This is a genomic window from Daejeonella sp., from assembly GCF_030684675.1.
Classification (GTDB): Bacteria; Bacteroidota; Bacteroidia; order Sphingobacteriales; family Sphingobacteriaceae; genus Daejeonella.
Genome location: NZ_JAUXXZ010000058.1, coordinates 1 through 57,671 on the forward strand (window position 1 = coordinate 1; position 57,671 = coordinate 57,671).

General features: G+C 39.8%; 41 protein-coding genes. 11 read left to right on the forward strand and 30 right to left on the reverse strand.

Translation table 11 applies throughout. The features are described 5' to 3' along the window. Positions 1–201 precede the first annotated feature (201 nt). Positions 202–735 carry a transposase gene (locus tag Q8M41_RS12220; protein WP_305365560.1) on the reverse strand — a complete coding sequence of 178 codons (534 nt, stop codon included), beginning with the start codon at positions 733–735 and terminating at the stop codon, positions 202–204. Between the two features lie 619 nt (positions 736–1,354). On the opposite strand from Q8M41_RS12220, the gene Q8M41_RS12225 reads away from it, so the two are divergent. From Q8M41_RS12225 to Q8M41_RS12240, 4 genes are all read left to right on the forward strand, one after another. Further along, positions 1,355–2,746, forward strand: a complete 1,392-nt coding sequence (locus Q8M41_RS12225) for an MFS transporter (protein ID WP_305365561.1) — start codon at positions 1,355–1,357, stop codon at positions 2,744–2,746. A 19-nt stretch (positions 2,747–2,765) separates the two neighbouring features. Further along, the gene (locus Q8M41_RS12230; RefSeq protein WP_305365562.1) at positions 2,766–5,135 is read left to right on the forward strand and encodes a hypothetical protein; all 2,370 of its coding nucleotides are present in this window, start codon (positions 2,766–2,768) and stop codon (positions 5,133–5,135) included. 1 nt (position 5,136) lies between these two features. Further along, on the forward strand, positions 5,137–6,486 hold the full coding sequence (locus tag Q8M41_RS12235; RefSeq protein ID WP_305365563.1) for an AGE family epimerase/isomerase: 1,350 nt from the start codon (positions 5,137–5,139) through the stop codon (positions 6,484–6,486). A 93-nt stretch (positions 6,487–6,579) separates the two neighbouring features. Beyond that, entirely contained in the window at positions 6,580–7,434 is an 855-nt protein-coding gene (locus tag Q8M41_RS12240) for a hypothetical protein (protein WP_305365564.1), read from the forward strand. A 22-nt stretch (positions 7,435–7,456) separates the two neighbouring features. On the opposite strand, the gene Q8M41_RS12245 is transcribed toward Q8M41_RS12240, so the two are convergent. From Q8M41_RS12245 to Q8M41_RS12265, 5 genes are all read right to left on the reverse strand, one after another. Beyond that, positions 7,457–8,566, reverse strand: coding sequence for an amidohydrolase family protein (locus tag Q8M41_RS12245; protein WP_305365565.1), 1,110 nt, complete (start codon positions 8,564–8,566; stop codon positions 7,457–7,459). A gap of 486 nt (positions 8,567–9,052) precedes the next feature. After that, the gene (locus Q8M41_RS12250; protein WP_305365566.1) at positions 9,053–9,868 is read right to left on the reverse strand and encodes an ion transporter; all 816 of its coding nucleotides are present in this window, start codon (positions 9,866–9,868) and stop codon (positions 9,053–9,055) included. 128 nt (positions 9,869–9,996) lie between these two features. After that, positions 9,997–11,319 (reverse strand): RagB/SusD family nutrient uptake outer membrane protein, encoded by a 1,323-nt coding sequence (locus tag Q8M41_RS12255; protein ID WP_305365567.1) that lies wholly within the window; start codon positions 11,317–11,319, stop codon positions 9,997–9,999. An 11-nt stretch (positions 11,320–11,330) separates the two neighbouring features. After that, positions 11,331–14,591, reverse strand: a complete 3,261-nt coding sequence (locus tag Q8M41_RS12260) for a TonB-dependent receptor (protein ID WP_305365568.1) — start codon at positions 14,589–14,591, stop codon at positions 11,331–11,333. 184 nt (positions 14,592–14,775) lie between these two features. Beyond that, positions 14,776–15,927, reverse strand: coding sequence for a FecR family protein (locus Q8M41_RS12265; RefSeq protein ID WP_305365569.1), 1,152 nt, complete (start codon positions 15,925–15,927; stop codon positions 14,776–14,778). 263 nt (positions 15,928–16,190) lie between these two features. Here Q8M41_RS12265 and Q8M41_RS12270 point away from each other — a divergent pair, with 263 nt between their 5' ends. Next, a complete protein-coding gene (locus Q8M41_RS12270; RefSeq protein WP_305365570.1) occupies positions 16,191–16,781 on the forward strand; it encodes an RNA polymerase sigma factor in 591 nt (196 codons plus the stop codon). A 358-nt stretch (positions 16,782–17,139) separates the two neighbouring features. Then, positions 17,140–17,913 carry a hypothetical protein gene (locus Q8M41_RS12275; RefSeq protein WP_305365571.1) on the forward strand — a complete coding sequence of 258 codons (774 nt, stop codon included), beginning with the start codon at positions 17,140–17,142 and terminating at the stop codon, positions 17,911–17,913. 97 nt (positions 17,914–18,010) lie between these two features. Here the strand turns inward: Q8M41_RS12275 and Q8M41_RS12280 are convergent, their stop codons facing one another. From Q8M41_RS12280 to Q8M41_RS12380, 21 genes are all read right to left on the reverse strand, one after another. Next, a complete protein-coding gene (locus Q8M41_RS12280; RefSeq protein WP_305365572.1) occupies positions 18,011–19,255 on the reverse strand; it encodes an amidohydrolase/deacetylase family metallohydrolase in 1,245 nt (414 codons plus the stop codon). Between the two features lie 60 nt (positions 19,256–19,315). Further along, complete coding sequence (locus tag Q8M41_RS12285) at positions 19,316–20,731, reverse strand: sorbosone dehydrogenase family protein (protein WP_305365573.1); 1,416 nt, start codon at positions 20,729–20,731, stop codon at positions 19,316–19,318. Positions 20,732–20,782: 51 nt separating this feature from the next. Next, positions 20,783–23,002 (reverse strand): pyrroloquinoline quinone-dependent dehydrogenase, encoded by a 2,220-nt coding sequence (locus Q8M41_RS12290; RefSeq protein ID WP_305365574.1) that lies wholly within the window; start codon positions 23,000–23,002, stop codon positions 20,783–20,785. Between the two features lie 156 nt (positions 23,003–23,158). Beyond that, a complete protein-coding gene (locus Q8M41_RS12295) occupies positions 23,159–25,360 on the reverse strand; it encodes a PQQ-binding-like beta-propeller repeat protein (protein WP_305365575.1) in 2,202 nt (733 codons plus the stop codon). 25 nt (positions 25,361–25,385) lie between these two features. Then, on the reverse strand, positions 25,386–26,351 hold the full coding sequence (locus tag Q8M41_RS12300) for an amidohydrolase (protein WP_305365576.1): 966 nt from the start codon (positions 26,349–26,351) through the stop codon (positions 25,386–25,388). A 770-nt stretch (positions 26,352–27,121) separates the two neighbouring features. Continuing rightward, on the reverse strand, positions 27,122–28,243 hold the full coding sequence (locus Q8M41_RS12305) for a lactonase family protein (protein ID WP_305365577.1): 1,122 nt from the start codon (positions 28,241–28,243) through the stop codon (positions 27,122–27,124). Positions 28,244–28,335: 92 nt separating this feature from the next. After that, the gene (locus Q8M41_RS12310) at positions 28,336–29,088 is read right to left on the reverse strand and encodes a carbohydrate-binding family 9-like protein (protein ID WP_305365578.1); all 753 of its coding nucleotides are present in this window, start codon (positions 29,086–29,088) and stop codon (positions 28,336–28,338) included. Positions 29,089–29,134: 46 nt separating this feature from the next. Then, positions 29,135–30,928 carry a c-type cytochrome gene (locus Q8M41_RS12315; protein ID WP_305365579.1) on the reverse strand — a complete coding sequence of 598 codons (1,794 nt, stop codon included), beginning with the start codon at positions 30,926–30,928 and terminating at the stop codon, positions 29,135–29,137. A gap of 142 nt (positions 30,929–31,070) precedes the next feature. Beyond that, positions 31,071–32,633, reverse strand: a complete 1,563-nt coding sequence (locus Q8M41_RS12320) for a SusD/RagB family nutrient-binding outer membrane lipoprotein (RefSeq protein WP_305365580.1) — start codon at positions 32,631–32,633, stop codon at positions 31,071–31,073. A gap of 44 nt (positions 32,634–32,677) precedes the next feature. Continuing rightward, complete coding sequence (locus tag Q8M41_RS12325; RefSeq protein WP_305365581.1) at positions 32,678–36,028, reverse strand: SusC/RagA family TonB-linked outer membrane protein; 3,351 nt, start codon at positions 36,026–36,028, stop codon at positions 32,678–32,680. A gap of 142 nt (positions 36,029–36,170) precedes the next feature. Continuing rightward, positions 36,171–37,316, reverse strand: coding sequence for a FecR family protein (locus Q8M41_RS12330; protein ID WP_305365582.1), 1,146 nt, complete (start codon positions 37,314–37,316; stop codon positions 36,171–36,173). Positions 37,317–37,397: 81 nt separating this feature from the next. Continuing rightward, the gene (locus tag Q8M41_RS12335) at positions 37,398–37,982 is read right to left on the reverse strand and encodes an RNA polymerase sigma factor (RefSeq protein ID WP_305365583.1); all 585 of its coding nucleotides are present in this window, start codon (positions 37,980–37,982) and stop codon (positions 37,398–37,400) included. 197 nt (positions 37,983–38,179) lie between these two features. Next, entirely contained in the window at positions 38,180–39,109 is a 930-nt protein-coding gene (locus tag Q8M41_RS12340) for an RraA family protein (protein ID WP_305365584.1), read from the reverse strand. Between the two features lie 62 nt (positions 39,110–39,171). Further along, the gene (locus tag Q8M41_RS12345; RefSeq protein WP_305365585.1) at positions 39,172–42,165 is read right to left on the reverse strand and encodes a DPP IV N-terminal domain-containing protein; all 2,994 of its coding nucleotides are present in this window, start codon (positions 42,163–42,165) and stop codon (positions 39,172–39,174) included. A 77-nt stretch (positions 42,166–42,242) separates the two neighbouring features. Continuing rightward, entirely contained in the window at positions 42,243–43,295 is a 1,053-nt protein-coding gene (locus tag Q8M41_RS12350) for a Gfo/Idh/MocA family protein (protein WP_305365586.1), read from the reverse strand. Positions 43,296–43,379: 84 nt separating this feature from the next. Further along, on the reverse strand, positions 43,380–43,544 hold the full coding sequence (locus Q8M41_RS12355) for a hypothetical protein (protein ID WP_305365587.1): 165 nt from the start codon (positions 43,542–43,544) through the stop codon (positions 43,380–43,382). A gap of 417 nt (positions 43,545–43,961) precedes the next feature. Beyond that, positions 43,962–45,110, reverse strand: coding sequence for a FecR family protein (locus Q8M41_RS12360; RefSeq protein WP_305365588.1), 1,149 nt, complete (start codon positions 45,108–45,110; stop codon positions 43,962–43,964). 89 nt (positions 45,111–45,199) lie between these two features. Beyond that, positions 45,200–45,802, reverse strand: a complete 603-nt coding sequence (locus tag Q8M41_RS12365) for an RNA polymerase sigma factor (RefSeq protein WP_305365589.1) — start codon at positions 45,800–45,802, stop codon at positions 45,200–45,202. A gap of 112 nt (positions 45,803–45,914) precedes the next feature. Then, a complete protein-coding gene (pafA, locus tag Q8M41_RS12370) occupies positions 45,915–47,582 on the reverse strand; it encodes an alkaline phosphatase PafA (protein ID WP_305365590.1) in 1,668 nt (555 codons plus the stop codon). A 212-nt stretch (positions 47,583–47,794) separates the two neighbouring features. Continuing rightward, positions 47,795–48,172 (reverse strand): polymer-forming cytoskeletal protein, encoded by a 378-nt coding sequence (locus Q8M41_RS12375; protein WP_305365591.1) that lies wholly within the window; start codon positions 48,170–48,172, stop codon positions 47,795–47,797. Positions 48,173–48,176: 4 nt separating this feature from the next. Then, positions 48,177–49,025 carry a M23 family metallopeptidase gene (locus Q8M41_RS12380; RefSeq protein ID WP_305365592.1) on the reverse strand — a complete coding sequence of 283 codons (849 nt, stop codon included), beginning with the start codon at positions 49,023–49,025 and terminating at the stop codon, positions 48,177–48,179. Positions 49,026–49,298: 273 nt separating this feature from the next. On the opposite strand from Q8M41_RS12380, the gene Q8M41_RS12385 reads away from it, so the two are divergent. The 4 genes from Q8M41_RS12385 (at position 49,299) to Q8M41_RS12400 (ending at position 53,285) form a co-directional block, all read left to right on the forward strand. Continuing rightward, on the forward strand, positions 49,299–50,315 hold the full coding sequence (locus Q8M41_RS12385) for a hypothetical protein (protein ID WP_305365593.1): 1,017 nt from the start codon (positions 49,299–49,301) through the stop codon (positions 50,313–50,315). After that, positions 50,312–50,947, forward strand: coding sequence for a polymer-forming cytoskeletal protein (locus Q8M41_RS12390; protein ID WP_305365594.1), 636 nt, complete (start codon positions 50,312–50,314; stop codon positions 50,945–50,947). Before Q8M41_RS12385 ends, Q8M41_RS12390 begins: the two co-directional genes overlap by 4 nt. Positions 50,948–51,068: 121 nt before the next feature. Beyond that, positions 51,069–52,097 carry an LLM class flavin-dependent oxidoreductase gene (locus Q8M41_RS12395; RefSeq protein ID WP_305365595.1) on the forward strand — a complete coding sequence of 343 codons (1,029 nt, stop codon included), beginning with the start codon at positions 51,069–51,071 and terminating at the stop codon, positions 52,095–52,097. Between the two features lie 48 nt (positions 52,098–52,145). Beyond that, a complete protein-coding gene (locus Q8M41_RS12400) occupies positions 52,146–53,285 on the forward strand; it encodes a putative sensor domain DACNV-containing protein (RefSeq protein WP_305365596.1) in 1,140 nt (379 codons plus the stop codon). 378 nt (positions 53,286–53,663) lie between these two features. Here Q8M41_RS12400 and Q8M41_RS12405 read toward each other — a convergent pair whose 3' ends face one another. The 3 genes from Q8M41_RS12405 to Q8M41_RS12415 form a co-directional block, all read right to left on the reverse strand. After that, positions 53,664–54,701, reverse strand: coding sequence for an agmatine/peptidylarginine deiminase (locus Q8M41_RS12405; RefSeq protein WP_305365597.1), 1,038 nt, complete (start codon positions 54,699–54,701; stop codon positions 53,664–53,666). A gap of 1 nt (position 54,702) precedes the next feature. Then, the gene (locus Q8M41_RS12410; protein WP_305365598.1) at positions 54,703–55,590 is read right to left on the reverse strand and encodes a carbon-nitrogen hydrolase; all 888 of its coding nucleotides are present in this window, start codon (positions 55,588–55,590) and stop codon (positions 54,703–54,705) included. Positions 55,591–56,131: 541 nt separating this feature from the next. Further along, on the reverse strand, positions 56,132–56,686 hold the full coding sequence (locus tag Q8M41_RS12415) for a hypothetical protein (RefSeq protein WP_305365599.1): 555 nt from the start codon (positions 56,684–56,686) through the stop codon (positions 56,132–56,134). 120 nt (positions 56,687–56,806) lie between these two features. On the opposite strand from Q8M41_RS12415, the gene Q8M41_RS12420 reads away from it, so the two are divergent. Then, the gene (locus Q8M41_RS12420; protein WP_305365600.1) at positions 56,807–57,625 is read left to right on the forward strand and encodes an MBL fold metallo-hydrolase; all 819 of its coding nucleotides are present in this window, start codon (positions 56,807–56,809) and stop codon (positions 57,623–57,625) included. The last annotated feature ends 46 nt before the right edge of the window (positions 57,626–57,671 follow it).

Genomic DNA, 57,671 nt, shown 5'->3' on the forward strand with positions numbered 1-57,671 from the left:
TAAGACTTACGAATTTACCTGGGCGTCATACCGGTTAAATTCGTCAGTCACTTTTCTGGTATGCGAAGACGAAATCGAATTTCTAAACACCCAGGTGATTTCGCAAGTCGGAAAGTTAAGACTTACGAATTTACCTAGGCATCATGCAAGATAAATTCGTCAGTCGCTTTATTTGGGCGAATTTACCTAGGCGTCATGCTTTTAAAATTCGTCAGTCGCCTTTGTTATTAACTTATGTGCCTCAATAAAGCAATTAATTCCCCCAAACCATTCTAAAACTTCCTTTCTTTTTAAAATGGTTCTTTTATTGGAAAGATATGCTTTGTAGGAGGAGAAACGATAATCCTCTAATGATTTTGACAATCCTGCTGCCATAGGGTTTTGGTGGATATAGGTTACAATTCGTGTAAAATGAGCATTCGTTTTTACTTCTGATAGCTTATATCTTCCTTGGAACAATGAACCAACTCTTCCATATTTTTTATTGATGGTTTTTGAATATGAGATAAGAAAGTTCTTAATCCCTTTTTCAAACCCGGGACCATTATTTATCCTAATAAAAAAGTGGAAATGATTTGGCATTAAGCAATATGCAAAAACGTCAATATGAGGACCTAAATAATTGTTGAATTGAATCAGGAAATAGAAATAGTCATTTATATCAAAGAATATCTTTCCTTTATTGTTACCACGATTGAACAAGTGGTAATAACTCCCTTCCTGATTAATAGGCATGATTATAATATTTGAATACTCAAACATTATAAATATTATGAAAATCAGGGTGAAAATATTAGTTAACGGTTCCTGAATTTCGACTTAAGCAGCAAGTTGGTTAATTCGTCAGTCACTTTTCTGGTTGGCGACTGACGAAATCTACTTTCTAAACGCCCAAGTGATTTCGCAAGTCGGAAAGTTAAGACTTACGAATTTACTTAGGCGTCATACCGGTTAAATTCGTTAGTCGCCAATCTAAGTTTGCGACTGACGAAATCTACTTTCTAAACGCCCAAGTGATTTCGCAAGTCGGATCGTTAAGACTTACGAATTTACTTAGGCGTCATACCGGTTAAATTCGTTAGTCGCCAATCTAAGTTTGCGACTGACGAAATCTACTTTCTAAACGCCCAAGTGATTTCGCAAGTCGGAAAGTTAAGACTTACGAATTTACCTAAGCATCATGCAAGATAAATTCGTCAGTCGCCATTATAGGATGTGACTGACGAAATCAACTTTCTAAACGCCCAGGTGATTTCGTAAGTCCGGTAGCAGATAAATTACGCACTCCTTCTCTATTCTATCCAAAAAATTTCTAATTTGAATCCGAATTCAATCACTGTTTTAAAAATTTTAAATGACTCCTGATTCTACCTCTCCCGAATTAGCAAATGATGCTAATGTGACCCCTGAAAAAAAGAATAACCTGAAATTGGTTATAGTTGCTTCATCTGTAGGTACGCTGATCGAATGGTATGATCTTTTGCTGGCTGTTATTATGGCTAACATCTTGTCTATGCAACTATTTCCTGCCGGGGGCAATAATTTCATTGAAACACTGGGGATTGTTGCGACCACCTATCTGATCAGGCCATTCGGGTCATTATTGTTTGGAAATTTCGGAGATAAGATCGGACGAAAACACACCTTTTTGGTTTCACTCTTACTGATGGGTGGAGCCACTTTCCTGATCGGCTGTATCCCTACCTACGAGCAGGCAGGATGGGTTTCACCCATTCTGTTCTTAATACTCAGATTAATGCAGGGTTTAGCTATCAGCGGCGAGTATTCGGGGGCGGTAATCTATGTTGCAGAACATTCGCCAGCTCATAAACGCGGGTTTTACACAGGTTTTATACAGACAACTTCTTCCATTGCCCTGATTCTTGGGCTTGTTGTTGTTTTTACGATTAAAAGCATTATGACTGAAGAGAGTTTCAACTCTTTTGGATGGAGAATTCCATTTCTTTTTAGTGCGGTATTGGTAATTGCGAGTTACTTTATTCGTCGTAAGCTGCATGAAAGTCCGGTTTTTGCCCAATTGAAAAGTGAAGGTAAGACGAGCAAATCTCCGGTTAAAGAAACCTTCAAAACCAAAAAGAACATTGGTCTTATTCTAGCTGCTGTGTTCGGGGGGAATGCTGCTCAGAGTGCGATCATGCAGGTAAATCAGATCATTACTTTGTTCTTCCTGCAACGTACGGTTAAACTGGAAGATACTACCGCGCTGTTGATCATGGCTACCGGAATTCTTCTTGCCGGACCATTCTTTCAGATTTTTGGAGCAATCAGCGATCGCGTTGGCCGTAAAAAGATAATGCTCCCGGGAATGATTTTGGGTTTGCTGGTAATACCGCTTATGTTTTACTTATTCCTTGAGCTTGGAAACCCACAGCGTTTGGATACTATCCAGTATATAGATACCCAAACCAAGATCATATTCATTGGGCTGGTATTTATGCTGACCATTTCTGGTACAATGGTCTATGGTCCGATGGGTGCTTTCCTAATGGAAATGTTCCCTACTAAAATCCGATATACCAGTATGGGATTTGTATATAACGTTGGAAATGGCGCAATCGGAGGATCAACCCCTGTAATCACCGAACTGATCAAATCATCTGTTGTTATTGGATTTGCACTTTCACCTTTTGTCGGACTGGTTTATCCGCTTTCGCTGATTTTGATTGGAATTATTGTCAATATTTTTTGGGTTCCTGAAACCTATAAGAACAACTTGACTGATTAACTGAACCTATATTATTCTTATGGCAGATAAATTAAGCAGGCGAAAAGTTATAAGCAGTTTTGGCCTGACTGGTCTTGGGTTGCTGGCATCTAACGTTCAGGCTGGTACAAGTAATTCTATATCCCTGATCAAGGAAGGTGAAAATATTCTGTTTTATTCGAGTTTAACGGAGTTGAAAGAAAGCACTGTTCTAAGGGTTGGAAATGTTGTCCAAACCGGAGGATATTATCAGATTGGTGATGGTGGTCAGGGAACCTATATCATCAGGACATCAGCTTCTGAATTTACTGCTGATGGCGGTGGAATCATCAGTTTAAAAAATAACCTGATTGCTGTCTTAATCAATGTCAGAGAAGTAAATTATAAATTATTCGGGGCTGTTGGTGACAAGAAAAATGATGATGGGTTGCAGATTAAGGCGGCACATGAGTATGCAAATAGACATCGTATTCCAGTTGTTAACCTGAGTGGAGAGTACTGGTTCAGAGAGACAACCGCAATTGTAATTAAAACAAACGTGGATTGGGGACAAAGTATTTTTCATTTCGATGAAAAATACAACGGTAAAGAGCCCCGTTTTAAGGTGTTGAGCGATGTCGCACCTTATCCAATCGAACTCTCTGAGAACGCTAAGAATTCATTAATCAGCCAGTTAAAGCCAGGGGCTCAGGTTATCCCCGAATTGGCTCCCTATAAAAATTGTCTGGTAATTGTAGCCGATTCAACTGATATGATCGGACTGAGGAATCAGAGTACCGGTATCAGCAGAGGATGGGCCAGAGAAGAACTTTTTTATGTAGAGGAGCATGGGCGCATCGTAGGGGAAATGGCATGGACTTTTAAGGATTATACCAGTTTAATGGCTTATCCGGCTAGTGACAGTTACTTAACTATTAGCGGTGGCACATTTTATCTTTCGGGAGATAATGAAGGAAATTATGTCGAAAATGGCATCTGCATTGAACGGAGCAGAACTCTTGTGTCAAATCAATGGGTTGGTCTGGAGCCGGGTAAACAGGATGTGGCTAAAATTCAGCGGAGTGGTTTCTATTCGCTGAGAATGGTTTATGATGTAGTGGTTGAAAATATCAGGCTCATCCCATGGGAAAAAGACAGGCCTGGTGTGCCGATGGTACCACAGGGTACTTACGGAATCTCAGGCAACCGATGGATGAATGTTACATTTCGGAATATTACCGCTGAAGGAAGTCCGGTGCACTGGGGTGTTTTTGGTACCAACTTAACCAAGAATTTCAGAATAGAAAACTGTATGCTTAACCGTGTAGATGTGCATTTCCATTGCTGGAATCTCTATATCAAAGACAGTAAGGTAGGGCAGAGGGGTTTGACTTTAACAGGTGGAGGGGATCTCTTCGTTGAAAACACATTGGTGAATGCCAATGCATTCATCTCATTTAGAGCCGATTATGGGGCTAAATGGGATGGGGATATTCGTATAAAAAATTGCAGACTGGTACCACGAACCGGTGCAAGCCAGGTTTCGGTTTTGCAGTTTGTTACTGCTGATTTTGATTTTAAATATCCAATAGGATATGGCCGTACACTCAGCTTGCAGGATATGGTTGTTGATTTTACCGGGCAGGAACAAAGTAAGGCTGTTTGCTGGCTGATGAAAACTTCGGAGTGGGTAAATAATGCCGATAAGATAAAACTGTTTTTTCCGGAGCAAATGGACATTAATAATGTGAGTATTCGTGGCCGTAAACAGGGTCTTCGCTTATTCCAGTTATATGATTGCTCAAAATATTATATGAATAAGCAGGGCTCTTATGACGGTGTCAGGATGGAAAGTAATTGCCGGATCCTTGTCCGGAATGTTGATCTCGAAAAGTTAAATCCTGCTCCAATGAGTGTCATAAAGGATAATGTTCATTTCTATCTGAACGATTCTTCAACTGATAAAGGCCCGGATGCTTTATATCCAGACATCAGGTTTGAAGGCTGCCGGAATATGGATATTTATGCCGGAAAGGGAACTGCAAATCTGAGATTCGAAAATTGCTCTATCAGCCGGATCACAAAAGACGTCTCTCCTTTCAAAGGGCGTCTGTCATTTACGAATTCTGAGTTCGTCCCTGAAGTAGAAGCGGGTGCTGAACGAATTTATGATCTGGATTCAGAGTTGGGTGTGAGTTTTAGCGACTGTGCCCTTCATATGCCTGAAAAAGCCGGACAAAAAATGTCTGAATGGCTGTCTAAAATTGGCTTTCTGCAAATCAATAAGCAGGTTCGTTTTAATCATTCAAATACCCGTTTAGGAAATGATATTATTCAGTATTGTAAATCGAATTCAATTAAACTTAATCCAAATTTCATTGGGATGCTGAAAAGTCATCATGAATTGGAATCAGATAATATCAAAGCTTAGGATGTCAGGGAAGAGCTTTTCCAGAAGGAATTTTATCAGGAGTAATGCAATTGCGGGAATTGGACTCAGTGGATTAGCTGGTTTATCCGGGTTCGCAGTAGATAGTTCTGAATCGGAAAATTCTGTGCAGGGTAAATCACCCATTAAAACCCTTGCAGGATTAAATCTGCAGCAACTCCATGACCGTTATCATGATGAACTTTTCAAGCGCTTTTTACCGGCAATGGAAAGTTTATGCATTGACCCTGTATACGGTGGGTTTATGTGTGATGTGGACATTTCCGAGAGGAAGTTGGTTAACACCATAAAAAGGGTATGGAATCAGGGTCGTGGTATTTGGGTCTATTCATTTCTTTACAATAATTTTGAAAAGAATCCCCGATATCTCGAGGTCGCAAAGAAGGCTATTGATTTTATACTGAAGCTTAAGCCGAAGGATGATAATTTCTTCGATGGCAGCTATAGCAGGGAAGGGAATAGAATTTCAGGCCCCGGTGATATCTATGGAAATCTTTTCGTAGCCGAGGGACTGGCAGAGTATGCGAAAGCCAGTGGCGACAAATCCTACCTGAAGATTGCCAAAGAGATGATCTTAACTTGTCTTGAGCAATACGATCGCCCGGATTATGTTTATGACATTAGTTATGTGCCGGGTAAGCCAAAAATGCAGGGTCCGCGTAATCTGGGTCACTGGATGATCTTCCTCAGTCTTTCTTCCCAGATACTTACGCAAGGACCAGATCCTGAATTGGAGAAGCTGGCGGACCGTTGTATTGATGCAATCATGAAACAGCATGTGAATGAAGAATTTAATATTCTGAATGAGGTGCGAAATCATGATTTTACTCTTCCAAAAAACGAATATGCCGATTTCGCGGTTATTGGACATGGTATTGAGACGCTTGCTTTTGTAATGGCTGAGGCAGTCAGGCGTAAGGACCCAGCTCTATTTATTGCTTCGGAAGCTGCTTTTAAAAGACATGTGGATGTAGCAGCCGACAAGCTTTATGGTGGGCATTTTGAAGTGCTATACAATGCAAATACTTATTCCTGGTCGCCGAGTAAGTCGGCATGGTGCCAGCAGGAAGTTTCGATTGGAGCCTTGCTTAGCATAGAGCATACCGGAAATACCTGGGCTCATGAATGTTTCTCAGAAGGGGATGCCTATATGCTGGAGAAAATGAGTTGCCCGGATTATGCTTTCTGGACTTTTGGAGGAAACAGGAAAGTTGTAAATCCAAGTACTAAAACCATTGAGCATTATCATATGCCGCGTTATCTGATGCGGAATATGCTTGCCCTGCAGCGTATCATGAAACGCAAGGGGAAATTATCAGACCTTATATCCTGAAGTATTGTGCATAAAACCTGAACTTCCAAAACGGCAAGCTGTTTTAATAGTACTTTTTGTACTATCCTAAATTTACCTGGATATTAATATTTTATGAAAGATTCAGATCCTTTGTACTTAATTCATAAATCTGAGCTCGCTTACCCATCCGGTTCGACGATCTGTTTTATGAATGACTTGTTTTACATAATGGGCGATGATGCTTCAGAGATTCTTGTTTTAAACGATAAGCTGGTAGAAGTGGAGCGTGTTCCGCTTTTTCCGAAAGATGAAAATATCAGGATTCCCAAATCACTTAAAGCTGATATTGAGGCATCTGTTGTCATCAGTCAGAATGGCATTGACTGTATTCTGTTTCTTGGGTCAGGTTCAGTCAGTCCCCATCGTGACTATGCTTATCTTTTTGAACCTGAAAGTAAAAATTTCAGAAGGATTGATTTCAGTAGTTTTTATGATCAGCTTAGAAATCAGTTTGCCCAGCTGAATATCGAAGCGGCCACCTTGCTTGGTGATAGCTTAGCTCTGGGTATCCGGGGTAACAGATCTAACCCGGATAATTATATTGCATTAGCAATCCCCGGCAAACTCTCTCCTGAATTTCAAAGGAAAGTACTTTTAAAGCTTCCTGTTGAACATACAGGTATATCAGGGATGGATTATGATGGTGTGCGGGATATTTTATTTATCACATTTTCTTCTGAAAATACCAGCAATTCATACGATGATGGGGAAATTGGAGAAAGTTATCTCGCTATCATTCAGGAAGCCGCTGATCAAATTCAAAAAAATGAACTGTACATTTCTTCTTTAACTAAACTAAGTGATTTAGGTCCTGAACTCAACTTTCAAAAGGTCGAATCTGTGGCTCTGACAACAGATAATCGTCAGCTTCTGGTCGTTGCCGACAATGATCAGGGCAATACCAATTTGTTCGTTATCGGTTTTTGAATTTCAGCCATTCCGCAGATTATTACCTGGGAAATTGTGAACTATCAATTCCGGGTATCAGCCTGATCGCATTCTTATAATACACTTTCTTTAATACCTCATCACTCAGCCCGAGGCCATACATTTTCCAGTAAGCATGGTATTTTTTATGATAAGGAAAATATTCATCTTCAGTTTCAAGGACTCTGAAATAGGTAGTATATTCAGAAGGAACCCAGCTGTCCTTTCCGAACAGAATCCGGTCCTGGTATTTTTCAAAGAACTGCTTTGCCCGGCGTGGTTGACGGCCCAGTTCGGCAATGATGGCTCCAAATTCAACGTTCATGTTCTGATATTTATCGAGTAGCGTACCTAAGAAATCTAAATTGTTTGCATACCATCCAAAATGAGCAATAATGAAATTGGTTTTAGGATTATTTTTAATCAGGTTGTGTTGTTGTTTAATTAATTCTTCCCATGAAAAGCCATCCGACGCACTTCTGTTCCGTCCGGGTTGGGTTAGTAGTTCAAGCCATCGCTCATTTTGTTCATTAGGCTCATCCCAGAATTGTTTGGGATCTGCCGTATGAATCAAAACAGGTATTCTGAGCTGAGCACATTTTTCCCAGATTGGTTTCAGCCTTTGATCATCAACTGCAACCAAGGCTCCCTTATTATCTTTGACAGAAAATCCAAGGCTTTTGAATATTTTCAGGCCCTGTGCACCTGCTTTTACATCGTCTTCAATCTGTTTTGCAGCTTTATTCCCATAGTCACTTTCACCAATTCCTGAAAAATTGGGATTCGCAAAAACGATTAAACGACCCGGTTCTGCAGCTTTGGCATTTTTTACTGCAAGTGCAAGGAAATCGCCGCTGCGACCACTTAAATTCACCATGGTCTTCATGTTAAGCTTATCCATTTCTGAAAGGAGAACTTTGAGATTTTGAGTGGGCATATTCCCCTGATGATTATGTACATCAATGAATGGAAATTTAGCTCTTGTAAGAACATGCTCAGGGACGACCAGTGAGGATGGGGGATTATAGGTTTCGAAATCAATTCTGCCCTTGTTGTTTTGTGCGAGGCTGCACTGACTAAACAATAAAAAAGCGGTAAGATAAGTGGATCTCAATCTGAGTATTTGCGTCATATTCATTTCTTTAATCCATGAAAATACTATAAAGTGGCTAAATTTCGAAAAATCCTTTTAACTGTTTAGACAAAGCTCTCATCTTTTGTCTACAACTGTTGTAAATATCTTGTTCTGGAATGGAGGAGTCTGAAGACTCCTCATCATTTGAGAATCCGGAGAGACGCTCCGCTAAAACTGTACAACAGCTATTAAACTCATCGGATGACTCCAAGTCATCCGATGAGTTTAATAATTAATGTTGTGCTAAAAAATCAATTTTAGTAATCGATGGAAACTCTCCGGACAGTGTGGAAATGACAGGGGAATTGTTAATTACGATCAGCTTAGGGTTGGGATGCAATTCTTGAAATCAGGAGATTGCTTCGTCGTACCTCCTCGCAAAGACAATTTAGCTAATACATTGCTAAATTAAAGTGTTTAAAGCAAATCAGTATCCCTTTGGTCGGTGTTATCACCGTACCGCTGCCCCTCTCATCATTGTTCTCACCGTACCAGTTCCTTCCCACAGTTCGCACAAAATTTTGCTGTTTTTGGATAAATTGGAGCTTTACAATCCGGGCATTTTGCCATGGCCTCATCATTGGCCCTTGCCATTTCTATAGTTACAATCCCTGTTGGGACAGCAATAATTCCATACCCTATGATCATCAGGAAGCTGGCTAAAAATTGCCCTAAGGGACTTTGAGGAGAGATATCGCCATAACCTACGGTTGTGATGGTTACGATTGCCCAGTAAATACTAATAGGTATACTCGTAAATCCGCTTTCATCACCTTCAATGATGTACATCAATGTACCCACTATAGTTACCACGGTTATAACAGTTGCAATAAAAACGATAATTTTATGTACACTCGCTTTTAGTGCATTTTTAAGGATATTACCCTGATCAAGAAAGCGGCTTAGCTTTAAAATTCTGAATATTCTCAATAGGCGCAAGGCCCGGATAACCATCAGATATTGCAAGCCGGCAAAGAAGAAGGTCAGGTAATTTGGTATGAATGAAATAAGATCCACCATTCCGTAAAAACTGAAAATATATTTCAGTGGTTTATGGCTACTATATACTCTCAATATATATTCTATTGTAAACAGGATTGTGAAAATCCATTCAACAATATGAATCTGAACAAGATATTTTTCCCGAAAGCTTGCCACACTTTCCATGAAAACCGAAAGAATACTTATTACAATAAGCCAGAGCAGGATTAGGTCGAAAAGTCTTCCGGCACGGGTATCCGATTCAAATACAATGCTATAAACTTTGCTTCTGAATTCGTGGTTTCTTCTCTGTATCATTAATCCAAGATACTAACAAATTAATAATCATGAGGTTTGAACGGATAGAAACAGATTCCTGAACAAATTGAAAACAAAAACGGCATCTTGTAGGGATGCCGTTTTTGATAACACAATAAATTTAATATTTAGTACCCCGGATTTTGAGGTAGTAATTTGGGATTTCTTGCTAGCTCTACTGATGGAACCGGCCAGATTGATTTATTATTATCTGTGATTCCAAGAACAGCCTGAAGTCTTCCTGTTCTTACAATGTCATGCCACTCATGGCCTTCAAAGCAAAGCTCAAGCCTTCTTTCTTTGTATAACGCAGTTCTGAATGCAGCCAATGTTGCAGGGTTAATTGCTGCAAGACCTGCCCTTCTGCGAACCTCATTTAAAAGCTTTAAAGCATCAGCACTTGGATAGGAAGTTTCTGCCAATGCTTCAGCTTTAGCAAGCATAACTTCGGCAATACGGAAAACAATGATATTATCATCTCTTGTACCACCTCTCGAATACTTTTTCATATAGTTTGCAGCATTCGCAAAACCATAAGTTGCATCCTTTCTAAGATCACCAGTCTCATAAGCATTGAAGATATCATTGTTGACTTCAATTGTTCTTGTACCGCTGAGAGAACCCGGAAGGAAGGTAGTTGCCAGGTTATTTTGCAATTGAGTATCATAATTGATTTCAAAAATTGACTCAGCAGAATTTTTGGTCAGGAATAAGTTAGCATAAGCTACACTTAAAGTTTCTCCCTTTCTTGAAGCAACCTGATTTGCATCAGCAATTGCCAATGCATAGTTCTTTCTGGTCAGATGAATTCTGGCACCCAATGCATAGGCGGCAGCTTTGGTTGCTCTGGCCGTTCTGCCCAAACCTGTATGTGTTTCAGGCAAGTTTAATTTCGCAAAATCAAGGTCTGCAATAATTTGGGTATAAACATCTGCAACAGGCGTTCTTGAAATCTGTAATGCAGCTACATCCGGACTTTCAGTAGGCTCAGTAACCAATGGTACTGCTCCGAAGTATCTGATCAGATTGAAATAGGTAAATGCTCTCAGGAAACGGGCCTCTGCAATCACTGAATTTTTAGCTGCATCAGACATCCCGGGAATTTTCGGAACATTTTTGATTACCACATTCGCAGAATTAATCAATACGAATTGCTGATCCCAGAGTCCGGTGAATTGTGAATTGTCAGCTACAATGATCAGATTGTTTAATTGCTCAAACTGTCTGTTCAATGCATTTCCTTTGCTATTTTTTGTAGGTAATTCTGCAAAGTAGATATAATTGGATCCGAGATTGGCCAGATGACGATAAGTGCCAATGATTGCTGCATTTGCATCAGATTCCCTGGTAAATAAAACCTGGGTACTTACTGAATCTATCGGTTCCTGTTCGATTACATCACAAGATGAAACCGTTAGGTATAAGAAGATTATTAAATATATTCTTTTCATGACTTTTTATATTAAAATGTAGCATTTAAACCTAAAGAGAATGATCTTGCCTGAGGATAAGAACTCATGTCAAAACCAAGCGTTGTATCATTCCCATTAGCGTTAACTTCTGGATCATATCCGCGGTAATCAGTCCAGGTGAAAATGTTCTGACCAGCTGCATAAACCCTTATGTTCTGAATACCGGCTTTCTTAAGTGTAGCATTTTGGATGTTATATCCTAAAGCAACATTTTTAACTCTTAAGAATGAACCATCCTGCAATACACGGTTAGAAACTGATCCATTTCTTGTTGGATCACCCCATGCTGCGCGGTGTAAGCTTGCAACATCACCTGGTTTTCTCCAGCGGTTTCGCGCTAAAGTTGAAGAGTTAAACCAGGTATGAAGTCTTCCGTAAGAATATTCAGCCTGATTGAAAATCTGGTTTCCATAAACAAAGTGCATGAAAACGGAAGCGTCGAAATTTTTATAGGAAACAGAATTGGTAAAGCCACCTGTAAATTTAGGTTGAGCACTGCCTAATACCACATTATCGAGTGTAGTTGAAGCCAAAGGAATATTTCCATCACCATCAACATCCTGTATATCATAATTACCTGTTGCAGGATTAACACGAAGAATATTCCAGCCAAAGAATGTACCTAATGGATAACCTTCTTTAATTACACTGGCGTAACCATTAAATCCAAGTGGAATATCGCCGCCTGGCAGGTTTGTTACTTTGTTCCTGTTAAATGAAATATTGAAATCAGTAGACCATTTGAAATCTTTCTTATCAATATTCACAGTGTTCAGGGCAAACTCTATACCCTTGTTTTCAACATTACCTACGTTTTGTATTGAACTTGTAAATCCTGAAGATCTTGGCAATGAAACTGCAAGCAATAAACCGGATGTATTTTTCTTATAAACATCAGTACTGAAGGTAATTCTTCCTTTGAAGAAGCTAAGGTCTAAACCAATATTGGTTTGCTCTGTGCTCTCCCATGAAAGGTCAGGATTTGATAATTGTGTCTGAGAAAGACCACTTGCTCCGATGTAGTTGAAGCCACCTGAAAATAATCCTCTTGATGTGAAGTTACCAATCTCCTGGTTACCTGTTTGACCCCAGCTTGCCCTGATTTTTACATCTTCAACCCAGTTCAGGTCTTTTAAAAAATCTTCCTGACCAAGGCGATATGCCGCAGAAACAGAAGGAAAACTTCCGTATTTATTGTTTTCTGCAAATCGTGAAGATCCGTCAATACGGTAACTGGCTGCCAAATTGAACTTGTCCTTGAAAGAATAATTTAACCTGCTGAAATAGGAGGTAAGTCCCCAACTGCCACCAGTAGAACTTGAGTTCTTGATGGATGCCGATCCCAGTGTTTGAATAGCTTCAAGCGCGAAATTTGTTGCAGAAGCCACAGTACGGTTAAATTTAGATTCCTGATTAGAGTAACCTAAAAGCATATTGAAACGGTGATTTTCTTTGATAGTTTTGCTGTAGTTCAGGGTGTTTTCATTGATCCATCCCAAATCCTGGGTCATACTGTTTGTACCAGATCCATTGGTTGTTCTACCAAGTACAGTTAATTTATTAGGTGGTACAAAGTAAACTTCATCCAGACTAAGATAATCAAGACCAACGCTGCTTCTGAAATTCAGACCTTCAAGAATCTTGAATTCAACAAATGCATTACCTAAAGCTCTGTTGCTAAATGCATCATTTCTAACCTGATCTGCAATGATTAAGGGGTTATCAATATTGCTGATATACGGATCATTTGGATTTAATGAACCATCGGCATTTCTTGCCGGAACAGCAGGTGATTTTACGATTGCTACCGCTACGATACCATCACGGTCACCAGTACTTACCCGGTCAGTTTTTGAGCGGTTCATACTCATGTTGATACCTGCTTTTAGCCTGTCATTGATTTTCTGATCAAAGTTAAATCTGAAATTTCCTCTGCTGAATCCGCTTCCGATAACAACACCTGTTTGATTCAGGTAACTTCCGGATAAGAAGTATTGCGTTTTTTGAGTTCCTCCGGATAATGAAATTTCATTATTTGAAATTGGGGCTCTTCTGAATATTTCATCCTGCCAGTCTGTTGTTGTTAAAGCACTTGGATTGGCAATTGGTGGTGCATTGCCTACGTTTACGTTAGCTTCATTAATCAGTTCACCCCATTCAGGGCCTCCTAAAAGTGGAATTTTTTTGGCCACTTCCTGGAATCCGAAATAGGAATTATAGCTGATTTTTGTCTGATCTTGTTTACCTCTTTTAGTAGTAATCACGATTACGCCATTTGAAGCTCTTGATCCGTAGATCGCTGCAGCTGACGCATCCTTTAAGATGTCAATTGACTCGATATCATTCGGACTAATATTTGAAAGAGGGTTTTGTGGAACCGCACCTCCAGCCGCACCATTGTAATTTCCTGCATTAATTGGCACACCATCAACAACGTATAAAGGATCGTTTCCACCTGTGATGGAACTAGCTCCCCTGATTCTTACTGTTGAACGGCCACCCGGAGTACCTGTATCCTGTGTGATATTTACACCGCCAACCCTTCCTTGTAATAATTGCTCCGGACTTGTGATTGGCAGATCTGCAAGTTTCTTGTTTCCGACTGAAAGAGAACTGATTGCACTGGAAACATCCTTCTTACTTTGGGTTCCGTAACCAATAACAACAACCTCACCCAAAGCCTGCTGATCTTCAAGAAGTACTACATTGATTGTGGTTCTGCCTGAGGTAGAAATTTCCTGAGTTACAAAACCAATATAGGTGAATTCCAATATACCTGCATCAGGGATATTTAGTGTGAAATTACCGTTGATATCTGTGCTTGCACCAATCGTAGTGCTTTTCAATTTTACACTTACTCCCGGAAGTGGCACCCCTTTAGAGTCTGTTACCTTTCCTCTTATTTCCTGTGGTGGGGCAACTTCTTCGACCTCAATAACATTTGCCTCAAGCTTGATTTGCTTTTTTGAAACAATGATTGTTTCATCAACAATTGAATAGGTGAGAGGCTGATCAGCGAAGCATTGCTTTAATACTTCTTCCAAAGAGGAATTGTTCGCACTGATAGTTACGGGTTTAGCTGAGCGTAACATCTGTGTATTATAAAGGAAGCTATATTTAACCTGCTTCTGAATCTCTTTCAAAGCCTTCTCCATTGGAGCGTTTTTGACAGTAAGACTTATCTTCTGTGCATAGCTGGTAGCATTAACCTGCAACAGTGAGGTAAGACATAAAATAATTACGAGTTTCATAACCCTGATAAATTTTAATGACATGCAAGGTTCCTTGCACTTAAACAACATGTAAAGTTTCATACATTTGTGAGTTTGGTTTGATTTAAATTATTGGTTTTACGATCGGTTATTTTTAGCGCCAAATTTTGCCGGAGGCGTTCGCGGCGCTTCCGGTTTTTTTGCCGCCAATTAAAGGCATTGGTCAAGGCATAACAGTTATCCTCCTTCCTTCAATTCTAAAGTGGACTGCACCTGTTAATTCCAGCATTTTTAATATTTCAGAGATGTTTTTATCACGTGAGATTGTTCCCACGAAATCTTTATTGCTCAAATTACCCTGATAATCTACCTCTACATTATACCATCGTGAGACTTTGCGCATAATACTTTCTATGTTTTCATTTGAGAAAATGAAGAATCCGTTTTTCCATGCTACGGCCTCCTCAATATCTGCTGCCGCTACTTTGATTTTTCCGGTACCTTTATTTAGTATTGCTGCCTGACCAGGCTCCAGAAATGCAGTTCCTGATTCTTTCAATATTTGTACAGAACCTTCAAGCAGCGTGGTATTGATATTTTTTTCATCATCATAGGCCATTACATTGAACTGGGTACCCAGAACCCTGATATCCATGGAGTTGTTTGTACGAACAATGAAAGGCATTTTCTTGTTCTCTCTGATGTCAAAAAAGGCTTCCCCTTTTAGTTCAATAATTCTTTCCTTTCCGATAAAAGCGGTCGGGAAACGAATACTTGAGCCAGAGTTAAGCCATACCCTGCTTCCATCTGGTAATGAAAGCTGATACTGTCCGCCCATTGGGGTACTCAAGGTGTTATATTTTACAGTTTCGATGAGTTTAACGCTTGCTGAATACTCTAACTGTCCTGATCCGATTTTCCGGATGTCGGTATTGTCTTCACTCGCGAGAACGCCGTTTTGGGCATCATCAAGATTGATCTGAGAGCCATCATCCAGAGTAAGTATCGCCCGGTTATCGCCCGGTAATACATCATTCTTAAAACGTGGTGATTCTGTTTTTGCAATTACAGTGGTCTTTTTTTTCAGGTTGTTGAAATACAGTCCTGATGACAGAATTAAAAGTATTACCGCGGCTGCAGCATACCAGGTTCTGATCCTATGTATTTGCCTGCGTTTCTGTCTTGCAATACTGTTTAAAAGTTCAGAATGGATAGTTTCTTTAACAAGTTCCTGTTCACCCATTTGATCTTTAATCCAATGATGACTATCCAGATCAATACTGTCCTGATAGTTTTCAATTGCTTCCCTTTCCTCGCTGGTACAATTCCCGGAGAGGTATTTCTCGTAAAGCGCATTATATTCTTCTCTGGTCATTCTGAGGCTTTAATTTATAGAGTCAATTTTGGGGTTCAACACACATAGAAAAATGCTTTTTTTTGATTTTGCATCCGGGATATCCCAAAAACAGCTATCCGGATAGTTTCTGAGCTTGAGAATCTAATAGACTTGGTAACCATTTAGAATGTTTCCGGAAGTGTAACGAATTTGAATCAGGGCTTAATTATCCCTGATATTTTTCTTTATGTTATTAGATTTAGTAAATTTAAATTTCAAAACCAGCGAAAAGCAAAACCTACATGTCTGAAAAAGCACCTTCTGATGAGATTCTGCTCAATTTGATGAAGGCGGGAGACCTTGACTCTTTTAATATTTTGTTTGAAAGGTACTGGGAGAAGCTATTCACCACTGTTTTTTCAATCTGTCCGGATACGGAGGTCTGTTCTGAAATTGTTCATGATATTTTCCTAAATCTATGGTTAAAGCGGGAAAAGCTTCAGATTGAATATTTCAAAGGATATATAACTGCTTCTGCCCGGTATCAGGTTTACCGATATGTCAAAAGCATCAAAAAGAAAACGATTGAATACAGGGAAGAACTTGACTATGGCAATCTTGTAGCTGTAAACGATGGTGAAAGCAGTATTCGGTATCGAGAACTGGAGAAGAAAGTAGAAGAGGAGCTCGAAGAGCTGCCAAGTCGTTGCAGGGAAATTTTCACTCTGAGCCGTATGGAACAGCTAACTAATGACGAAATAGCTGCTAGACTTGATATATCGAAGCGCACTGTGGAGAATCAGTTAACCTATGCTTTGCGACATTTAAGGTTATCCATCAGGCATTTTCTGTTTATACTACATACATTACTGGCGTTTAACTCCATCAGTTAGAAAATCAGATTATTTTTTTAATGAAATGTCTCTGCTTGTTATAAGCATGTTAATCAATCACCTGTTATTGCATTTTGTACAGCAGTTAAGTGCATGAAATCCTTCTTTCTCACTTATCTGTACCCTTATGGATTTGATCCGGTTGGGGACGGGCAGATTTCTCTTAATTTCTGACCAGATCAGGGTCTGCATTAGCAAAGTATTTTATTTCAAAATCTTTCCGACAAATCACTCTTGCTAACTTCAGTTGATTGGATAATTACAGTTTATTTTGAACTAAACATAAAATTTTCAATATACCAATATGTGAGTATTTCATTTTAATAAAGCCCTCAATACTTTTGAGCAAAGAATTACTATGAGAAAGAAATCCATCTTATTTAATGTACTGGCATCCTTTATGCTGGCTATTTTTTTAACGACCAGTTTATCAGGTTGTAAAAAAATTTCTGAAACAATTGAAGAAATATGGGAAGGTTATTGGGCGGGAGTCTTTGATCTGGGTGAGGGATGGCAGGTTGAACTTAACGGAGATCGGGCAATATATGTTACTGCCGGAACTACCAAAGTTGGTACAAATGTAGGGGATTCATTTGCTATTGGAATGGAACTAATTGGTAATAATAAATGGAGGGGATACATTCGTGAGAAAAACGGTTTTGGGTTTTTGGGATTAGGTACTGCAGAAATAATTGACAATAAACTTAAAATAACTCCCGATGGAGCTGCTCCTTACACAATAAACAAGGGTGTTAAAAATACTGGTACAGGTGGTAGCAGTGGAAGTAATGCTCAGATTTTAACAGATCAGAAAGTTGAGGGTGAAAAGGGAGATAGAAAAATATTTAAGGTCACTCTCCCAACAGGTGTTAAACAAATGGAAATAAGGACTACAGAAGTTGCCGGCGTGTATTATTATAACCTCGCTGATTTATTTGTGAGGAGAGGAAGTGATCCAACGGTTTCACTTACGCCCCAGTATTCTTGGACAGCCGATTGGCACAGTGTTAATCCTAACAGAGAAGATGAAGTTATTCTAATTACAAATCCGCCTGCCGGAGTATACCATATTATGTTATATGGATATAATAGTTATTTCACATCTCAGCTAGTTGTTAAGATTGTAAAATAGGATAGCCTCAATACGACTTGTATAAAGGCAAAAAGAGCAGAGTAATTTTGTGTTCGGCGCTACAAACCGATCAGGATTTTTTGATTTATGATCTAAATCAATGAGCCTGTCCGCGTCCGCCAAGTATCACCGGATCGGAAATCCCATTCAGATTATACACAATTTTACCTGCCCTGATTGTCAGTTCACATTCAAGTTTTTTACTGGCATTGATTTTATATCCGGTATAATCGAAGAAACCAAATTTTCCTTCTCTCATATTAAAAACAGAAAGATCAGCAATTGAGCCAACAGAAAGTGTTCCAAGATCTTCCCTTTTAATTTCTTTGGCAGGATTTAAGGTAGTGGCTTTTATTACAGCCGGCAAATCCATTCCCATTGCCAGGAATCTCGACATCACAGTTAACAGATCTTTCATAGCTCCATTGATAGCTCCCTTATTCATATCTGTGCTAATGGAATTTGGATAGAATCCCTGCTCTAAAGCCGGAATAGCCTGCGAGTAGGCAAAGCTGATACCGCCAAAACCCACATCAAATACAATTCCTCTTTTTTGAGCTTCAAAAACGAATGGTTTTACTTTTTTAGTTTTCGGATCAACTATAGACTCCCTTGAATCACCAAGTTCTGCAAAGCAATGGGTGAAAATATCACCCGGGCGGAGATGTTTGAAAAATAGTTCTTCAATTGAATGTGCTGGTTTAGTTCCTCCAAAATCAACCATTACCGGAATATTGCCTGCAAGTTTACCGGCTTCAACTGCCCGGTCGACCGGAATCCATTCTGGTCCATTATAATGCGAAGTCTTAATTCCTACGATGTGATCTTTATATCTGCGGGCAACAATTGAGGTCAGTTTTGCATCCATATCCGTGAGGTTTTGCTCATATGCCCCTCCTCTGTAACCTTCACCTACAATATTCAGCCATGCCAGAACGCGGGTTTCCGATTGATCTATTACCTCTTCTTTGAACCTCTCAAATGACCTCCAGCCGGAACTCCCGGCATCAACGGTAGTTGTAATTCCGCTGCGGAATGTGAAGCCATCCGCAACCGGATCACCAGGTCTCATGCTATGAAAATTGTGGGAATGTATATCAACAAGTCCCGGAGTAACATACAAACCGGTGGCATTTACTACCTGCTTTGCTGTTTTTGAGTCGATATTCTTTGCAACAAGGACTATCTTATCGCCGTTAATAGCAATATCCATAAGCTCATTGATATTGTTTTTGGGATCAATTACATGACCGCCTTTTACCAGTATGCTGTAATTCTGTGCCCGGCTTGAGAAAGCAAGGATGCTTAAGAAGATGAATATTATCTGCGGTATCCTTTTCATTTTTTTTTAAAATCGGGTAATCGTTTAATGATGTTAAAACTGATATTAGAATCCTCAGACTTATTTAGGCAGACTTATCTTCCAGATATTACCACCGGTAGCTCCATATTCTATAACAAATACATTGTTTTTTATCATAACTGCATCAGTAGCTCCATTAAAACCCTCTACTATGCGCTTAGTTTTTACAAAATAATTATCTGTGGCTTTATCATACGACAGATCCAGGTGCAGTAAATCAGCACCCTGGTCCGTAAATGGTTTCATCAGCGCTGATCGTGCCCCCAAAGAATAGCGGATAGTAAAACCATCGCCTCTCAGATCTTTGGATAGATTCTTCTTACTGTCAAAAAACAATGCGAGTGGAGAACTGTGCGGCGTAAAGGTGCTTACTGTTACACCAGTGAGGTCGCCATCCAGTATTTTCCCGGAATGTCCCCGATATTCATTGGCATCGGGCCCGAGGTTTTGTATACCAGGAGAAAACTTTACCCCTGCCGGAATTTTTGGAAAATCAGGGTCATTCCTGAAATATCTTACAGCCCAGGCATGGGCACTTCTGGGAATGAATGGATCGGTATCCGGATTTGGCTGCCAGTCAGGATATTGCTGGGGATTTTCAATTCCGCCAACGATCCATGGAAAACCATAATGATGGCCCTCTCTGATCCAGAACATATCTTCATTGTGATCGTAATCAGATGAATTCGATACACCATACAAATTCCCTGAGCCGTCAAAAGCAATATCATAGGCATTACGTATGCCTTCAGCAAAAATATAACCATCTGCTTTTAGCTTTGCTTCATCATCAGGAAGTAAAAGATCCTTTGAATCAATTGGGAATCTAAAAACCTTTGAAGTTAAAGCCCCATTTCGGGCATTAGGCCATGCACCATTGTTATCCTGTACTTCGCCATGGTCGGTACGCGCACCACTGTTCACAAAGATGTACTTTCCATCAGGACTTATCTCAAGGGCATTCCAGCCATGGTCAAACACAGTCCGGTTCGTGCCATACTCAGCCGTATTAAATACCACAGACATTACTGGCTTTTCATTTGGTTTAAGATCATAACGAACCATCAGCCCTTTGTTTCCAAGGCCATTGTTTACCCTGGTATTGCCAGTGAGAAACAAGGTGTTTTTATAAATTGCTGCTCCCTGCAGGCGCGGAATGCCATGGTCCTCAACAGAAAGGATTTTTTCTGCAACGGGATTTTTATCATGTATATTTTTTATTCTGTACACCTCCCCATCATAACAGGTAAAGTATACAGCCTTTGTAGATTCGTCGTATAATATGCGTACACTTTTGGGTGCTACAGCCATGACATGCTCAACTTTAATATCGGGTCTTAAAGCTACCGGAGGTACAATCGCTTTTGGAGCCCTCGTATTCTGAGCATTTAAAATTGCAGCAGAAAGTAAGAGTGTGGTTAAGAGTATTTTGCTGTAGAATGTGTGTTTATTCATTATTTATTTTCTTCTGATCTCAAATCATAAAAATGAGCAAATTCTTATTGTTTATTTGGATGGCAATGCAAATGTTACCATATATCCGGCAGGATTTTCAGAATCTCCACCTACAGAAATCGCTACATATTGTTTCCCCTTGCTCCAATAAGTTGATGGATTCGCATTTGCAATTCCGGGCAAAGTGGTTTCCCAAATTTTTTCACCTGTTTTTTGATTAAAGGCCCTGAATTTTCTGTCGCGGGTGCTGCCAATAAAGAGTAAGCCACCTTTCGTTAATAATGGGCCAGCCGAACCACTTGCTCCGGTTTCTGGTGTTCCTGGTAGCTGCCCTTCCGGCTGATTCCCGAGGGTGACTGACCATTCAAATTCACCGGTATTCAAATTAATTGCATGTAATTGTCCCCATGGAGGTTTGATCCCCGGACGACGCTGATTGTCTAAGAATTGACCATAAGCAGTTAAATTCAGGTATTTATCCTCTTTTGGAGTGCTGATTCCTGATTTATTGGCCAGTTCATTTTCTTGTATTTCTTTTAAGAAGCTTTGCTCTATGGAAGGACGCGCTGTTGAAGACTCTTTATCAAAGAGATATGAAATAATTGCTTCTTCTTTTCCGGCAATTACACTGGCGAAAGATGGCATTTTACCTCCTCCGCGTTTGATCTTATTCAATGCATCCTCACGACTCAATCTGGTTTCTATCGCTAAAAGAGAAGGGTTTCCGGATTCATCCCCATTTTTATCTGCCATATGACAGCTGATGCAATAGGTAGAATAAAGTGCTTTACCCTGATTAAAGACAGAAAGGTTGGCCGTTTCATTTTCTACTACTTTTTTCATCGTAGCAATTTCCGGAGAGTCATTGGACTTGACATAAATTATTCCATTGATGGGATCAACTGTACCACCTCCCCAACTTGAGCCTCCACGGCTGCCCGGGAGCATGAAAGTTCCCTGAAGAGCAGGAGGAGTAAATGGACCTTCATACCTGAATGCATTGAAGCGCATCATTAAGCTGTCATGAGAGCCCCTGGAATAATTGCTTATATCATCTTTTGTAACGAATTGTCGGGCATAAGGTGCCGGTTTTGTTGGAATGGGTTGTGTTGGCCATGCCTGCTCACCCGGAATATCGGATGCAGGAACTGGTTTTTCCTCGATAGGGAATAAGGGTTCTCCGGTATCGCGGTTAAAGGTGTAAATATAGCCCAGTTTCGAAGTTTGAGCCACTGCATCAATCTTTTTGCCATTATGCACTACCGTGATCAGGTTGGGTGGGGCTGGTAAATCATAGTCCCAGAGATCATGGTGAACAGTTTGAAAATGCCATCTATATTTACCTGTAGCTGCATCCAGTGCGACTACAGAATTTCCGAAAAGATTCATTCCAAGCCGGTCCTTACCATAATAGTCATAGGTAGGTGATCCGGTTGCAAAAAATACCATTCCCCGTTTCTGATCCAAACTCATTCCTCCCCAGTTATTGGCACCTCCTACATATTTCCAGGCATCTTTCGGCCAGGTATCATAACCAAATTCTCCCGGCTGTGGTACGGTATGGAATGTCCATTCCAGTTTCCCTGATTTGATATCATAGGCACGTACATGACCCGGTTCGGCACCGTACAATTCAGATACTTCATTTCCAATAATCAAAAGGTTTCGGAATACAATTCCAGGACTTGTTGGTATCACCGATATTTTAGCGGGATCGCCACGCATGCCAACATTCATGCTTACCCAGCCATTATTTCCGAATGAAGGGATAGGTAAGCCGGTCTGAGCGTTTAATGCAAAGAGTTTATCACCTGCGGTTAGCAGAATTCTTTTATCAGTTCCTTCTTCCCAATAAGTAACCCCTCTGCCGATGCCACCTCCGGCTTCTCCATTGAATGGATCAAATGCCCAGATTTGCGTACCTGTTGTTGCATCCAGTGCATAGGCTCTGTGCCTTGCAGACAAGGTGTACATCACACCATCTACAATGATTGGATTACTTTCACTGTTTCCACCCCGCGATCCGGCAGGAGCATCACTGAACTTGTGAGTCCAGGCTATTTCCAGATTTTGAATATTATTCGTATTGATTTGATCCAGTATTGAATACCCTGTTCCTTCAGCATCAGCTTTATAAACAGACCAGCTGCGATCAAGATTTACTTTTTTACCCATTTCCGGATAAACTTTACATCCAGTGTAAACCAGAATAGCAAAAAAGGAAAGCAGAAGAATTGGTCTTATGTTAAAGGATTTGTAAAGTTTTGCCATACAATAAATAATAATTGAGCTATCAAATTAAAAACAATTTGATAATATGTTGTACGGCTATTGAAAATAATACAATGATTATTTAATCCATCCGCGAGAAAATAACTTATTCAAGGGTAGCGTGTTAATGGCTTCATATTTTCAGATACTTTATTTTTATTTATCAGGCAGTGAAAAAGACACATAAGCATCTGCTGATTTAGTTCTCATTTTACCACCCCCACAGGCAATCACTACATATTGTTTTCCTTTGATACTGTAAATTGAGGGACTTGCATATCCTCCAGCCGGAAGTTTGGTTTCAAAAAGCAGTTTCCCGGTCTTTTTATTGTAGGCCCTGAACATTTCATCACTCGTTGCAGCAATGAATACCAGGCCGCCAGCAGTAACTACCGATCCTCCCCAGTTCTCAGTACCCGAATGTATACCCTTAGCTTTCATGTCCGGATGATCGCCCAGTGTTTCTTTCCAGACAACCTTGCCATTGTTAAGGTCTATAGCCTGAAGCGTACCCCATGGCGGACTTACTGCCGGGTATCCTTCGAGGGTTAAAAATTGCTTAATTCCTCCTAAACGATAGGGTACCTCATAAAATGGATGTTTCTTTTTCTTTTCAGCGATATACTCCTCTTTTTGCAGGGCTGCATTGTTGAGCAGGTACGATGCAATAGCAGTTTTATCGGCCTCGCTAAGGTTTTTGAAAGCGGGCATCATCCTTCTACCGGAACTGATCAGGTTTTGAAAATCTAAAGTTTTGTATCTATTGTTCAGATCAACTAAAGCCGGGAAATTACCTGAACCTTTAAGATCGGCACCATGGCAACCGCTGCAATTTTTGGTGTAGAGCGAGGTGCCAGCTTCAAGATTGCTTTGCCTTTTTATGACCGGCTTATCAATGCGATTATCTGCTATGGTAACGATCCAGGGTAATTCATTCGCATTGATATACATAATCCCTGTTTCGGGGTCCACTGATGGACCACCCCATTCGCCACCACCGGTGAGGCCAGGGAATACCAAAGTTCCTTCAAGACTAGGGGGTGTAAACATAGGTCCGCCTTTAAATGTGCGGAAGCGCTTGACAAGTTCCTGATAGGAAGAGTCCGGAATATTTTTATTGAGATCTGCCTCTGAAATCCCTTGTCTTGCAAATGCCGGTATGACTGTTGGGATGGGCTGAGTGGGAGAAGGTTGTTCGCCATCCAGATCAGAGTGTGCAGGTACAAGGGTTTCAACAATAGGGTAGACTGGCTTGCCTGTGACCCTGTCAAGGAGATAAACATAGCCTTGTTTACTTGTTTGTACAAGGGCGTCTATCGCTTTACCATCTTTTTTAACAGTTAACAGGGTGGGGGCATTTGGGAAATCCCAATCCCATAGATCATGGTGAATGGCCTGGAAATGCCAGATATATTTTCCGGTTTCGGCATTCAATGCCAAAATACTGTTCCCAAAAAGATTATCGCCTCTCCGTTTGCCCCCATAGTAATCTGCATTTGCAGTACCTGTAGAAGCATATAAAATTCCTCTTTTTTCATCCAGACTGAAGCCACCCCAGGCATTAGCACTACCCACAAATTTATAGGCTTCCGGATCTTCCCAGGTTTCATAACCCTTTTCACCTGGTGCCGGGATAGTTCTGAAAAGCCACTTCAATTCGCCCGTATAAACATCGTAGGCTCTGATATGCCCGGGAGCTGATTCTTCTTCTTCAGAAAGACTACTACCCATGATGATCAGATCCTTGTAGATCATGCCTGCTGATGTAGAAGTTACTCTCAGATCACTGATATCCCTGTTCATTTCCAGATTGTCATGTAATGAAATCCGGCCATCTTTTCCAAAGCTGCTGATAGGTTTTCCTGTTGAACTATTTATACAATAAAGGGATGATCCGGCAGTATAAAAAATCCGGTTTTCATTGTTTTTGCCTTTATGTACAGCAATCCCGCGACAAACATTCAAACCATAACTTTGCTTTCCGGCATTGTCAATAAGCATGCTTGCTGTTGGATCGAAAATCCATTTTTCTTTGCCGGTAGCGGCATCAGCAGCAAATAGTTTCAACTGAGGAGATGTGCCATACAGAACACCATCAATGATCAATGGGTTGGTTTGGATCTGACTTGATTTATCAGCGTCTTTGGTATGGTAAACCCATGCAACTTTAAGCTCCCCGACATTATTTGTATCAATTTGATTTAGCGGAGAATAGGCCTGCCGATCTTTGCCTCCAGCATAAACATCCCATTCCTTATTGCTCAGATTATTCTGGCAGGAATTGAGAGCAATAGATGTTAATATGCAGCAAAGAATTAATGACAGGGTATTTTTCCTTTGGGATGAATAGAATATCATAGAAAGATAGGCTTATTTGAGAGACTTAAATATTGTAGAATTTAACAGCATTATCATGGAACAATCTCTTTTGTTCTTTATATGGTCTGTTTTTGACGATCTCTTTTAGAATATTTACCCAGTTTTCAAGTTCACTGTCTTTTAAACACCACGGCCAGTCGCTGGCGAACATTACACGCTTCGACCCAAAAATATTAAGGCAATGGTTTATTCCAGGGGCAAGAGTTTCAGCAGATTTTGGATATCCTGAACTAACAGAGATGATACCCGAAATTTTGCAAACTACATTTTTGTTTTCTGCGACAGTTTTCATTGCAGCGATCCATTCATTCGCATCATGATTTGCTTTGCCACCTGTTATTGCAGGATCCAGAAAAGCTCTTGGATCAACATTGCCGCAATGGTTTACAAGAAACCTTGTGCCGGGACATGTCTTAATTAATTCGGCAACTGAGGGTAACCATGCGGGTGAAATAGTGAAATCCAGGCTCAGATTCAGTTTGCCCAGAACTTCTACGTTTCTGATCAATAGAAGGTCTTTCATCTCCGCAACCGATCTGAAGCCATACCTGATGCCCTTAATGTATTCAGAGCCTTTAAATTGGGCAATGTAGCTCTCGAAATCCGGGCTCATCAGGTTGGCACTGATTACAGCTGCTACCGTAGGATTGGACTTGTCCTTACACATCTCTATGGCATATAATGCTTCTTCATAACGTTTTGCAGCAGGTACACCAACTTCCATATAAACTGCTTTCACCATGTTGACATTTTGAACGGCATGCATATAGGCCTTCATATCATAATTTCCTGGAATCGGCGGGGATGTCCAGCTTTTTCCAAACCGAACCAGATCTGCAAGGTGCTGATGGGTATCAATTAAAGGAAGTGGTTTTGACGGATTTCTAAGGGTCTCAGAAAGCAAAGAACCTACGGGAAAAGAAGCTAATGCGAGGACTGATGTGGATGTTATAAATTTTTTTCTGTTCATTGCAATATCTGATCATTTTAAACATTTATGTCGACCTGAAAAGTACAGGCTTCAAAATCTTTATCCCTGATTATTAAGAATTTTCAATTTAATAAATATTCCAATAAATTTTCAGTTGAGTTGTAATTTTAGTTTAAGCCACAGCTTATTTCCCTGTATTTATTTTTTATTACTCCGAAATGTAATTTGGAAGCATAAATGTCAGACTGCACAAAGAACAAGGATTTTTTGGGAATTTTTATTCTCGGTATGCGGCATAGTGAATACCTAATCTAACGTGAGTTCGAAATATAAAATGATTCTGGGGTAAATTTAGATTGAAGATGTTCTATTATTTTAGAAAGCAGGGTCTGTGCTTCTTCGGTCCTGCCGGTCCCGTGTTCTGCCCTTATTTTTGCAGCAGATTTGATAAATATCATGAAATTCAGTATTACAAAAAAGGTAGAGCTGCCACGGGTTTATTTGGAATGGCAAATGGTCCTTTTGCCGGGCTGCCCGTCCCGATGAAAAACAGCTCCGGGTAAAATAAACCTTGCCGAAGGAGGTATCTTCCGGCTATTGGTAATCTGAAATAGAATGCGATTTCTTGCCGGAAATACTCCGGAGGAAAGGGCTGAACTAAGCTATAACACACAGGTATTGCTTTCCAAAATCAATTATTGTGGCTCCAGAGCCTTATTAGATCAATTATAACCGTATTTTGTATCCTTCCTTATACCGAACTCAGGTTAATCTAAATTCTAAAAAGGCTTAGCGTTAGTTTATTTTTCTCAATCTATCGCAACAAATTTCAAACAAACCGGTTTATCAACCATGATCTTCTGTCCGCTTGGACTAATTAAGCCGGATTTCTTATCCCGTTTAAAAATCATTATTTCATTACTCGCACTGTTGCCAACCAGAAGAAAATTTCCACTGGGATCTATTACAAAATTCCGGGGTGTGTTAATATTAGTAGTTTGGCGACCTGCATATTTCAAAATGCCATTTTTGGCGATCGAATAAATGACTATTTCATTAGCATCAGCCCGATTTGATCCATATAAAAATTTATCATCGGGAGAGACATGGATATCAGCAGCTTCAACTGTACCTTTAAATTCCGGTGAAAGCATCGTTATAGTCTGCTTGGTTTCCAGTTTGCCGTCTTTATAATCAAATCCAACAATCGAAGCTCCCATCTCTAAAATAAGATAGGCATACTTTCCGTTAGGATGGAAAGTTAAGTGTCTTGGACCTCCGCCCTTATTGACACTTGTAAAAGGTATTTTAGCGGGTATTAATGCTTCAGATGAGGCCGGGTTTATTTCATAAGTTTTCACCTGATCAATACCTAAATCTGCAGCAAGTAAGTAGTGTCCGTCAGGTGTTAAAACGACGGCATGAGCATGAGGTTTTGCCTTAGAATCGGAACTATCTTCATGTTGTATTTTTTGTATTTCAGGATTTAGAGAACCATTTTTTTCAACGCGTATTGCAGCTAAGCTACCTGAATCATAATTGGCTGCGAATACCAATTCTTTTGAATCATTTACAGATACATAGCAGGGACCATCACCGCCTGAACTGACACTATTTAAAAAGCCAAGTTCACCGGTTTGGGCATTAAAAGAAAACGCCTGAATTGTGCCCTTGTCAACTTCACTAACTGAGTATAAATTCTTTCTGTCTTTACTGACCGCCAGATAAGATGGATTTTTGATGCCGAGTGTTTTCGAACGAAAGCTTGACTGACCTGTTTTGGTATTAAAACTAAAAACATGAATGCCATTCGTTTTTTCCTTGTTTGTATAGGTACCTACGATGAGATTATAGTTCTTGCCTCTTTTCGATTGTGCATTTGCCGATAGAGTAAGCGAAATAAAGACTGCGAATAAAGCTATAGTTCTCATGTATTCAGGATTTTTATTTCAGATTATTAACGGATCTACTTTAATTGATTTAACCCGTTTTCTTTAATCTCAAATTAACAATTAAAATAACGCTATTGAAATTTTAGTGTTCCAAAATATTGGGGCAAATGAAATTGTGGTTTTGGATGAGTGATAGGCGACCAAGATGCATAATGAGGATTGGAAGTAATTTCGGCTATTTTGTAGAAGTTAGCTTTCCAGATAACACCTTTTTTGGGCCGGCTGATTTTTGAATAATTTTCGAGCATATTAAGCGGTATTCTATATTCTACAGTCCAGGTAAGTGGTCCCGAAATTTCGGGATCCACTATTTTGGGTAAGGAATGCCCGATTTCTATCTTTTTTATATCCCCAGGAACAGGTTTAGGACTAATGCGCGGATTGGGATTGTATTCAAGAAGTGGTGTTCCCCCGCAATTAACTTCCAGATTAAAAAAATTTAAGGGGAATTCAGCGTTTGGAGAAAAGAAGAATTCTACTGCAGAATCTTTCCAGACTGGTCCATTGATTTCAGTTGTTACGCTTCTGACATTTCGATCCTGAACATGAAAAATAACATATACATTTTCAGAATCATACATCATTTTTGCCTGTGCCAATGGGCGAAATTCGGGTTCCATACGAATGAAATTTATAATCTCAATTGATTTAACTTTCTTCCATTCAGGTTTATCCCAATTCCCATCTATTTTAATTGCATGCTTCAACCTTCCTATATTATAAACAGGAGAGAACGTTCCTGAATCCAGCCTGTTTACCTGAGCAATTGCATTAAAACCTGCAAATAAGATAATTATGCCTGTTACAGCTTTACTGAGCCTCATGCATGTAACTATTTGTAATAATCCCGGCTTTATCTTTAGCACATCACTATTTTTTCTTCCCGGCATTTCTGACAATGTTTACATCTGAGCTGGTAATTACACTTGCTTTATTCCCAAAATTCTGACGGATATAGGTTGCAATCGATGCAATTGCATGATCGTCCAGGAATCCTGCATGGGCGGGCATCAATCCATCCCATTTTTGTCCGTTAACTTTAATTTCCCCTTGCAATCCATTTAATATTGCACCAAGAAGTCTTGATTTATCACCGGTAACCCAATCTGAGCCAGCCAGTGGTGGGAAACGGTTATTATCTCCTTTGCCATCTTTCTGATGACAATTGGCACAATAGGTATCATATAATATACTGCCTGCAAGCATATCACCGCTTGGGAGTTTGTCTTTGATTACATCAGGCTCTTTTATATAAGATCTGCTTTTGCGTTTTTCCATTTTCGCCAACTGGTCTTCGCCAAATTTCTCCTTATCGCCTTTATACATGATCCGCCATATTTTTCCCTTATTCGACTCAGAAATATATAGAGATCCATCCGGGCCTGTTGATAGTCCCATCGGTCTGTAAACAGCATCGCTGGTATTTACTACCGTATCTATCCCGGTAAAGCCATCTGCAAAAACTTCTATTTCACCCTTTGCTTTTCCATTCTCAAATGGAACAAAACAAACGATATAACCAGCCTGAGGATAGGGGGAACGGTCTGTTGAACCGTGAAGCGCGACAAAGGCTCCCTGCTTGTATCTCTCAGGGAATTGATTTCCCTGATAAAACAGGATGTCCATAGGTGCCCAATGACCCGGAAAGCCTATAACAGGTACATCAAATTCAGCAGCTCTGCCAATTATTTTACCATCTCCACCATAACCTGGCTGCAAAACATTCTTTTTGAGTAAATGGTCATAATAAGCATATGGCCAGCCAAAGTCAGACCCCTCAGTTACTTTTAAAAGAGGTTCAGAAGGGAGTACAGCACCCTGCCATGCCGAATAAAGATCCGGGTAAATGGTATGAAAATTATCGATTCCATTCATTACTGCATATAAATGATCATCCAGCGGGTTCCAGGTCATTCCAACCACACTTCTGATGCCAGTGGCAAATTTATAACCATCCTTTTGAGTCTGATTGTTCTTATTTGCATCGAATCGCCAGATACCAGCATGATTTATCCGTTCTGGTGATGGGTCCAGGCCTTTGCCACCCGGTATGCCGATTGGGCCATATTTGCTGATATCCTGTCCGGCATCAGATGGGGATCCAAAAGGAACATACATAAATCCTTTGCTATCAAAAGCTAAAGGTTTTGTTGTATGCCAGTTCCTTGCCACATTAGTGTCCAGATCAGTAAGGATCACTTCGGTCTTGCTTGTAGGAACAAGTTCTCCAGGTTTCAATTTATTTCTCAATACCTGATTAACGGTACTGGTGTATAAATAACCATTGTGAATAGTAACACCAACTGCAGAGCTGCCAACATCTTTGTAATCGCCAAAATAGATGATAGAATCTGCCTTGCCATCATTATCCAAATCACGTAATCCAACTGTACCTCCAGAACGATCCATTGCACGGTTGAAAGTCAATTTGACATAAATGTCTCCATTATCGTTGACTGCTAAATGCCTGGCCTTCCCAATGCTGTCTACAACAACCAGTGCTTCAAAATTATCGGGCAAATAGAGACCTCCATTATCAGGATCTCCTTTAAGGGAGTTTTTAGAATTTTCGCATGAACTGAACAAAATAATTAACAACAAAAAGCTTGTTAAATGATGCCGGGAATTTAAAATTGGCGTAAGGAGTTGGTTTAGAAATTTCATTTTGACAATGATTAAATGTAATTGAAATGTAGACCGGAGTACATACCCGGGATTTCAGATTGAAATATAATGCGGGAAAGCAGTCAATTTTTAATTCATCCCGGATATTTTAAAATATCCGGGATGAATTAAGGGTTTTAATTTAATGTTTTACATCCCACCACAATCTTGTGGCAGCGTTATCCGGGCCACCCAACAGGGCTTCTGCTGCTTTTACTGCAGCGGCATTTCTGTCCCTGTCATAATTTAGGAATGGGATACGTCGGATAATCTTATTTGCAGGAACATCCGGGTTATCTGAATGTATCAGGGGATATAATTTAGGATATCCGGAGCGTCTGATAGATGCCCATGCTTCATGCCCTTCAGGAAATAATGCGATCCATTTTTGGGTCAGGATTTGTTCACGCTGTTTCTCTGGAATAGCAGAGAATTTTACCGGAATGTCCGTCAGGGCAGGAGTATTAAAGTACCCGCCCGGAGCTTTAGGTAGATTTGGGCTTTTTATATAATTATTGATCGCGGCATTATCAGTTATCCCCCATGTTCTGAGCGACATTTCTATTCCCTTTTCATACATTGCTTCGGCAGTGCCACCCATATTCCATCCATTTAATGCACCTTCAGCACGCAGAAAATATGCTTCGGCAGTGTACATCACTGTTGAAGGCGTTTTAAACATGCTGCCTGGAAGCAGAGCATCACTTGGTCCGGAGGTATTATCAGGGTCATTTGCCGGTGCAACAATTTCTGCCACATTCATTCCGTTTCTGACACCCGCATATTTACCGGTATTCACAGATGGAGCCCAAAATTTACTCATTCTTGGATCGTCATAACCTCCTAAAACACTTTCCATTGTAGAACTCATTCTGAATTCATTCCAACCGGATTGTCTGTTGTATCCGTTATAATTCACACCACCAACTTTAAGATAGGCATCGTCACTTAATTCAGCCATCGTTCCACCCGCCACTGCAGCTTCAGCTTCTGTTTTTGCCATTGCCGGTTCTACGTCAGATATTCTTAAGGCTAAGCGTAAACGCAGTGTATTCGCAAATCTTACCCATTTTCTATTATCTCCATTGTAAATAACATCTTTATCTCCATAAGATGGTTGAGCTATATTGGCGTTGAGTGCATCAGTTGCTTCTTTTAGTTCTTTAAAAAGATCCATATAAATACTTTTTTGAGAATCATAGGATACTACGGTGCTGTCGGAACCAATTTTTGAGTAAGGAATAGGACCATAATAATCTGTAGCACGGTGCATTACAAATACCTTCCATATCCTTGCTATAGAATTCAAAGCCTTCGTTTCAGGAGTCTTTGTTTCCTTTAATATGGACATTAATGGTGGAAGAGATTTTGTATAAGTAGCTATCCATTGCTCCTGAATCCACTCTTGCGCAATATTGTATCGGTCTGTAGGGTCGAATGTTGCAGTGATCGCTGAATATTGAGCAAACAAATCGGCAAAAAAGCCTTGAGCATACTGATACTCTGCTGAGGATCTGCCAGAATACATGGCCATGTATTGTGCATTTGTAAATAGCCCCTTAACATCCCCAGAGTTTAACGTTGTTAATCTTGTTGGATCTGTATTTAATTCCGAATAATTTTTAGTGCATCCGGAGCCAATTGCCAGGATCACTAGACTTAAGCAGAGATATACTCTGAAATGTGTTAATATTTGATGTTTCATTTCGTGCGTTTTTAATAATTATTTATCAAAAGAGGATTAGATTGTCAAAATGACACTTTCAGGTTCAGACCAAAATTGCGGGTTGTAGGTAAAGCTGCATATTCTAAACCTCCGCCATTTAAACCTCTGGTTACCTCCGGATCTATTGGTGCATCTTTTTTGAAGAAGAATAAATTCCTTCCAACTAATGATAATTTTGCACTTTTTATAAACGGATATTTACTTATTAATTTATCACTAAGCTGGTATCCTAATGTAAATTCACGCAATCTGGTATTCGTTGAAGAATAACTGTAAAAACCTGCAGAGGGATATCTTCCTCCTATTAATCCAAAGTATTTTTGTGAAGCAATAGAGGTTGCATTTTTTGTTCCGTCTTGTCTGTAAGCGTCCAGTACAATACCTCCTTCACGACCTAAGAGAGAGTTTTTTGAATGGCCATATGCATCAATTAATGCTTGTGTGCCACCAATCACTGTACCTCCTTGTCTGTGATCAATTAAAAAACTCATGGAAAGATTTTTAAATGAAAATTCATTTGAAAAACCGAGCATATAATCAGGGTTATAATTCCCAACAAATTGATCCAGACCGTCAGTCAAAATTGGTGTGCCGTCATTTTCAACCAGCTTTCTTCCCTGAGCATCCGCTTTCCATCCCCTGACATACATATCACCATAGCTACTTCCTTCGTCAACTTTGATCAGATAAACATTATCACCTTCTCCAATAACAATTGATTTTATCGTTTCAGTAAGTTCCTTGACCTTGTTATTGTTTTTAGAATAGTTCAATCCCATATCCCATCTAAAGTTTTTACCTGCAATTGGAGACACATTAGCAACAAGTTCAACTCCATGGTTTTGGATTAATCCGGCATTAATATATTTCCGGTCAAATAATGAAGCTGCGGGTAATCCTATTAATAAAAGTTGATTCTTGGTTTGGGTATTATAGTAGGTGAAGTTCAGACCTAATCGGTTGTTGAAAAATTTCCAGTCTAAACCGGCTTCATACGAAGTGGTCAATTCAGGTTTATAGGTTCCCAATGACTGAATATTGGGTGTAATAATTGCACCCCCGATACCCACTGAGTAATAGTTTCGGTCAAGATATTGAGTCCCACCATAGCCCGAATTTGCCATTGTCAGGCTGGCCTTTCCATATGAAACCCATGACGGTAGTTTAACCATATCTGATACAATTGCGGATAAACCAACTGATGGATAGAAGTAAGATTGGCTTTGCTCAGGTAGTGCAGATGACCAATCATTTCTGGCTGTGACATCTAAATACAGATAGCTATTATATGCAAAAGTCGCAGTACCATATAGCGATTGAACACGTGGAGTTCTTCCATCAGCCGTTGTAAAGAATGGTGACTTCGCATTGTGCATATAGAAAAAATTCGGTTTATTTAATCCATTTGCACTACCGCTAATGCTTTCATATTTACTTTCTTGTAATGAAGCTCCTAAATTTCCTGTAACATCGAATTTCTTTCCAAGGTTGCGCTTAAAGGATAATAAGGCATCTACATTTATCCCCTGACTTCTGTTGGTGCTATAATCATAGTTTGATCCAACCTGGCTGAAATAGGAATCTGCATATACTTTTCTGTCGTTGTTTTGAATAGTCTTATCGATACTACCACGAACCTGAAGATTTAACCAATCATTAAATTCATATTTTGCTGAAACCAAACCAAGAATACGATCCCTTTTTTGGTAGTAATTTATTCTGTTTAATGCCCAATAGGGATTCACCAGAACTGAAGAGCCAGGTAGCCAATAGCTTTGCTTTTCAGTACCTGTATTATCAGTATAGGCGTAGTTTTTCATTTCGTCCAAAGGAATAGATGTAGGGGCGCTAAAAATTGAAGGTAATACATAGCTTCCACCTCCTCCCGGAACTGGCCGATTATCTACATCTTCAAAAATATAGCTCATTTTGGTAGACACAGAAAGTCTGGATGAGATTTTATTATCTGTTTTAAGATCTACATTATGGCGTGTAAGGTCATTGTTTGTAAGGATACCCTGTGCCATTGTATTTCCATAAGAGAAATAGGTTTGCATTTTTTCACCACCTCCGCTAACACTGAGTGTATTGTTGAATGTATGGCCGGTTCTGAAAAAATTCTTTAAATTATCTGGTTGTCCCAGTAAGGGAACACTTTTTCCATTCCAAAGAGTAACCGTTTGTCCTGTAGCTTTTGGACCCCAGCTTCGTTCTGAATTCGAGCCATAAATCCCGGCATCTCCCTGTCCATATTCATATTGCAATTCTGGCAGTACAGATGCCTTATCCATACCCAGTCCGCTAATGAAGTTAACTACTGTCTGATTTGCTTTCCCCCTTTTGGTGGTAATAATTATGGCTCCATTTTGCCCCTGACTACCATATAATGCTGCAGCAGATGCACCTTTAAGGATTGTCATACTTTCAACTTCGTCCGAGTTCAGCATCCCAACGTTCCCACTTAAAGGGACACCATCAATTACATATAAAGGTTGATTACTATTAGTTATGGATCGATTCCCACGTATTAAAACCTTGGAATCACCACCCGGTCCGGTTGCATCTTTTGTTATTGTAACACCTGCAACTTTCCCCTGTAATGAATTGATTAAGTTGGTCTCTTTTGCTTCATTCATCTTGTCGCCTTTGATGTTTTGAACAGCATAAGTCAGTGATTTGGCTTCCCTTTCAATACCAAGGGCGGTCACTACAATTTCTCCTAAAACCTGAAGATCTTCACGCAGGATAATATTTAATGTAGTTCTGCTATTAACTGCAACTTCCTGGGGAAGGTATCCCACATAACTGAAAATCAAAATATCAGTATCAGAAACATTTAGTGTATAATTTCCCTGCAAATCAGTCGCTGTTCCCAAAGCGGAACCTTTGACACGAACACTTACTCCGGGAAGTGACTCACCTTTTGAATCGCTTACCTGCCCTTTGACTGTAATTGGCGGCGCATTCTCAATAAGTGGAGTAATGTCTGTAATCCTTGGCTGCTGAAAGAGAAGAGGTTTTCTTTTAACTATTACAATGTTGTCATTAATTGTATAAGTCAAAGGCTGATCAGTGAAACAGCGGTTAAGTACACTTTCAACCGTTGAGTTTTTGAATTTTACATCCACAGGTTTTGCTTCTTTCAGCATGGCTGCGTCATACACAAATTCATATTTACTTTGGCTGCTTATTGACCAGAATATCTGTTCAAGAGTAGCGTCTTTCTGAGATAAAGTAATCTTTTGAGCATACCCTGCGGCACTGGCCTGGAGTATGGTAAAGATCATTAAAACAATAGAAAGTTTCATAATCAGAAGTAGTTTATAGGCGGTGGAATATTGCACACTGCATATCCTATGAGAAGGAATTTTCATACATTTGTATCGTTTAGGTTTATAAGTTTGTCGATATCACGTTATTTATAAGCGGGTAGGCCTGAAACTGTCCTAAAGACAGATTTGAACCGGTGCGTTCGTAGCGCTCCGGTTTTTTCAATTACCCCTTTTTTAGTATGGGTCAGGGCATAACTACTATCCTCCTTTCTCTCCCCTTAGAATCACCGGGGATAATTTTAAATCGTATTGAACCAGTTGATTCCAGAATTTCAAGCACCTCGGATACATTTCTTGTGCGGGATATTTTTCCGCCAAAAACTTTCTCAGGAATAGGCCCCTCGTACTTTACTTCCAGATTATACCAGCGGGATATTTGTCTCATTATACTTTGGATATCCTCGTTTTTGAACATGAAATAACCTTCTTTCCAGGCTGTAACCTGAGTGACGTCAACAGAGGCTACATCGATGTCTCCATTTTTAACTCTTGTTTGTTGGCCGGGTGATATTACTTTGCTTTTATTTTCTTTAATAATTCTAACAGAGCCCTCAAGTAAAGTAGTATTTGTACTGCTTTCATCGGGGTATGCCATTATATTGAAATGAGTTCCTAAAACTTCAACTATTTGACTACGATTGATCACCCTGAATGGCATTTTACTGTTATGTGCAACTTCAAAATAAGCTTCTCCGCTTATTTCAACCTTTCGTTCATTGCCGCTAAATCTCACCGGGTAACGTAATGATGAAGCTGAATTTAACCAGACTTTACTTCCATCAGGCAAGACTACCTGATATTGCCCGCCAGGAGGTGTTTCGATGATGTTATACGAAAGCGATTGAGAAGAGTTTTTTGAATTGGATATGCTGTAAACCAATTGCCCATCAGCGGTCTTACTAATCTTTATACCGGATTGCTCAGCAAGCTGGCCATTTTCAGCATCAGTCAGACTGATCTTGCGACCGTCAGCTAAGGTTAAGGTCGCAATATTGCCACCGGGGGAAATATCATTTTGTGCTTCTGAAATCACATGTTTCACCTTAGACTTCTTTATATAATCCAGATAAAACAATGTTCCGATTGAGATAATGATGATAATAGCTGCTGCGGATATGACTCGCGGCCAAAGGGTATGTAGGCTGGATGTGCTTATTTCAGCGGCTATTTTCTTGCGGAATTCTTTCTTTGCAGCTTTTAGGTCGGTTTCTGTAAGCCCAGTTAATTCATCTTCATTCAGGTGATGAAACCATTTTTGAAGAAGTAGTTTTTCTCTTGGACTACATTTCCCCGACTTGTATTTTTCAAGCAATTCCTTTGCTTCCTTCATGAGCTTCAAAAGACTTTATTCTCTTTATACTCCTAAGACGGCAAAGCTAGTATTGGGTAGGTACTGGGAATTTAAATAAATTTAAAATTTATTTAAAAGCAACATAATCAGGAATGTGATTAACCCCAAACGTACACGAAGAATACGTAATGCTTTTTTAATTTGAGTTGAAACGGTTTGCTCAGATATGTCCATCAGATTTGCTATTTCTTTATGGCTAAGTTTGTCCTTCCGGCTTAACTGAAACACTTCTTTCATTCTTGGTGGAAGTGCCTGAATTTCTTTTTCGATCAGATTTTTTAAATCGTTTTCGCGAATCAGAAAATCTGTTTGAACTCCGGCATCTTCTATGAAATTTTGCAATGATGCCAGGTATCTTGCTTCAACTTTTTTATGCGAAAAAAGATCCAGGGCTTTGTTACGAACTGCCGTGAAAAGATATGATGGAAGAGAAGTTTGCATTGAAAAATCGAAGCGCCTGGTCCATAATGCGGTCAAAACCTCATGGATAATATCCTGTGCTTCTTGTTTATTATTCAGCTTTTTATGAGCATAGCTATAGAGCAGGCTATGGTAACGTTCGTAAATTTCGGTAAAGGCCCTTTCATCCCCTTCATGCAAAAGAGTTGTCAATTCCTGATCGGACAGTGTTTGATAATAGGACATTGATACTATAGGTAGACGATCAAAACGAAAGACTAATATAGTAATAATGTAAAAATATATACTCAGAGGATTTTAGGAAAATGAATTAATTTGATAAGGTGATGAAAAATCTGACAAATGAGATCATAAATGGATATTTTTTTTTAGTTTTTATTTTCTTTTGAATATAAAAGTTAAAAAAATGAGATATTTCTAATCTACCAGGTCCTTTCCTTCAACAATTCCTGCATTTCTGCCTGAGAATAGGGTAATTTACCAGGGTTGGCACTAATCCACTTCGCAAAATCGGCTTCAATTTCTGCTGTCCAGCGGTTATCAATCTGGCCGGAGGTATATTTGCCTTCTTTTAATCGGATTTGCCCAAATTCATCCCTTACCAGAATCAATTCTCCAACTTTTACTACTTTTTCGGCAAGGTGAGGTGGAATAAAGGCAACACCATCCAGATATCCCAAAATTACATCTCCCGGCAAAACAGTTACCGGGCCAATCCGGATGGCCACATTTACGCCTTTAAGCATCATTTCTGTCTGGTGCGAAGGATGATCCCCCCTGATAAAGGAGGTAAAGCCGGGCATAGCTTCAAGATCCCTCAGATCTCTTACCGCACCATTAAAAACTACACCATTACCTGATTTGGCCAGAATTGCAGTTCCAAGGTTACTTCCGATTATCGGACCATCCACTACCTTGCCATAAGAATCGGCCACATAAACATCGCCTTTGCTTAGCATATCGATAGGCCAGGAAACCATATCACCAATCCGGCCATCTGCCTTGCCCTCTTTTTCGAGATGTTCCCTTACTTCTGGTCTGATGGGCATGTATTGTGCAGTTAATGCCCGCCCAACTAATACCTCTCCCGAGTGAATATTTTTCCAGTTACCCTCATATTGGTGTAAATAGCCTGCTGCCTTAAGTACTCCCCATGCCTGTTCCAACGGGACTCTTTTCATCCGTTTGAGCAGGTCATCTGATACTTTTGGCCTTCCATCAGGAAAGCGTTCTCCCGTCCATTTCGGGGTAAGCTCAAACATTTCCTGCTGGCTAATAGTTAAGTTCTGTGCCTGAATTGATGTAGAAAGCAATATGAATACTGCTATGATCTGTATTTTTAAAAATGCCATGGATTAGATAGTTTAACCGATTATTATTTACACTTTTTACATTAAATGATTGTTAATAGTTTTTAATACAGCAAGGATTCAATGGTGTGGGGCTTACCGTTTTTAATTGCTGTTCTGACCTTCATGGCATCCTGAATTCTTTTTAGTGGGTCTCCATCTACAATGATGAGATCGGCTAGTTTTCCTGCTTCTATGCTGCCCAAATCCTTGTCAACTCCGACTACTTTTGCAGCCTGTATGGTTGCCGATTGCAAAGCCTTGAAAGGAGATAGTCCTGCATCAACATACACCCAAAGTTCCGAATGGAGACTGCTGCCGAATGGCGCAAATGGTGCATCAGTCCCAGCGGTAATACTTCCCCCGGCATCAGATATCGCTTTAATTGTTTTTAGCAGTGCCTTATAATTAGCATCTGCTTTTGGTGTTCTCAGCGAGTCGAACTTGTTGGTTTGGGCATACAGACCTTGTAGAAATTCAGGTGTAAGGAATTTCCTGTTCCTTTCGTCATTTAGTAATTCATCATATTGTTTAGCCAGTCTGAAATATCCTGTTCTTAAGCATGCCGTTGGGGTGATATTGATTCCTGATTTAGCAACCAGTTGAACCACATCCTGGTAGCTTCTGAAATTAGCATCAAGAAGCATTGAATAACCTCTTCGGCTGGTTCCTGAAAGATGTTCAATAGCGTCAACATTGTATTTTGTGGCAGGATAAAGTTCATGAGAGGAGAGCGGAATGCCAATTTTATGGGCACCTTCAGTAAGGACTTTTTGAATGGAATCAGGCATTCTGACATAAGTCTTGATCAGACTATAGCCAAGTTTTTTAGCCCTTTCCAATTCCATTCTGATGTGATTTGCTTCGGTTACGCTATTTGCCAGTCCATAAGCTATGCGTGTACCATCGGTTAATCCACCTGTAAAGAACAGTCTTGGGCCGGGACGAACACCGCTTTCCCAGGCCTCTTTACGTTCAAGCGCATCATAAGGATCAGCTCCCGGCTCCCTGACTGATGTGATGCCATAAGACAGCCAGATCTTACCGAGTTTTTCGCCAACATTTGAACTTTGATGGGTATGCATTTCGAAGAGTCCTGGCATAATTACCTTGCCTGAGGCATCGATAATTTTAGTGCCGGGTTTATGATTTTGATGGGGCTTAATGTCTCTGATCCGGTGCCCCTTAACATAGATATCCATATTTTCCTGGTAAGTGCTGTCTTTACCATTAAATACCTTACCTGCATGGATAATATATTCTTCAGTAGGGATCTCGGTTTTCCATTTTAAGTCAATAGCTATTTCCTTTACTTTTCCGCTGTTTACATCGATCTGCTTTAATTTATCAGTGGCGATATAAACTATGGTTTTTGAATCTCCGGTCCAGCTCAGGTTATCTGCAAGTTCATCAGTGAGTTTTCTCTCTTTACCAGAAATTTCACCGTTCATGTTTACCGGAATAGTCCAAAGCGTACCATCTTTTGTATAAGCCATGGTTTTTCCATCCGGTGACCAGGCCGGGCCATTCTGGACACGCATTCCAAGTGGCTTGTCTGAATCAGGGCTAACCAGAATAGTGGTGTCTTTTTCAAGTGATACAAGCATGAAGTTATTAAAGCCTTCCCGGAAACGGGTGGAATGAGCTTTTAAGGCCATCATGGCCACTGTTTTACCATCCGGTGACCAGGAAGGTTTGCTGGGTACCCAAACCGTTTTGTTTGCTACTTTAACTTCTCCACTGGCCACATCGGCAATATGCAGAATGCCATAGCCCCATTTCTTCATGTAGTTCTGGGTATAATAGGCAATTTTTTTACCATCCGGAGACCAGGTAGGGTAGGATGTATCTTCTATGATTTGTTTGGAAAGCAGGCGACTCTGATTTGTTTTCAGATCGTGTAACCAAACATTCATGATGCCTCCCCGATCAGAAATATAGGCCAGAGTATTGCCATCAGGCGACCAGTCGGGTTCCAGATCTACAAAAGAATCATTGGTCAGCTGTATAAGTTTACCATCAATTTCCTGGATAAAGATGTCGCCTTTGGCTGCAAAAGCTATTTTCTTTCCATCATCAGATACCACCGGACTTGCAATTCCCAAGGCTTTATGATCTTCTGTATTATCAAAATCATATTTTTTCTTTTCGTAAGGCTTGCGGTTGAGGGTAAAAGTAGCTTCAAAAGGAATAGTTTCAATCGTGGATTGTCCGATTATCCTTTTTCTGATATGCCCATCGGCTGTATAAATTAGTTTGTTGTCAGATGCCCAGTTAATCCGAAAAGGGAACAGATCTTCGTCCCCGGTTGATATTTGTTCAGTACTGCCATCATTCAGGTTAGCCAGATAAATATAACTTGTATTTTTATCATCAAAAAGCATTGTTTTGCCGGTGAAAGCCACATAGCTTAGCTTGCTGTCATCAGTATTCCAGGAAGGTGCAGCAATACGCATAGCTTCAGGGACGGCCAGTTTTTCTGTTCCGTTTTCAAGAATATAAATACCGGATTCATCCCTTTGTGAAACAAAAGCGATTTTGGTTCCGCTGTTTGAAAAGGCAGGATTTGAATCATTTGCCTTATCGGTTGTGAGTTGGTTAAGCTCTTTGCTCGAAAGATCGATTTTCCATATATCGTAATTTCCACTTCTGTCAGAAGAGAATACGATTGATTTACCATCAGGCGACCAATCCGGTTCCCTGTTATCCGATGTGCCAGAGGTTAATTGCGTTAAATCTGAGCCATCCTTGTTGATTGTCCAGATATGATAAGTACCATCCCGGTAGGAGTGAAAAACAATTTTTCCCCCATCCGGTGACCAATCAGGTTCCTGAGAATCTCCCATTTCATCGGTTACACTTTTTGCTTTTCCACCTTCAACAGGGATAGTCCATATTGTGCCTTGAAGACTCATTGCTAAAGTCGACTGGTCGGGTGACAGGGCAGCGGCCATATTGGTGCCTTCTGAAACAGTAACTTCAATTGCATCATTTTTACAGGATGTAATGAGGAAGCTTAAAACAAGAATATAGCTCAGGAATAGAATTTTTTGTTTCATCGGATTATGCGAATTTATAAATGGTAAAAACATATTTTATCGATTAAGGGTATGTATAAATAGGTTTAAATCAAATTTTATGATTTTGCTTTCGCTAATATTGCCTGCATACTTACAGGTACTCCTCCCTGCCTTTTACTTTCATCTGCCGCTTCCATAAATACATGTATTGCCAGAGTTTCTTCTATGTTTATGGGACTTATTCCGGTTTTGAAGAATTTTAACATGTCTATTACCAGTGGACGGTGACCAACATCATTAAAAGAACCAGCCGGGAGGATTTCGTTTAATCCATAGGCAATACCGCTATGTGTAACTTTCCCTTTTCTGATTCCCCTATAGGTTCCGATCCGGTCATTGTCCCAGATTCCGACTACATGATCCGTATTCAGAGTATGTTTGCGCTGTACGGTATGGCAGTCTTTGCCCATAATAGTGAACAGAATTTCAATTCCGTGAATTCCATACCAGTAAAAATCAGGGTGTGTTGGTTCAAGAGGACAGCCGCTGTAAGAATCTGCTCCCATAATATCACCGATCGAACCATTACGGGCGGTCTGAGCACCTTTTAAATATCGTGTTGGTGAAGAGGAAAAAATGGGGCAATTATATTTTTTTGCAGCATCTATAATTTTAATTACATCCTTTAATGATGCTGCGAAAGGTTTGTTGATGAACAGTGGTTTACCAGCTTTTATTACTTGCATTGCCTGTTCAACGCGCGGATGACCGTCGAATGTCATCAGCATAACGGCATCTACCCTGGTTAGTAAAGCCTGAATAGAGTCTACCAGTTCGACTCCATTTTCTTTCATCTTCCCAACATAGGTTGGGATTTGTTTTATACTGGATTCTATTTTTTTACTTCCATAAGGATAGGCTGCTGTAACCCTGAATCCTTCGAATGAACTATCCCAAAGGGGTTGTACAACATCGTATCCCGGTCCGGGAATGTTGTTGATATGGCTGATAATCATAGTCACCTGTGAGGTATCGAGCCCGATTATTCCAATCCTGATCATTTTTTGTGATTGATTATTTGCCAAAACTTCAATCGGATTAATAGATGCCAAGCCTGCTCCTGCGATTGCAAGACCAGATATAAATTTCCGCCTGTCTATAGATTTCATAGCTTATTATGAAAAGGACTTAAATTGAAATTATTATGAAATGTGCTTATAATTTATGTATTTATTCTGGGGATCTTCAATAGATTACAAGGTGGGTAATTTCAAATTCTCGCTCTTACCTGTAATATGGGAGGGAATTACATCCGGATTGATTGTGTTTACGTCCGACTTGAATAAACTCAGAGACTCCAGTTCGATGGTGCTTGCACCCACTCCCGTAATGGATTTTAAAAGGGTAAATCTTCCCATTTTGGTTATATATTTTAATATTTCTGCTTCCTGAATAAGATTTAGCAAAGGATAAAGCGATTTATATGCTTATCAGTATATCCATATACCATTTGTGAAGTATCATTATTAAGACTTATATCAAATCTATCTTACCCGACTTCATTATCCTGCTACTTTCATTTTTATTTATAATACTATCTTCGATAAGATGTATGAATTTGCCTAAGACTCAAAGTATTTATCATCAACTTAATGAATGGGCATTTTTGCAAAAAGCAGTAATTTGCATAACTTTACATGATTTAGGGTGAATAGAATATTACTTAAGTTGAGTTTTTAGCCCCCTTTATTTTATGTCCGGGAACGCTGCAACGTTTCCGGATTTTTATTGGGCCTTTTTTTGGAAGTAGATTTATGGGTCCATAGGCTATGATTTTAAGGTAAAACAATAATTTTTTTCTCTTCAATTTTAAATTTTACTCCGCTGAGTTCAAGCATCTTTAAAACTTGTGATAGCTTTGAATCTCTGGAAATATAACCTCCAAAATGCTTTTCAGGCACCAAGCCTTTGTATTCAACCGAAACATCATACCACCTGCTTATTTGATTCATCACTGTGCGCATATCAGTATCGTTGAATTGGAACAAACCGTTTTTCCAGGCTATATTTTGTTCTACATCCGCAAGACTCTTGCTGAGTTTTGCACCTTCATTTGAAACTACTTGTTCACCGGGTTTGAGAACAATGTTACTATTGAGATTACTTACATTGACAGAACCTTCTATGAGTGTAGTAGCACTATAGTTTTCATCAGAATAGGCCATCACATTAAACTGGGGCCCGGTCACAAACACATTCATGTCATTAGTCTTTACAATAAATGGTTTATTGATATTTTTGGCAACCTCGAAAAATGCTTCTCCGGTAAGTTCTACATTTCGCTCCCTGCCACTAAATATTGCAGGAAAACGAAGGGAAGAGACTGAGTTTAGCCAGACTTTTGATCCATCCGGCAAGATGATCTGATACTTACCCCCTTTAGGGGTTTCAATTGTGTTAAAAAGAGCTGTTTCAGAGTTATTCCCTGCCATTTCTGGCATATCATAGATAATGGATCCGTCTGCAGCCTTGCTGATATTTATTCCTCCCTGTTTGGCAATAGTCCCATTAACAGCATCGTCAAGTACAATTTTGGTTCCATCTGCAAGGGTTAAAACGGCTTTGTTTCCACCAGGATTTTTGTCGTAAACCCTTGGTCTTGTTTCTTTCAGAACCAATTTTGTTTCGTTTGTGTTAAAAAAATTGCTTCCAAAACTGATTGTGATTAAAACTGCGGCTGCAATTGAAGTCCCCCAAAGAATGATTCGGGAGATTCCGCTTTTATTTTCAATACCGCTCATTTCACTTATTTCATACCACATCTGAATCTTTTCAGCGGTAAAATCGTCCTGGTCCTGATCTTCGTTTAAAGTTTGTTTGGATGACTCCGATAAGTACCATCGCTCCACCAAGGCCTTTTCCTCAGCTGTGCAATTGCCTTGATTATATTTTTTTAGGAGCTGTTTGGCTTCCAGTCCGGTCATAACTATTGTTTAATTTATGATAAGACAATTTAAAGGGGGTCAGGTAGTAGGGAAATTGAAAATAAATTTCTGAGGTCCGAAACGAGGTATTATAACTGTGAGATACTGCTTACGAGGCTAAGGTAGATTGTAAGGATAAGAATAAAAATATTTAGCCTTAAACGTAGAATTTTAATTGCATTGTTGATCTGCTTTTTAACTGTTTTGTCAGAAATCTGTAGCTCCTCAGCGATTTCTTTGTGCGTACGGATTTTTTTACGGCTAAGTTCAAAAATCTCCCGCATTTTAGACGGCAGGTTCTGAATCTCTCTTTCAATTGCAATTGAAAGATCTTTTGCACTTAATTGTTCAAGAATTGAATTCTGATGATGGTTTGCGAAATTACTTAATGAAGATAAATAGTTGTTCTTAACCTTATCATGCCTGATCAGGTTAATTACTTTATTTCTTGCGGAAACATAGAGGTAAGCAGCAATGTTGGTTTCGGGTTCTATTTGTTCAACATTTAACCAGAGGTTTGTAAAAAGCTCCTGAACAAGATCTTTCGTTTCATCCTTATCGCCTGTCATTTTGAGTACATGATGGAACATAAGCCCCCAGTATCGCTCATAGATTTCAGCGAAAGCTTTTTCATTACCCGACCTGAGGAGGCCCAGTAACTCACTATCCTTAAGGGAATTATAGATACTCATTTTAAGTTAACCTCAAAACGAATATAAGAAATTTTGGTTTAAGTTTATCGAAGTCTGAGGTCTGAGACCTGAAGTCCGACCTCAGACCTCATACTTCAGACATCAGGAAAGGCTATTTCAAAGCTTCATTAACTGCCCTGCCAATATTTCCATTCGGTTCCTGAATACGCAGGATTCCGCTGATGGTAGGAGCGATATCGGTCATGTTATATGAATTGTTTGTTTTTCCCTGTTTGATACCCCAACCCATGAAAACCATTGGAATATGAACGTCGGCAGGGTTCATAGTGCCATGGGTTGCTCCGGTAGACCGTGGTGATGAGCCTGAATACCATGCCGGTTCAAGTACAATCTGAATTACTCCGCTGCGATCAGGATGATATCCGTTTATTATTTTTTCTTTATAGACTTCGGGAATTGTAGCATTCTGAGCATTTGGGATATCAACTACAAAAGCAACACCTTCCTGCTTTTTCAGAAATTCCATTGTGATCTTCTTAATTGCTTCTTCGTTTAATTTATTTGTTTCTATTACTGAATAGTTAAAACTAACTGCGTAATTACTAAAACTTAGTGCAATATTTTTCACCTTAAACCCGGCCTCAAGCTGCTTATTTAATTCATTTAAAACTGCAGAACTAGGAAAGACTCCGGCACTGATTTTATTGTCATTTAAAAACCCTGCATTATGTTGAGCGGCATGATCGGCTGTTAGAAATACAGTATAATTCCCTTTTCCGACCTTTGTGTCAAGATAGCTAAAGAATGTTGCCAGATCACGGTCAAGTCGCAGGTAAGTATCTTCAACTTCAACAGAATTTGGACCGAACTGATGTCCAATATAATCCGGAGAGGAAACACTGATCGCAAGAAAATCTGTGATCGCATCGGCTCCCATTGCTTCATTTTCAACTGCGGCTTTTGCCAGATCCAGAGTCAGGGAACTTCCATAAGGAGTACTGGTTAACAGACCTAATCCGCGGCTCAGCATTTCTGAAGTTTTGACGGGAAGTGTTGAGGTACTCATCCCCGGAAATTTCCCTTCGTAAGGAACATCATCCTTAGTGCTTTGAAGGTAGGTTTCAATTGGATAAAGTGTATTCCAATCCTGCTTCAAATATTTTTCGGGATATTTTTGTTCATTGAACTTTGTAAGCCAGACAGGAAGCTGCTTCATATAATAAGTGCTTGTAATCCAGTTTCCGGAACTTCCATCGTACCAATATGCTGCATTGGCGCTATGCCCGCCGGGAATAATGGAACCGCGGTCTTTTGATGCAATGGCGATAACTTTAGATCTGAAATTTGTAGCAAGTCTGAGTTCATCAGTCATACTTGTTACCAATAAGTTCTTTGGAGACATCTTACCGGCTGATACTGAATTACTTCCTACAGTAGCCACTGTTGAATCCGCAGAGCAATACATGTTTTGTCCTGTAGCCTGGATAATCCAGTCATTGCCGGTGATACCATGGATCGCAGGAACAGAACCCGTATAAACTGTTGCATGCCCAATCCCGGTAACACTGGGTACATAATTGATGTATGCGTTTTCGCATGAAAATCCTTCGTTCAGCATTCGCTTAAATCCACCATTCCCATAACGCTCATAGAAACGATATAAATAATCCCATCTCATCTGATCTACCATTAATCCTACTACTAATTTTGGGCGGGGTAAATTGGTATTTTTGACTTGTATTTGTGCTTTAGATTGTTGTGCATTTGTGGTAAGTGTTGCAAGCACTAGAAAAGTAAAAATCAGAAATTTTATTCTCATTGGATTTGGGATAAATAATTAATATGGTTTTTGCGCAGGATATTGCGGTTTTTGTTTAATTTTTGTTAATCTGTTGCTATATTTTCACGGCAGCAAATATCGGTTTAATAAATAAATCCATTTGTAAAAATATACAATAGGCTAAAAAGAATAATGGGAATTATTAACAGGATTTTTCACAGGAGAGGAAATTAGATGAGGTAATAAATAAATTATTTCAGGATGGCAGTACTTTCTTTTTTAAGCTGCACCTTATCCATGATGACATTACCTATATAGGTAGCTCCTGTTTCAACCTGCAACGAATTTGTATGAAGTTCGCCAAGAATATTACCTGAACTTTTTATGTCAATAGAATCTGCGGTAACACTTCCGTTAACGGTACCAAAAACTACAATTTCCCTGGCTTTAATATTTCCCTCAATTATTCCGTTCTCGCCAATGATTAATCCCTCGCCAATAATCAGGTCGCCTTTTATATGCCCATCAATTCTCACAAAAACATCCGACTCTATCCTGCCATGGACCACACAACCCTTACTGATTAGTGTCGGGGCAGGATTGCTTTGTCCGTTTTTAGAGCCAGCCATTTGTTTAATTTATACTTAGGAAGCTCTTCGGATTGACAGGTTTGCCATTCTTCCTGACTTCATAATGGAGGTGATTTCCGGTAGAATATCCGGTTGATCCAACCTGCCCTACAATTTGACCTGTATTTACCGTTTGCCCTACTTTAACATTGATCTTTGACAAATGGCCATAAAGAGTTTCAAGATTGTTTTTATGCCTGATTTTTACACATTTGCCATATCCCTGAAACCAGCCTGCAACCACAACTTTCCCGTCTGCCGTACTCTTTACTGCATCACCCCTTCGTCCTTTAAAATCTATACCGGGATGAAACTCAACCCTTCCCCGCCTGATTGGATCACCACGGTAACCAAAGGTTGAATTTATTACATAATTTGCAGGATATCCAATTGGGGTAAAGGCAACACCGAGGAGAAAATCTTCAAGTCGCTCATCATATAATGCATAAGTTTCTTCTGTACTAAGTTCCGTCGTCGTCTCATTATTACCACCAATTTCGTCTACTTTAAATCCCTTTATTCCTCTTTTAATGAGGTATTGATTGATTTTTTTCAGCTTGTTTTCGATATTCTGTATGTAATTCCGGGCTTGGGTGCTATCTGTTGGTGGCGGAATCTGTTTTTTTAGATGTGCGATTTCTCTGTTGTAGGCAATTCTTTCCTTTTCAATCTTGCTAAGTTCAAGTGAAAGGAAAATTATTGTACAGGTCAGAATAAAGATTGTTATCCCAATGGTAAGGGCGTAATGTTTTAAGCGGTTGAGGTGTTTTGTTTTGACACGCAGAGATTTTGTTTCGCCCTTGTTAGAGCCTACGATCAAAACAGTACTGAAATCTGATTTCGAAAATATCATTTATCTCATTATTTTAGGAATAGACACGATTTTTTCTGTAACTATTCACAAAGCTATGATACAGCATTTTATTGTTTTTTTAAAACATTTTATCAATTTAATTGTATGTTTATTCTAATTCAATAAAATTATCCTAATTTAGATTCCATTTGTTCGGTTCCTATTATCGCGACATGAACAAATTTATTCTTTCGGGAAATTATTTTTCCTGAAAGGGGAGGCTTATTAGAAATCGAAATTAACACATGTATAAACTCTAATTTATATAACAGAATGTTTGCAATTCAGTCGTTTTCCAGCTTAATAGAAAATAGTAACGCCAACCTTAGTAATACCTCAAAGGACTTATTGAACGGGCTGAAGATCTTCCATGAAAATCAGTGGTATATCTGTGGTAACTTAGCTATGAGTGAGGGGCAATTGCCACATAAATTCATTAATTCAGCTCCAACAGATCTTGATTATCAGCTACTTGTTAAAGCAGCATTGCTCCTGGTATCTGATTCGGCTGAGCAGCCATTAACAATAACAACTGGTTTTCCGTATTCTACTTACAGGATATACAAGGATATGGCAACTGAGTTTCTAAGGAAGACTCATATCATTGAGTTTGATGCATCTACTTACAGTAACAGTGGTAAGAGATCTGTTATTTTGGACGTTCAGAATGTTGAAGTAATACCTGAGATTGTAGGCTGTACCATTGCATTGAGAAAAGGGGAACATCAGGCTGAAGGGAATTTCTTTGTGTTAAGTTGTGGATTCGGAACATTTGAATCTGTTCTAAGTATGGAATCAGGAATTGTTGAGCAGACTATGGTCAGTACTCATGGACTGAAATATGCCGTAAACATGATGATGAGTGAGCTTGAGAAGAGCCATTATCTTGGTTTCAGAAATGCACACCTGATGGATGAAGCATTCCAGAAGGGTTATATAATTCTGAACAGAAAGAATGTTGATCTGAGAGAGATCAGAAGAAATGTTCTAAGATCATATTATAATGAAGTTATCTCTCCAAATCTGAGAAATGTAATCACGGATGCGAACCTCATGAAATCTAACAAGGTATATCTTTGCGGTGGCGCCATGTTGTATCAGGATCTGGTTGAGTGCTTTAAAAATGAATTTGGGGAAATCGCTCAACTTGAGTTTGTAACTGATCCTGCCAGTCTGGCAAGTAAGGGTTACACACTTAATTCACTTCGTGTTTCGGGAGGTAAAAAGCAATCTTCAGTTGGATTAGATATTGGTAATGCAACAACTGTTGTAACTACATTGACGGAATGATCGGCAGGGCTGTAAATTTTATTAAGAAATATCTCGATAAAAAGAACCGCCAAAAGGAGATCGTTGCAGACTTTCACACTACAATAATCAGGGTTGATGATAATTTTATTTCATCAAGTTCTATAATCCTTGATGAAAGGCTTATAGGAAACATTTATTCACTGAAAGAAGTCACCGTAGCCCCGACTGCAGAAATATCAGGCAATATCACTTCCAGAACCTGTAATATTAATGGAAAAGTAATCGGAGACATTATTTCTACTGAGTCTGCGCTCATTAAAAGTTCGGCCATAATATGTGGTAATATCAGGGCTAAATCTATTAATGTAGAGCCCGGATGTATTATCAATGGAATGATCCGGATTGAAGGGAATATTGATGAGCGTGATCTTATTGAGAAGGTAGGGAACCGGCTACCTCCAAAAGTCCAGAAAGAGATTATTACTATGCCTTATCTGATTTCTGAGCCCCTTGAAGTTGAAAAGGAACCTGTAGCTAAACCGGTTAGTCAGCCTGACAGGCCATCCGAAATCAATAAGAGGGCTCCGGTTCCTGTAACGAAGACTAAGGCTGTTGTTCAAGCAACAGAGCCCGAGGAGGCTCACAAGCCAAACACAAACAGCTGGTATTGATCACATAAGCTCTGCTTGTATTGTGACACTCAGATTATACCTGGAGCCATAATTGAAATCTAAAATCTTAATTTTGCAGAATATTTCCAGGACATAATCTCCGGGAATATCCTGTAAAATTATGCAAGATTCTTCTGTCTCAGTTTCAAACTTATCTATCCCATTTTCTGTTCTTGATCTTGTTCCGGTTCTGTCCGGAAAAACGCCATCCGACTCATTTAAAAACAGTTTGGATCTGGCAAGGAATTGCGAAAAATTCGGATATTCCCGTTATTGGATGGCAGAGCATCACAACATGGCAGGGATTGCAAGCTCAGCCACCTCTATTCTGATCTCACATATAGCAGCCGGAACCAATTCCATACGGGTTGGCTCTGGTGGAATTATGTTACCCAATCATGCTCCATTGATTGTTGCAGAGCAGTTTGGTACGCTTGAATCTTTATTTCCAGGAAGAATAGATCTTGGCCTTGGTCGCGCTCCTGGTACAGATCAGTTAACGGCTATGGCATTACGCCGGAACCTGGAAGGTGCCGGAGAAGATTTTGCCAAAAGTCTGATGGAATTGAGAACATATTTGTCATCAGATAATTCAGAGTCGGTAGTAAGAGCAATCCCCGGTGAAGGTTTGGATATTCCAATATGGTTGCTAGGTTCCAGTACCTATAGTGCCCAGTTAGCAGGAATATTGGGTTTGCCATTCGCATTTGCAAGTCATTTTGCGCCTGCTCAGCTATTTTCTGCACTGCAGGTTTATCGTGAAAGCTTCAGACCGTCAGAATCTCTGAAAGAGCCCTATTCAATGGCTTGTGTAAATGTTATTGCAGCCGATACAGACAAGGAAGCCGAATTTCAGTCTACTTCATTATTTACTACATTTCTTAATGTAATTAAAGGCAAACGGACAAGTCTTCAGCCGCCTGTCGCTTCGATGGATTCGGTCTGGAATGAGGCAGAGCGTTTTGCAGTAATGCAAATGTTGAAATATACTTTTGTTGGTTCAGGAGCTAAGGTGAGATCCGAGCTGTCTGAATTTGTTTTAAATACCGGCGTGAATGAGATTATGATTAATTCTCATATTTTTGATCATAATGCAAGGGTTCGGTCCTATGAAATTATTTCGGAATATGCCTCCGGAAGAATCAAATAAAAATTTGTTCATAACAAAGCGAATCTGTTTTAGCTGAATTTCTAAATTATGTCTACTCTTTCGACTTACAAAGCAGCATCAGCTGTTGCATTAATTGCAGAAAAGCATTTTGCAGACCATTTGCATGAAGCCGTGCAAAGGGCTGAACCAGATCTGGCTGCTGCACCCTCAGCAATCCAGATTGAAATCATGCTGGATATAGCATTTTGGGCAAGCTTAAGAAGAGAGGAGGGAAGTTCTCCAAAAATTTCAATTGCCTTCCTTTCCCCAGTGCAGGCAGGTTCTGCACTTCAGTTTGAGCAAAAACTTGAATTCAGTAGCAAAGTCTTGACCAAGCTGGGTCCCGGGGTTGAGCGTCCGGGAGTTCATTTGGGAGTATGGTATGATGAAAGTGGCTTGTATGTTTGGGGTACAACCCATAAAATTCCTAATTGTTGTTTTGTGCTGGATGTTTCTGAGCCTGGTTTATTGGTTATCAAACACAGGAGGATGCATGGTTTCGGGAAATTTACCAATATAATGGTTCTTCGCGGGGATCAAATTAAGGTAGTGGATGAGAGTAGTGCAAATTTACCGGATTGCCCTATTTTACTGACTTCTCTACTTGGGTTTACGTCAGATTCCGATGATAATTCTGTAAATGTGCTGATTCAGCTTGCCACTTCCATGCGTGCACACAAGCATGGCGGAATCTTACTTGTGGTTCCTTCAGGAACTGATGCCTGGCGTGAATCTATATTGAAGCCTGTTAAGTATGCTGTTTCTCCGGCATTCACTGGCCTGACTGACCTGATGAATGATGATCAGAGTAAATGGACATCAAGTGTATGGCTCGGAGAACTCAGCCGGGAGATTGAAAGTATCGCCGGACTTACCGCTATTGACGGTGCAACAGTGATCAGTGATCATTATGAGGTGCTGGCTTTTGGTGCGAAGATTGGCAGGATTGATGGTAGCCCGAGAGTTGAGCGGGTACTCTTAACTGAACCTGTGGTTGGCGGGGAAGGAAAAATCGTTAACCCAGCGAGCAGCGGAGGTACAAGACATATTTCTGCAGCACAATTTGTTCATGATCAGCGCGATTCAATCGCTCTTGTAGCTTCTCAGGATGGTCATTTTACCATTTTCACATGGTCACCATGTGAGAATCTGGTACATGCGCACCGGATAGATAGTTTACTGCTTTAATTTGAAAATTTGGAAATTAGCAAATTAGTAAATGGGAATCGTGTATTCAGCGATGTGTATTACCAGGCATTAAATTGATGTGTGTTTGATAGGTACTTTTGCCGGGCCGTCCCTCCCTATGAAATACAGCTCTTTGTAAAATAAACCTTGCCGGAGGAGGTAGCTTCCGGCCATTCGTAATTTTTAATAGAACGTGATTTCTTGCCGGAACTACCCCGGAGGAAAGGGCTGAACCAGCCTATAAGACACAGGTATTGGTTTCAAAAATCTATTAATGTTTTCGGAGCCTTTTCTGACAAATTGTAAAGTACTCTTTTACCCTTCCCCATCAAAAACTCAGATTAAATTAAATAAAACTCAACCCTGCCCGGTAACATATTACTCCGGAATTTGCTGACTTAAGCAATGCAAAGTTCCAAATCCCCAGATCAGGTCGGTCGCATTTATTGGAATGATCTTTCGGTCAGGGAAACAACCTGCAATTATATTTAATGCCTCAAGATCTCTGTAATCATTAAATACTGGAACAAGAACAGAATTATTCAATATCAGAAAATTAGCATAGCTGGCAGGTAAGCGTAGTCCGTCGAAATCAAGTCGTGAAGGCATAGGCAAACTGACTATTTTGGGTGATTTCCCATTCTCTAATTTTGCATCCTGAAGCCGTTTCAGATTATCTTGTAATGCTTTATAATTACTGTCCTTAGGGTCTGATTCTACAACAGTGATAATTGTATCTTCATTCACAAAGCGGCAGAGATCATCAATATGTCCATGCGTATCATCTCCGGTAATTCCATCTCCAAGCCAAATCACATTGCTTACTCCAAGGTACTCCCTGAAGACTGCTTCATAATCGGCACGGCTGAAGCCCGGGTTTCTAACCTGGATATCCGGATGCATCAAACACTCTTCGGAAGTAAGGAGCGTGCCCTTTCCGTTCACATCAATGGCACCACCTTCGAGAATAATCGGTTTACCATCACGAAAAACTGGTGTCAGTGGGATTTTAAGATGATTAGCTACAGTTGATGGAACGTGTCTGTCGAGCTTGTAGTTCTTGTATTTTGCCCATCCATTGAAATGGAAATTTAAAGCTTCCCTCTTATTGCCATTTTTAACGATGATAGGGCCGGAATCACGCATCCAGCTTCGGTTAGTTTTTTGAAAAATAAAACTCAGCTTTTTGAGATCTACATGAGCCTTTTCAAGCATTTCAAAGACTTTATTTTTCTGTTGTTCATCTTTGACCAAAAGAAAGACTTCTTCAAATTCAGCTATTTTTTTGATGAATTCAACAAAATCCCATTGAACAGCAGCAAATTTGCCGGGCCAGTCCTTGCCATTGTGTGGAAAGCAAAGTAATATACCCAGCTGTTTTTCCCATTCAGCAGGAAATCTTCTACCTGTACTCATATTAATCTATGGCTCTTTTTGTGATATCGCCAAAGGCATCAATTCTTCTGTCTCTGAAGAAGGGCCAGTTTTGACGCACATTTTCCTGTAGTTCGAGATCAACCTCTGCAATAAGAATCTCTTCCTGATCATGTGATGCCTGGGCAAGGATCTCCCCCTGCGGGCCAGCTATGAATGATGAACCCCAGAATTGAATACCTGCAGTATCAGGTAAATATTGTTCGAGGCCAATACGATTTGCTGCGGCAACATATACTCCATTTGCAACGGCATGTCCTTTCATTACATTCATCCAGGCCCCATGCTGTTTTTCACCATATTGTTCCTTTTCGAGCGGATGCCAGCCAATAGCCGTTGGATAAAATAATACTTCAGCACCTTGCAAAGCCGTTAATCTTGCGGCTTCAGGATACCATTGATCCCAGCAGATCAGCGTGCCAATCTTTCCTTTTTGTGTTGGAAAAGTTTTAAAACCGATATCTCCGGGAGTAAAGTAGAATTTTTCATAAAAATGAGGATCGTCAGGAATATGCATCTTTCGGTACAATCCGGCCTCCGAGCCATCAGTATCAATGATATAGGCACTATTATGATAGATGCCTGCCATTCTTTTTTCGAAGAAAGGAACGATAATCACCACCCCAAGTTCTTTTGCCAATGCACTGAAAGCAATAAATGAAGTGCTGTAGAGTGGTTCTGCCAGAGCAAAATTTGCGGTGTCTTCAGACTGGCAGAAATAATGACTGCTATAAAGTTCCGGTAATGAGATTACTTCGGCTCCCTGTTTTGCAGCATTACGAACCCAAGTCAGGCATTTTTTCAAATTGTTTTCTGCAACATCATTCAGGTTAAGCTGAAGCACAGCTATTTTATAGGTACTTTTTGACATAATGGAAGCTTATAGGAGCCGTAAAACTGCAAAATTAATGAATTTAATTTAATAAGGTTGAATGGCTGACAGGGTTCTAAACCCTGTCAGCCTTAAGATCGCAAGTCACCAGTGTCCGGATAAAATTAAGTTCAGAAAAACAATATGTATTTCATTGAATTTTTTTTAGCCGATTTTTAAAAGAAAGCCCCTTCAATCTGGACAGACAAGCTTGATCCCAAAAGTCCAATTTCATCATTTAATGGGTTTGTCAATCCTGATGAATGCACTTTCAGCTTGAGATTTTTCTAGTGACCCTGAAGGGGTCGTATGTTTATAGAATTACGTTGATAAGGAAATCCCGACCCTGAAGGGGTCGTATGTGAAATTCAAATACATTCGACCCCTTCAGGGTCGGCAAAGGATTTTTTTTTGGTTGGTTCTATAAACATACGACCCCTTTAGGGTCGAAGAACAAAATTTTTACTGGACACTACTAGATCACAAGTACTGAATCAAAGGTCTGCCCAAATAAACAGCCTTGATAAATTAAAACAATAACTTATTTAAATGTTAATCCAAGCCCCAAACGTATGGTACCCATATCAAAGTTCTCTGAAATCTGGAAGTTTGCGGGGAAGTCGATCTTCTGATAATTATAACCTGTTTGCAGGCCTAAATTAAGTCCTCCATTTACGGGTATGGAGTACGAAAGTCCTGCACCGGCAGTCAAACCTTTGCTTAAATTATTAAAGAGCTTCACTGCATACCCGCCATAAGCATCTAATTTGAGTCCGCTGAGTTTAGGGTCGAGGTAATAAGCTGCATTGAGTGTGATGGGCAAAGTATTGTAATTGCCTCCACCCGATTTCCGATAATTATCTGTTCCCAGGGCAAATCCAATTCCGAAATTCTCATTAAGGAGTTTTGTAACTCCGGTACGTGTTCTGAATCCATTGAATGTTGGGTTGCCTGTCAATGAGGTGCTGCCATGAATCAGAGCACTTATTTCAGTATAATTTATCAAACGTCTTTGCTGAGATATAGCACTGTTGCTAAGCAACAGGAGGGCAGCAAACAAAAACAGGTTTCGTGGAGAAAATGATTTTATATTCATATTTTTCAGTTGCTGATCGGTTTATTTATCCCGCTAATATAATCACATAAGCTGATGTCTTTAATCCTTTTTCTGTAATTTTATGGCCAAAGGAATCTTCCAAATCAACAATTAGCTCAAATGGCATTAAGCTTTGCATCATTAAATTCTGGCAGTAATGGCAATTGCTATTATCTTGAAAATGAGCATGATGCAATACTTGTTGATGCAGGAATTTCCTGTCGTGAAACTGAAAAAAGGATGGAACGGTTGGGGCTTGCTATGAGAAAAATCAGGGCGATTTTTGTTTCACATGAACATGCCGATCATATCCGGGGAATCACGGTGATTGCTAAAAAATACAGACTTCCGGTTTACATCACTAATTTGACGCTCAGCCGGTCAGGGCTTAATCTGGATTCTGACCAGATCAGAACATTCATTGCCCATCAATCTGTCAATATCGGGGACCTTGTCATTACGCCTTTCCCTAAATTTCATGATGCTTCTGAGCCACATAGTTTTACGATAAAGTGCAAAGGTTTTACGGTTGGGGTCTTCACGGATATTGGATTTCCATGTGAACATGTTATCCGGTACTTCGGCGAATGCCACGCTGCATTTCTTGAAGCTAATTATGATGAGGATTTGCTTGAAAATGGAAGATATCCCTATCATTTAAAAGCCCGGATTCGCGGAATAAATGGTCACCTTTCGAATGCGCAGGCTTTTGAACTTTTTTCGGGCAATGGAACTCATATGAGTCATCTCCTGCTCTCACATCTTTCGAGAGATAATAATGATCCCCGAATAGTGATGGAGTTATTCAATCAGATTAAATGTAATACTAAAATTACGGTAGCATCAAGAGATCAGGAATCAGAAATTTACCATATTACTGATTCTGATGTGCCTGCCGAAAGATCAAATTCTGAAACAATCCAATTTTCCTTATTCTGAAATTGTATTGTTGTGGAATTATCATTGTTCTAATCAGCCTGAATGT

What these genes read in the sequence shown, in the direction of transcription:
- Q8M41_RS12340 (WP_305365584.1), bottom strand. Translation starts at nt 39,109, where the DNA reads ATGGCATTTTTAAAAATACAGATCATAGCAGTATTCATATTGCTTTCT.
- Q8M41_RS12390 (WP_305365594.1), top strand. Translation starts at nt 50,312, where the DNA reads ATGATCGGCAGGGCTGTAAATTTTATTAAGAAATATCTCGATAAAAAG.
- pafA (WP_305365590.1), bottom strand. Translation starts at nt 47,582, where the DNA reads ATGAGAATAAAATTTCTGATTTTTACTTTTCTAGTGCTTGCAACACTT.
- Q8M41_RS12225 (WP_305365561.1), top strand. Translation starts at nt 1,355, where the DNA reads ATGACTCCTGATTCTACCTCTCCCGAATTAGCAAATGATGCTAATGTG.
- Q8M41_RS12320 (WP_305365580.1), bottom strand. Translation starts at nt 32,633, where the DNA reads ATGAAACATCAAATATTAACACATTTCAGAGTATATCTCTGCTTAAGT.
- Q8M41_RS12310 (WP_305365578.1), bottom strand. Translation starts at nt 29,088, where the DNA reads ATGAGGCTCAGTAAAGCTGTAACAGGCATAATTATCTTATTTGCAGGT.
- Q8M41_RS12405 (WP_305365597.1), bottom strand. Translation starts at nt 54,701, where the DNA reads ATGAGTACAGGTAGAAGATTTCCTGCTGAATGGGAAAAACAGCTGGGT.
- Q8M41_RS12365 (WP_305365589.1), bottom strand. Translation starts at nt 45,802, where the DNA reads ATGAGTATCTATAATTCCCTTAAGGATAGTGAGTTACTGGGCCTCCTC.
- Q8M41_RS12295 (WP_305365575.1), bottom strand. Translation starts at nt 25,360, where the DNA reads ATGATATTCTATTCATCCCAAAGGAAAAATACCCTGTCATTAATTCTT.
- Q8M41_RS12350 (WP_305365586.1), bottom strand. Translation starts at nt 43,295, where the DNA reads ATGAAATCTATAGACAGGCGGAAATTTATATCTGGTCTTGCAATCGCA.
- Q8M41_RS12220 (WP_305365560.1), bottom strand. Translation starts at nt 735, where the DNA reads ATGCCTATTAATCAGGAAGGGAGTTATTACCACTTGTTCAATCGTGGT.
- Q8M41_RS12345 (WP_305365585.1), bottom strand. Translation starts at nt 42,165, where the DNA reads ATGAAACAAAAAATTCTATTCCTGAGCTATATTCTTGTTTTAAGCTTC.
- Q8M41_RS12250 (WP_305365566.1), bottom strand. Translation starts at nt 9,868, where the DNA reads ATGATACAGAGAAGAAACCACGAATTCAGAAGCAAAGTTTATAGCATT.
- Q8M41_RS12360 (WP_305365588.1), bottom strand. Translation starts at nt 45,110, where the DNA reads ATGACCGGACTGGAAGCCAAACAGCTCCTAAAAAAATATAATCAAGGC.
- Q8M41_RS12260 (WP_305365568.1), bottom strand. Translation starts at nt 14,591, where the DNA reads ATGAAACTCGTAATTATTTTATGTCTTACCTCACTGTTGCAGGTTAAT.
- Q8M41_RS12255 (WP_305365567.1), bottom strand. Translation starts at nt 11,319, where the DNA reads ATGAAAAGAATATATTTAATAATCTTCTTATACCTAACGGTTTCATCT.
- Q8M41_RS12275 (WP_305365571.1), top strand. Translation starts at nt 17,140, where the DNA reads ATGAGAAAGAAATCCATCTTATTTAATGTACTGGCATCCTTTATGCTG.
- Q8M41_RS12415 (WP_305365599.1), bottom strand. Translation starts at nt 56,686, where the DNA reads ATGAATATAAAATCATTTTCTCCACGAAACCTGTTTTTGTTTGCTGCC.
- Q8M41_RS12230 (WP_305365562.1), top strand. Translation starts at nt 2,766, where the DNA reads ATGGCAGATAAATTAAGCAGGCGAAAAGTTATAAGCAGTTTTGGCCTG.
- Q8M41_RS12325 (WP_305365581.1), bottom strand. Translation starts at nt 36,028, where the DNA reads ATGAAAATTCCTTCTCATAGGATATGCAGTGTGCAATATTCCACCGCC.
- Q8M41_RS12330 (WP_305365582.1), bottom strand. Translation starts at nt 37,316, where the DNA reads ATGAAGGAAGCAAAGGAATTGCTTGAAAAATACAAGTCGGGGAAATGT.
- Q8M41_RS12265 (WP_305365569.1), bottom strand. Translation starts at nt 15,927, where the DNA reads ATGACCAGAGAAGAATATAATGCGCTTTACGAGAAATACCTCTCCGGG.
- Q8M41_RS12300 (WP_305365576.1), bottom strand. Translation starts at nt 26,351, where the DNA reads ATGAACAGAAAAAAATTTATAACATCCACATCAGTCCTCGCATTAGCT.
- Q8M41_RS12375 (WP_305365591.1), bottom strand. Translation starts at nt 48,172, where the DNA reads ATGGCTGGCTCTAAAAACGGACAAAGCAATCCTGCCCCGACACTAATC.
- Q8M41_RS12395 (WP_305365595.1), top strand. Translation starts at nt 51,069, where the DNA reads ATGCAAGATTCTTCTGTCTCAGTTTCAAACTTATCTATCCCATTTTCT.
- Q8M41_RS12285 (WP_305365573.1), bottom strand. Translation starts at nt 20,731, where the DNA reads ATGAATAAACACACATTCTACAGCAAAATACTCTTAACCACACTCTTA.
- Q8M41_RS12290 (WP_305365574.1), bottom strand. Translation starts at nt 23,002, where the DNA reads ATGGCAAAACTTTACAAATCCTTTAACATAAGACCAATTCTTCTGCTT.
- Q8M41_RS12235 (WP_305365563.1), top strand. Translation starts at nt 5,137, where the DNA reads ATGTCAGGGAAGAGCTTTTCCAGAAGGAATTTTATCAGGAGTAATGCA.
- Q8M41_RS12240 (WP_305365564.1), top strand. Translation starts at nt 6,580, where the DNA reads ATGAAAGATTCAGATCCTTTGTACTTAATTCATAAATCTGAGCTCGCT.
- Q8M41_RS12420 (WP_305365600.1), top strand. Translation starts at nt 56,807, where the DNA reads ATGGCATTAAGCTTTGCATCATTAAATTCTGGCAGTAATGGCAATTGC.
- Q8M41_RS12355 (WP_305365587.1), bottom strand. Translation starts at nt 43,544, where the DNA reads ATGGGAAGATTTACCCTTTTAAAATCCATTACGGGAGTGGGTGCAAGC.
- Q8M41_RS12400 (WP_305365596.1), top strand. Translation starts at nt 52,146, where the DNA reads ATGTCTACTCTTTCGACTTACAAAGCAGCATCAGCTGTTGCATTAATT.
- Q8M41_RS12315 (WP_305365579.1), bottom strand. Translation starts at nt 30,928, where the DNA reads ATGAAATTTCTAAACCAACTCCTTACGCCAATTTTAAATTCCCGGCAT.
- Q8M41_RS12270 (WP_305365570.1), top strand. Translation starts at nt 16,191, where the DNA reads ATGTCTGAAAAAGCACCTTCTGATGAGATTCTGCTCAATTTGATGAAG.
- Q8M41_RS12410 (WP_305365598.1), bottom strand. Translation starts at nt 55,590, where the DNA reads ATGTCAAAAAGTACCTATAAAATAGCTGTGCTTCAGCTTAACCTGAAT.
- Q8M41_RS12245 (WP_305365565.1), bottom strand. Translation starts at nt 8,566, where the DNA reads ATGACGCAAATACTCAGATTGAGATCCACTTATCTTACCGCTTTTTTA.
- Q8M41_RS12305 (WP_305365577.1), bottom strand. Translation starts at nt 28,243, where the DNA reads ATGAGAACTATAGCTTTATTCGCAGTCTTTATTTCGCTTACTCTATCG.
- Q8M41_RS12385 (WP_305365593.1), top strand. Translation starts at nt 49,299, where the DNA reads ATGTTTGCAATTCAGTCGTTTTCCAGCTTAATAGAAAATAGTAACGCC.
- Q8M41_RS12380 (WP_305365592.1), bottom strand. Translation starts at nt 49,025, where the DNA reads ATGATATTTTCGAAATCAGATTTCAGTACTGTTTTGATCGTAGGCTCT.
- Q8M41_RS12335 (WP_305365583.1), bottom strand. Translation starts at nt 37,982, where the DNA reads ATGTCCTATTATCAAACACTGTCCGATCAGGAATTGACAACTCTTTTG.
- Q8M41_RS12280 (WP_305365572.1), bottom strand. Translation starts at nt 19,255, where the DNA reads ATGAAAAGGATACCGCAGATAATATTCATCTTCTTAAGCATCCTTGCT.